At 65.4% G+C, this 57,671-nt stretch carries 47 protein-coding genes and 1 other RNA gene (1 of these 48 running past the window's edge); 21 read left to right on the forward strand and 27 right to left on the reverse strand.

Going from position 1 to position 57,671, the window contains the following annotated elements:
• Positions 1-1,199: 1,199 nt before the first annotated feature.
• The 8 genes from FHY19_RS07815 to FHY19_RS07850 all read left to right on the forward strand — a co-directional run bounded on the left by FHY19_RS07815 (position 1,200) and on the right by FHY19_RS07850 (position 10,868).
• Positions 1,200-1,985 carry a flagellar brake protein gene (locus FHY19_RS07815; RefSeq protein WP_259164109.1) on the forward strand — a complete coding sequence of 262 codons (786 nt, stop codon included), beginning with the start codon at positions 1,200-1,202 and terminating at the stop codon, positions 1,983-1,985.
• Between the two features lie 121 nt (positions 1,986-2,106).
• On the forward strand, positions 2,107-2,589 hold the full coding sequence (locus FHY19_RS07820; RefSeq protein WP_046962576.1) for a chemotaxis protein CheW: 483 nt from the start codon (positions 2,107-2,109) through the stop codon (positions 2,587-2,589).
• Positions 2,590-2,902: 313 nt separating this feature from the next.
• Positions 2,903-3,286 carry a hypothetical protein gene (locus FHY19_RS07825; protein ID WP_003486337.1) on the forward strand — a complete coding sequence of 128 codons (384 nt, stop codon included), beginning with the start codon at positions 2,903-2,905 and terminating at the stop codon, positions 3,284-3,286.
• A gap of 82 nt (positions 3,287-3,368) precedes the next feature.
• Positions 3,369-5,744, forward strand: a complete 2,376-nt coding sequence (locus tag FHY19_RS07830; protein WP_259164118.1) for a methyl-accepting chemotaxis protein — start codon at positions 3,369-3,371, stop codon at positions 5,742-5,744.
• Between the two features lie 215 nt (positions 5,745-5,959).
• Complete coding sequence (locus FHY19_RS07835; protein ID WP_259159895.1) at positions 5,960-6,826, forward strand: CheR family methyltransferase; 867 nt, start codon at positions 5,960-5,962, stop codon at positions 6,824-6,826.
• Positions 6,823-7,419 carry a chemoreceptor glutamine deamidase CheD gene (cheD, locus tag FHY19_RS07840; protein ID WP_024937701.1) on the forward strand — a complete coding sequence of 199 codons (597 nt, stop codon included), beginning with the start codon at positions 6,823-6,825 and terminating at the stop codon, positions 7,417-7,419. Before FHY19_RS07835 ends, cheD begins: the two co-directional genes overlap by 4 nt.
• Positions 7,416-8,492, forward strand: a complete 1,077-nt coding sequence (locus FHY19_RS07845; protein WP_259159885.1) for a chemotaxis response regulator protein-glutamate methylesterase — start codon at positions 7,416-7,418, stop codon at positions 8,490-8,492. Before cheD ends, FHY19_RS07845 begins: the two co-directional genes overlap by 4 nt.
• Positions 8,493-8,498: 6 nt before the next feature.
• Positions 8,499-10,868: an EAL domain-containing protein gene (locus FHY19_RS07850; RefSeq protein WP_259164127.1), complete on the forward strand. Its 2,370-nt coding sequence runs from the start codon at positions 8,499-8,501 to the stop codon at positions 10,866-10,868.
• A gap of 324 nt (positions 10,869-11,192) precedes the next feature.
• Here the strand turns inward: FHY19_RS07850 and FHY19_RS07855 are convergent, their stop codons facing one another.
• The 4 genes from FHY19_RS07855 to FHY19_RS07870 form a co-directional block, all read right to left on the reverse strand.
• Positions 11,193-12,038 carry an alpha/beta fold hydrolase gene (locus FHY19_RS07855; protein ID WP_259164134.1) on the reverse strand — a complete coding sequence of 282 codons (846 nt, stop codon included), beginning with the start codon at positions 12,036-12,038 and terminating at the stop codon, positions 11,193-11,195.
• Positions 12,039-12,232: 194 nt separating this feature from the next.
• Positions 12,233-14,824 (reverse strand): bifunctional aconitate hydratase 2/2-methylisocitrate dehydratase, encoded by a 2,592-nt coding sequence (acnB, locus tag FHY19_RS07860; protein WP_259164140.1) that lies wholly within the window; start codon positions 14,822-14,824, stop codon positions 12,233-12,235.
• Between the two features lie 64 nt (positions 14,825-14,888).
• Positions 14,889-15,299, reverse strand: coding sequence for a type II toxin-antitoxin system VapC family toxin (locus FHY19_RS07865; RefSeq protein ID WP_011259444.1), 411 nt, complete (start codon positions 15,297-15,299; stop codon positions 14,889-14,891).
• The gene (locus FHY19_RS07870; RefSeq protein ID WP_104535509.1) at positions 15,296-15,544 is read right to left on the reverse strand and encodes an AbrB/MazE/SpoVT family DNA-binding domain-containing protein; all 249 of its coding nucleotides are present in this window, start codon (positions 15,542-15,544) and stop codon (positions 15,296-15,298) included. The genes FHY19_RS07865 and FHY19_RS07870 overlap by 4 nt, the downstream gene beginning before the upstream one ends.
• Positions 15,545-15,691: 147 nt before the next feature.
• On the opposite strand from FHY19_RS07870, the gene acnA reads away from it, so the two are divergent.
• Positions 15,692-18,460, forward strand: a complete 2,769-nt coding sequence (gene acnA / locus FHY19_RS07875; protein WP_259164149.1) for an aconitate hydratase AcnA — start codon at positions 15,692-15,694, stop codon at positions 18,458-18,460.
• A 306-nt stretch (positions 18,461-18,766) separates the two neighbouring features.
• Here acnA and FHY19_RS07880 read toward each other — a convergent pair whose 3' ends face one another.
• Positions 18,767-19,213, reverse strand: a complete 447-nt coding sequence (locus tag FHY19_RS07880; protein ID WP_259164153.1) for a nuclear transport factor 2 family protein — start codon at positions 19,211-19,213, stop codon at positions 18,767-18,769.
• 97 nt (positions 19,214-19,310) lie between these two features.
• On the opposite strand from FHY19_RS07880, the gene FHY19_RS07885 reads away from it, so the two are divergent.
• Positions 19,311-20,993 (forward strand): long-chain fatty acid--CoA ligase, encoded by a 1,683-nt coding sequence (locus FHY19_RS07885; RefSeq protein ID WP_259164155.1) that lies wholly within the window; start codon positions 19,311-19,313, stop codon positions 20,991-20,993.
• 181 nt (positions 20,994-21,174) lie between these two features.
• Complete coding sequence (locus FHY19_RS07890) at positions 21,175-22,041, forward strand: crotonase/enoyl-CoA hydratase family protein (protein ID WP_259164158.1); 867 nt, start codon at positions 21,175-21,177, stop codon at positions 22,039-22,041.
• A gap of 57 nt (positions 22,042-22,098) precedes the next feature.
• Here the strand turns inward: FHY19_RS07890 and FHY19_RS07895 are convergent, their stop codons facing one another.
• From FHY19_RS07895 to FHY19_RS07915, 5 genes are all read right to left on the reverse strand, one after another.
• Complete coding sequence (locus FHY19_RS07895; RefSeq protein WP_259164166.1) at positions 22,099-24,270, reverse strand: ATP-binding protein; 2,172 nt, start codon at positions 24,268-24,270, stop codon at positions 22,099-22,101.
• Between the two features lie 2 nt (positions 24,271-24,272).
• Positions 24,273-25,409 carry a two-component system response regulator gene (locus tag FHY19_RS07900; RefSeq protein WP_005993831.1) on the reverse strand — a complete coding sequence of 379 codons (1,137 nt, stop codon included), beginning with the start codon at positions 25,407-25,409 and terminating at the stop codon, positions 24,273-24,275.
• Positions 25,410-25,548: 139 nt separating this feature from the next.
• The gene (gene lysS, locus FHY19_RS07905; protein WP_259164174.1) at positions 25,549-27,066 is read right to left on the reverse strand and encodes a lysine--tRNA ligase; all 1,518 of its coding nucleotides are present in this window, start codon (positions 27,064-27,066) and stop codon (positions 25,549-25,551) included.
• Positions 27,067-27,260: 194 nt separating this feature from the next.
• Positions 27,261-28,386 (reverse strand): peptide chain release factor 2 gene (gene prfB, locus FHY19_RS07910; protein ID WP_104611297.1). Its coding sequence is split into 2 segments (ribosomal slippage): positions 27,261-28,310 and positions 28,312-28,386, totalling 1,125 coding nucleotides; the frame shifts between segments, so codons are not numbered across the junction.
• Between the two features lie 240 nt (positions 28,387-28,626).
• Complete coding sequence (locus FHY19_RS07915) at positions 28,627-29,577, reverse strand: LytTR family DNA-binding domain-containing protein (RefSeq protein WP_259164189.1); 951 nt, start codon at positions 29,575-29,577, stop codon at positions 28,627-28,629.
• Positions 29,578-29,735: 158 nt separating this feature from the next.
• Here FHY19_RS07915 and FHY19_RS07920 point away from each other — a divergent pair, with 158 nt between their 5' ends.
• Both FHY19_RS07920 and FHY19_RS07925 read left to right on the forward strand, forming a co-directional pair.
• Positions 29,736-30,947: an acyltransferase family protein gene (locus FHY19_RS07920; RefSeq protein WP_259164190.1), complete on the forward strand. Its 1,212-nt coding sequence runs from the start codon at positions 29,736-29,738 to the stop codon at positions 30,945-30,947.
• A gap of 245 nt (positions 30,948-31,192) precedes the next feature.
• Positions 31,193-32,230, forward strand: a complete 1,038-nt coding sequence (locus FHY19_RS07925) for a DUF1176 domain-containing protein (protein WP_259164192.1) — start codon at positions 31,193-31,195, stop codon at positions 32,228-32,230.
• Between the two features lie 795 nt (positions 32,231-33,025).
• On the opposite strand, the gene recJ is transcribed toward FHY19_RS07925, so the two are convergent.
• The 14 genes from recJ to FHY19_RS07995 all read right to left on the reverse strand — a co-directional run bounded on the left by recJ (position 33,026) and on the right by FHY19_RS07995 (position 47,445).
• Positions 33,026-34,765, reverse strand: coding sequence for a single-stranded-DNA-specific exonuclease RecJ (gene recJ, locus FHY19_RS07930; RefSeq protein WP_259164210.1), 1,740 nt, complete (start codon positions 34,763-34,765; stop codon positions 33,026-33,028).
• Positions 34,762-35,682: a phosphoglycerate mutase gene (locus tag FHY19_RS07935; RefSeq protein ID WP_259164212.1), complete on the reverse strand. Its 921-nt coding sequence runs from the start codon at positions 35,680-35,682 to the stop codon at positions 34,762-34,764. The genes recJ and FHY19_RS07935 overlap by 4 nt, the downstream gene beginning before the upstream one ends.
• Before the next feature lie 18 nt (positions 35,683-35,700).
• Positions 35,701-36,165 carry a transcription elongation factor GreA gene (gene greA, locus FHY19_RS07940; protein ID WP_181112888.1) on the reverse strand — a complete coding sequence of 155 codons (465 nt, stop codon included), beginning with the start codon at positions 36,163-36,165 and terminating at the stop codon, positions 35,701-35,703.
• 8 nt (positions 36,166-36,173) lie between these two features.
• Positions 36,174-39,416, reverse strand: coding sequence for a carbamoyl-phosphate synthase large subunit (carB, locus tag FHY19_RS07945; protein ID WP_259164220.1), 3,243 nt, complete (start codon positions 39,414-39,416; stop codon positions 36,174-36,176).
• An 8-nt stretch (positions 39,417-39,424) separates the two neighbouring features.
• Positions 39,425-39,868, reverse strand: coding sequence for a hypothetical protein (locus tag FHY19_RS07950; RefSeq protein ID WP_259159832.1), 444 nt, complete (start codon positions 39,866-39,868; stop codon positions 39,425-39,427).
• The gene (gene carA, locus FHY19_RS07955) at positions 39,868-40,992 is read right to left on the reverse strand and encodes a glutamine-hydrolyzing carbamoyl-phosphate synthase small subunit (protein WP_259164228.1); all 1,125 of its coding nucleotides are present in this window, start codon (positions 40,990-40,992) and stop codon (positions 39,868-39,870) included. The genes FHY19_RS07950 and carA overlap by 1 nt, the downstream gene beginning before the upstream one ends.
• A gap of 238 nt (positions 40,993-41,230) precedes the next feature.
• A complete protein-coding gene (dapB, locus tag FHY19_RS07960) occupies positions 41,231-41,947 on the reverse strand; it encodes a 4-hydroxy-tetrahydrodipicolinate reductase (RefSeq protein ID WP_259159828.1) in 717 nt (238 codons plus the stop codon).
• A 293-nt stretch (positions 41,948-42,240) separates the two neighbouring features.
• Positions 42,241-42,317: non-coding RNA, sX9 sRNA (locus FHY19_RS07965), on the reverse strand.
• A 64-nt stretch (positions 42,318-42,381) separates the two neighbouring features.
• On the reverse strand, positions 42,382-43,101 hold the full coding sequence (locus FHY19_RS07970) for an MOSC domain-containing protein (RefSeq protein WP_259164238.1): 720 nt from the start codon (positions 43,099-43,101) through the stop codon (positions 42,382-42,384).
• A complete protein-coding gene (locus FHY19_RS07975; RefSeq protein ID WP_259164241.1) occupies positions 43,098-44,300 on the reverse strand; it encodes a PLP-dependent aminotransferase family protein in 1,203 nt (400 codons plus the stop codon). The genes FHY19_RS07970 and FHY19_RS07975 overlap by 4 nt, the downstream gene beginning before the upstream one ends.
• A gap of 222 nt (positions 44,301-44,522) precedes the next feature.
• Complete coding sequence (locus FHY19_RS07980) at positions 44,523-45,023, reverse strand: nuclear transport factor 2 family protein (RefSeq protein WP_259164244.1); 501 nt, start codon at positions 45,021-45,023, stop codon at positions 44,523-44,525.
• A 61-nt stretch (positions 45,024-45,084) separates the two neighbouring features.
• On the reverse strand, positions 45,085-45,339 hold the full coding sequence (locus FHY19_RS07985) for a DUF6587 family protein (RefSeq protein ID WP_259164247.1): 255 nt from the start codon (positions 45,337-45,339) through the stop codon (positions 45,085-45,087).
• Between the two features lies 1 nt (position 45,340).
• A complete protein-coding gene (locus FHY19_RS07990) occupies positions 45,341-47,200 on the reverse strand; it encodes a ferrous iron transporter B (protein WP_259164249.1) in 1,860 nt (619 codons plus the stop codon).
• Positions 47,197-47,445, reverse strand: a complete 249-nt coding sequence (locus tag FHY19_RS07995) for a FeoA family protein (protein WP_046962549.1) — start codon at positions 47,443-47,445, stop codon at positions 47,197-47,199. The genes FHY19_RS07990 and FHY19_RS07995 overlap by 4 nt, the downstream gene beginning before the upstream one ends.
• A gap of 116 nt (positions 47,446-47,561) precedes the next feature.
• On the opposite strand from FHY19_RS07995, the gene FHY19_RS08000 reads away from it, so the two are divergent.
• The 7 genes from FHY19_RS08000 (at position 47,562) to FHY19_RS08030 (ending at position 52,477) form a co-directional block, all read left to right on the forward strand.
• Positions 47,562-48,359 carry an enoyl-CoA hydratase-related protein gene (locus FHY19_RS08000; RefSeq protein WP_259166333.1) on the forward strand — a complete coding sequence of 266 codons (798 nt, stop codon included), beginning with the start codon at positions 47,562-47,564 and terminating at the stop codon, positions 48,357-48,359.
• Between the two features lie 46 nt (positions 48,360-48,405).
• Positions 48,406-49,299 (forward strand): hydroxymethylglutaryl-CoA lyase, encoded by an 894-nt coding sequence (locus tag FHY19_RS08005; protein ID WP_259164251.1) that lies wholly within the window; start codon positions 48,406-48,408, stop codon positions 49,297-49,299.
• 126 nt (positions 49,300-49,425) lie between these two features.
• Positions 49,426-50,013 carry a hypothetical protein gene (locus FHY19_RS08010; protein WP_259164255.1) on the forward strand — a complete coding sequence of 196 codons (588 nt, stop codon included), beginning with the start codon at positions 49,426-49,428 and terminating at the stop codon, positions 50,011-50,013.
• Between the two features lie 38 nt (positions 50,014-50,051).
• Complete coding sequence (locus FHY19_RS08015) at positions 50,052-50,576, forward strand: hypothetical protein (RefSeq protein WP_259164257.1); 525 nt, start codon at positions 50,052-50,054, stop codon at positions 50,574-50,576.
• A gap of 83 nt (positions 50,577-50,659) precedes the next feature.
• The gene (locus tag FHY19_RS08020) at positions 50,660-51,430 is read left to right on the forward strand and encodes an SDR family NAD(P)-dependent oxidoreductase (RefSeq protein WP_259164258.1); all 771 of its coding nucleotides are present in this window, start codon (positions 50,660-50,662) and stop codon (positions 51,428-51,430) included.
• 100 nt (positions 51,431-51,530) lie between these two features.
• Positions 51,531-52,097: an elongation factor P-like protein YeiP gene (gene yeiP / locus FHY19_RS08025; RefSeq protein WP_259164267.1), complete on the forward strand. Its 567-nt coding sequence runs from the start codon at positions 51,531-51,533 to the stop codon at positions 52,095-52,097.
• On the forward strand, positions 52,097-52,477 hold the full coding sequence (locus FHY19_RS08030) for a hypothetical protein (RefSeq protein ID WP_259164269.1): 381 nt from the start codon (positions 52,097-52,099) through the stop codon (positions 52,475-52,477). Before yeiP ends, FHY19_RS08030 begins: the two co-directional genes overlap by 1 nt.
• A 246-nt stretch (positions 52,478-52,723) precedes the next feature.
• Here FHY19_RS08030 and FHY19_RS08035 read toward each other — a convergent pair whose 3' ends face one another.
• The 3 genes from FHY19_RS08035 to FHY19_RS08045 are packed head-to-tail and all read right to left on the reverse strand — an operon-like array spanning position 52,724 to position 56,337.
• Positions 52,724-54,595: a DUF4105 domain-containing protein gene (locus FHY19_RS08035; protein WP_259164270.1), complete on the reverse strand. Its 1,872-nt coding sequence runs from the start codon at positions 54,593-54,595 to the stop codon at positions 52,724-52,726.
• On the reverse strand, positions 54,592-54,885 hold the full coding sequence (locus FHY19_RS08040; RefSeq protein ID WP_046962540.1) for a DUF2388 domain-containing protein: 294 nt from the start codon (positions 54,883-54,885) through the stop codon (positions 54,592-54,594). Before FHY19_RS08040 ends, FHY19_RS08035 begins: the two co-directional genes overlap by 4 nt.
• A gap of 33 nt (positions 54,886-54,918) precedes the next feature.
• Positions 54,919-56,337, reverse strand: a complete 1,419-nt coding sequence (locus FHY19_RS08045; protein ID WP_259164273.1) for an FAD-binding oxidoreductase — start codon at positions 56,335-56,337, stop codon at positions 54,919-54,921.
• Positions 56,338-56,545: 208 nt separating this feature from the next.
• On the opposite strand from FHY19_RS08045, the gene serA reads away from it, so the two are divergent.
• Positions 56,546-57,671, forward strand: partial view of a phosphoglycerate dehydrogenase gene (gene serA / locus FHY19_RS08050; protein WP_259164286.1) — the 5' portion only. 116 nt of this gene lie beyond the right edge of the window; the window shows 1,126 of its 1,242 coding nt (coding positions 1-1,126); it begins with the start codon at positions 56,546-56,548; its stop codon lies beyond the right edge, outside the window.

Below are 57,671 nucleotides of genomic sequence, written 5' to 3' on the forward strand. Positions count from 1 at the left end.
CGCGGGACCCTTGGCGGCATGGATGCCGCCACGGAGCTTACAGGGACGTACTTGCAGCGTGTCCCGCGATGGTGGGCGGGCAAGGGCCCTGCAGCAAAGGCGCAGCGATGAGGGCGCGGTGCCCTCGCCGCTCGCGGGACACGCCGTGAACCCGTCCATGGGGGCTCGATGGCGGCATCCATGCCGCCAACGGTCCCGCAATCGGCGAGGACACCGCACCAGACAGTTTGCAGGTCGCTTCGTTGAAAGCCTGCTCACTGCCCTGACTGCATCGAGATGCCGATCGGACGCGCCGTTATCGAAACAGCGCAGGTCATTCACTGCTCGCAACCATGCACACCGACCATCATGACCGGTCCTTGCCCGCCCACCGTCGCGGGACCCTTGGCGGCATGGATGCCGCCACGGAGCTTACAGGGACGTTCTTGCAGCGTGTCCCGCGATGGTGGGCGGGCAAGGGCCCTGCAGTAAAGTCGCAGCGATGAGGGCGCGGTGCCCTCGCCGCTCGCGGGACACGCCGTTAACCCGTCCATGGGGGCTCGATGGCGGCATCCATGCCGCCAACGGTCCCGCAGTCGGCGAGGATGCCGCACCAGACAGTTGGCTGGTGGTTTCGTTGAAGAACGAACTACCGCGTCGTGCGGTTTCGAGGGTTGCTGGCTGCTGTGCTGAAACCCTGGGCACCGATCAACTCGACTGGTCCTTGCCCGCCCACCGTCGCGGGACCCTTGGCAGCATGGATGCCGCCACGGAGCTTACAAGGACGTACTTGCAGCGTGTCCTGCGATGGTGGGCGGGCAAGGGCCCTGCAGCAAAGGCGCAGCGGTGAGGGCGCGGTGCCCTCGCCGCTCGCGGGATACACCGTGAACCCGTCCATGGGGGCTAGATGGCGGCATCCATGCCGCCGACGGTCCCGCAATCGGCGAGGACACCGCGCCAGAAAGTTTGCAGGTCGCTTCATTGAAAGCCTGCCCACTGCCCCTGACTGCATCATGCTTGCCGAAGAACGAAGAGATCGCGCCAGAAGCTTGGTGATTGCTCCGTCGAATGCTCTGCCCACTGCCCATCACGACCGCCCTCCCAGCGATAGGCAGACGGGTTTTGTCAGCGGCACTTAAAGATTTGGGTTTGCCGCCGATATCAAGGCGACGCCGGGACAACCCTCCGGGCGTCTTCCCGCTACCACTGTGCTTGTGCCCATGTCCCAAGGCGATACCTCCGAGCTGGACCACGACGCCGATCACCTTGCCGAAGGTGACGAACGCTATCTGCTGCGCAACAAGCGGCAGATCCGTGGTTTGCTGCGTCAACTGCTCGATCAACGCGCCGTGGTGACCATGCACGTGGCCGGTCGCGACATGGCCGTCCCCACCGCCGTGCTGGAGGTGGACGAAGACGACGGCTGCGTGATTCTGGACGGCAGCCACAACGACACCTCCAACCGCGCCATCGAAGATGCCAAGTATTTGCTCTGCTATGCGCAGCTGGAGCGGGTCAATGTGCGCTTTCGGCTGGAAAAGGCCGAGCGCATCGAACGCGACATCCATGTCGCCTTCCGCGCCGACCTGCCCGAGGCGATGTACCACATGCAGCGCCGCGAGTCGTACCGGCTGGAAACGCCGATCACCGACTCGCCGGTCTGCATCATCCGCCAGGACGAAGCCCAGGGCGGCAATCTCAACCTGCAGCTGCGCGTGATCGACATCAGCAGCGGCGGGCTGGCGGTCTCGCTCACTGCCGGCATGCCCTTGCTGGAGCCGCAGCACACCTACCGCAACTGCACCCTGCAGCTGCCTGACACCGCGCCGATTTCGCTGCCGCTCACCGTCTGCAGCCAGCACAAGCAGACCCTGCCCAACGGCAGCGAAGGCTTCCGCGTGGGCATGCAATTCAGCGACCTGCCGCGTGGCGCCGACGAAACCATCCAGCGCTACATCTTCCGGGTCGACCGCCAGCGCAATGCGCGCAAGAGCGGCGTGTTCTGAACCCGACCGCACTGCGGCAGCCACGCACCTAAAGTTGCGCAGCACCGCGCCGATGTTGCTATGGCAGCCCTTTCAACCTCGTGCCGCAACCTGACACTCAGCCGAAACGCCCGGAGTTTTCATGAACGACAAAAGCACTGCCACCGGCACCGGTGGTGAATTCCTCAGCTTCGCCCTGGGCGAAGAGCACTACGGCGTGGACATCCTGAAAGTGCAGGAAATCCGCGGCTACGACTCGGTCACCCGCCTGCCCGACGCGCCCGACTACATCAAGGGTGTGATCAACCTGCGCGGCACCATCGTGCCGGTGATCGACCTGCGCCTGAAGCTGCGCCTGAAAGAAGCGCGCTACGACGCCTTCACCGTGATGATCGTGCTCAACGTCGAAGACCGCGTGGTCGGCATCGTGGTGGACAGCGTCTCGGACGTGATCCCGCTCAACGACGACCAGATCCGCCCCACCCCCGAATTCGGTGCCTCGGTCGACACCCGCTTCATCTCGGGCATCGGCACCCAGGACGATCGCATGCTGATCCTGCTGGATATCGAGACCTTGCTGGACAGCACCGAGCTGGGTCAGCAGCTGACTGAAGAAGCTGCCTGATTCAGGGTGGTTGCGTGCGGCGACCTGCGGTCGTCAGAGGGATGCGGTGATCGGCAAGCGCGGCGATGCAACAGGTATGCATCGCCGCGCTTGCATCTCCGGCAGCCATCTGACGGCCGCAATGATTTATGCCCTAAGCGCATACCACCATCCGGTGTCGGGAGCTTCCCGACACGCGACGCACCGCTAAATCGAAGTGCGATGCAATTCACGTTTTTTGGATTCAAGTTGAACCCCAGCTAGCCGATAGCTGAATAGAAGCCCGCGTTCATAAGCGGGTCACCGTTCGACTTTCGATTCTGGAGAATCCCCAATGAAGTTCCTGCTCTCGCTCCTCCCCGTCGCTGCTCTCGTGATCGTTGCTCCCACGCTGTCGGCCCAGTCGCAGGAAATGATTCCGCCGGAGATGGCCACCCGCTTCGTCGGCAAGGACGGCATGGTCTGCGGCAAGGTCGAAAAGGCCAAGTACGCGCAGAGCTCGGAGGGTGAGCCCACCTTCCTGTACATGGGCGGCATGTTCCCGCGCCACACCTTCTCGGCCCGTATCGACGGCGCCAACCGCGGCAAGTTCAGCTTTGCCCCGGAAACCCTGGAAGGCAAGGACGTCTGCGTCCTCGGCAAGATCCAGCGCGACAGCTCGCGCGCCGAAATCGAAGTCAGCTCGCCGGCCAGCCTGAAGCTCGCCACCATCAAGTAATCGCATCGCACATCGCCACGCCCATGCGTGGCGATGTGCTGTCTGGATTATGCGGACTGACTTCTACGGGGGAATCGTGTCAATGCAATGGATCAATAATCTGAAATTGATGCCGCGGCTGATGCTGGCGTTCGGCATCGTGCTGCTGATCATGCTGGTGCAGGGAATCATCGCGTACTCGGGCCTGGCATCGCTCAACAACGTTACCCGCGACCTGGCCGGCAACACCATGTCCAGCGTGCGCGAAGCCGGCGATCTGCGCGGCATGCTCGGCGAATACCGGAATGCGTCTTATCAAAATCTGGTACGCGCCAGCGATGCGGTCAAGCAGGAAGCCAAGGTCCGCGCCAAGCGGCTGCATGGCGAAATCGAGGCGACGATCAAGGGCTACCCCCGTCTGATCGAAAGCCCGCAACAGAAGAAGCTGTTCGACGTGTTCGTGGCCGACTGGAAGAAGGCTTCGGCTTCGTACGCCAGCGTCGACGAAATGATCGAGCTCAATCTTCCCGACGATGCCATCGACACCTTTGTCGGCGAGACCCGCACCCTGCACAACAAGGCCAAGGATTCGCTGGCTGCATTGATCGCCGAAGACAACCTGCTGGCGCAGGCCGCCAAGACCAAGGCCGAAAAGGTCCACGCCACCTCCGTCTCGCTGACCGTGATGGTGTTGCTGATCGGCATCGCCGGCGGCCTCGGGCTGGCGTTCCTGTTCGCCCGTTCCATCGTCAAGAGCATGCGCGGCGCGGTCACCACCGCCACCGAGATCGCCGGCGGCAAGCTGGATGGTCAGATCAACGTGCAGGGCCAGGACGAAGTGGGTGAGCTGATGCGCTCCATGCAGCGCATGCAGCGCGACCTGAAGGAGCGCATCGAACGCGACCAGAAGATCGCCGACGAGAACCTGCGCATCCGTACCGCGCTGGACAAGTCTTCGACCGGCACTTTCATCACCGATCCAGATCGCGTGATGATCTACGCCAACGACGCCTTCAAGAAGATCGTGACGCAGTACGAAAGCAGCATCCGACTGGCATCGCCCGAGTTCGATGCGGGCAAGGTCATCGGCCAGCACATCAGCTACCTGGGCCTGTCGGATGCGACCGTGCGCAAGGCCATCGCTGCGCTGGAACGCGACGGCGTCACCAGCTTCGAAGAGCGCTTCGGCGAAGTCGTGCTGGCGCAGACCGTCACCGGCATCAAGAACGAGCAAGGCGAGACCACCGGCGAAGTCTGCGAATGGCGCGACCGCACCATCGAAGTCCAGGTCGAAGAAGAAGTCGCCCGCATCGTGCGTGCCGCTGCCAGCGGCGACATGAGCGGCCGCGTCGAAACCGACGGCAAGCAGGGCTTCTTCCTGCAGCTGGCGCAGCAGCTCAACGGCTTGCTGGATGCCAACGCCGGCAGCCTGGAGCAGATCTCCGCGTTGTTGTCCGCACTGTCGCGCGGCGATCTGACCGTGCGCATGCACGGGCAGTTCAGTGGCGTGTTCGCGCAGATGCGTGACGATGCCAATGCCACCGCCGAGCAGCTGGCCGACATCGTCGGGCGCATCAAGGTCTCCTCCACCGCCATCAACTCGGCGGCCGGCGAAATCGCCTCGGGCAATAGCGACCTGTCGCACCGCACCGAACAGCAGGCCGCCAACCTGGAAGAAACCGCCGCCTCGATGGAGGAGCTCACCTCCACCGTCAAGCAGAACGCCGAAAGCGCACGTCAGGCCAATCAACTGGCCATCGGCGCAACCGGTGTGGCATCGCAGGGCGGCGAAGTGGTGTCGCAGGTGGTTACCACCATGTCCGGCATCGAAGCCTCGTCCAAGAAGATCGCAGACATCATCTCGGTCATCGATGGCATTGCGTTCCAGACCAACATCCTGGCGCTGAACGCCGCGGTGGAAGCGGCACGTGCCGGCGAACAGGGCCGCGGCTTTGCCGTGGTGGCCTCGGAAGTGCGCACCCTGGCACAGCGCTCGGCCGGTGCGGCCAAGGAGATCAAGGGACTGATCGACGACTCCGTGCACAAGGTGGCCGAAGGCTCGGCGCTGGTGCGCAAGGCTGGCGCGACCATGGCCGAGATCGTGGCCAGCGTGCAGCGCGTGACCGACATCATGGGCGAGATCTCTGCCGCCTCGCAGGAGCAGTCGGCCGGCATCGAACAGGTCAACCAGACCATCACCCAGATGGACGAAACCACCCAGCAGAACGCCGCGCTGGTGGAAGAAGCTACCGCCGCCGCCCGCTCGATGGAAGAGCAGGCCGGTCACCTGGCCGAAGCGGTGTCGGTGTTCAAGTTGGACGAGTCGGCCGCGGTTGCGCAAGCACGTGTCCGCCCGGTGGCCTCGCGTCCGGTTGCGGTCAAGACCGCGGCCAAGCCGGCCGTGCGTGCAGCTGCAGCGCCAGCGCGCACTGCCAAGCCACAGGCCGCACTGGCCGACGGTAACTGGCAAGAGTTCTAAGAAGTCACCGCTGTCGCCCGCAACGCCCCGGCAATGCCGGGGCGTTGCGTTTCTGCCTCTCGCAACGACAGGCAGTCTTCATCCCGGCGCCTGGTCCCTGCACGCCGCCACACCGCATCGTCGATGCGACACCGAGCCCAACCTTGGCGATCGACGGATTGGCGCTTCAGTTGCACCGCTACATGGCCGATATCCAGTGATAGCTCACGACGTGTATGGATATGACGACTACGACTCCCGCTTCAGACACGCGCGAATTCGACTTCGGCGACCGCGACTTCAAGCGCGTTTGCGACCTGATTTACCAGCGCGTCGGCATCTCGCTGGCGCCGGCCAAGCGCGACATGGTGTACGGCCGCCTGTCGCGCCGCCTGCGCGTGCTCGGGCTGCGCTCGTTCCGCGACTATCTGGACCAGCTGGAAGCCGGCAACGACGAAGAGGAATGGCAGGCGTTCACCAACGCACTGACCACCAACCTGACCTCGTTCTTCCGCGAGCCGCACCACTTCGACAAACTGCGCGAAGAGCTGCAAAAGCGCGCTTCGCAGGCACCACTGAAGATCTGGTCGTGCGCCGCTTCCACCGGCGAGGAGCCCTACTCCATCGCCATCACCGCCTGCGAAGCCTTCGGCACGCTGACCCCGCCGGTGAGCATCGTGGCCACCGACGTCGACACCCAGGTGCTGGAAACCGCCTCGCGCGGCGTCTACGCCATCGACCGCGTCGCGTCCCTGGATGCGGCGATCAAGCGCAAGTACTTCCAGCGCGGCAGTGGCCCCAACGAGGGCAAGTGCCGGGTGATCCCGGCGCTGCGCCAGCTCATCGAATACCGCCAGTTGAACCTGCTGGCACCGCGTTACGACGTCGGCGGCCCCTACGCGGCGCTGTTCTGCCGCAACGTGATGATCTATTTCGACAAACCGACCCAGCGCGGCATCCTGTCGCGTCTGGTCAGCCACATGGGCGACGACGGTCTGCTCTACACCGGGCATTCGGAGAATTACCTGCACGCGGCCGACCTGATCCAGCCGTGCGGACGCACGCTGTATCGGCGCGCACCGCGTTCGGGAGCATCTGCATGAGTACCGCCGTGCAAGTCGACGACGTGATGCGCTACCGCGATTCGCGGTTCCAGACCATCACCGCCAAACTGCTGCCTACCCAGTATCTGGTGGTGGACGACGACACCGCGTTGACGACCACCTTGGGATCGTGCGTTGCGGCCTGCTTGCGCGACCCGGTGCTCAAGATCGGCGGCATGAATCACTTCCTGCTGCCCGAAGGTCAGGTCGGCGACGGTGCACCGGCGCGCTATGGCAGTTATGCGATGGAGTTGCTGATCAACGACATGCTCAAGCGCGGCGCGCATCGCAAACGCATCGAGGCCAAGGTCTTCGGCGGCGCCAACGTGCTCAAGGGCTTCACCAGCAACCCGGTCGGCACCCGCAACGCCGAATTCGTGCGCCAGTACCTGCAGGCCGAGCACATTCCCATCATTGCCGAAGATCTGTGCGGCATCCATCCGCGCAAGGTGTGGTTCTTCCCGACGACCGGCCGGGTGGTCGTGCAGCGTTTGCCGCACGCGCACGAAGCCGAAGTCGCCGCCGCAGAATCGGCCGTGCGCGCCCGTCTGTCCAAAGCACCGGTCACCGGTGGAGTGGAGTTGTTCGAATGACGCTGGAAACTCCCGTTCGTGTCCTGATCGTCGACGACTCGGCGGTCGTCCGCCAGATGCTCACCGAAATCCTCGCCCGCGATCCCGGCATCGAAGTCATCGGCTCGGCCGCCGACCCGATCCTGGCACGCGAAAAGATCAAACGCCTCAACCCGGACGTGATCACGCTGGACGTGGAAATGCCGCGCATGGACGGGCTGGTGTTTCTGGAAAACCTCATGCGCCTGCGGCCCACGCCGGTGGTGATGATCTCCTCGCTCACCGAGCGCGGCGCCGACACCACCTTGCAGGCCTTGTCGCTGGGTGCGGTGGACTTCGTGTCCAAGCCCAAGATCGACGTCGCACGCGGGCTGGAAGGCTATGCCGAAGAAATCGTCAGCAAGGTCAAGATGGCCGCCAAGGCCAAGGTCAGCGCGCTGCATCGCCCCAGCACGCCCAAGGTCACCCTGGACATGCAATCGGCACCGGTGCCCGGCAGCGCGCTGCGCTTCCGCACCACCGACCGCCTGATCGCCATCGGCGCGTCTGCCGGCGGCACCGAAGCGCTGCGCGTGGTACTCGAACACATGCCGGCCGATGCGCCGGCGGTGGTGATGACCCAGCATCTGCCGGCCAGCTTCAGCACCGCCTTTGCGGAACGCCTCAATCGCCATTCGGCGATGTCGGTGCGCGAGGCCAGCGACGGCGAAGCGATCCTGCCCGGCCACGCCTACCTGCCGCCAGGCGGCCAGCACCTGCGCATCATCCGCGACGGCGCCCGCTGGCGTTGCCGCATCGACGACGGCCCGCCGGTCAACCGCCACAAGCCGGCGGTAGACGTGCTGTTCCGCTCGGTTGCCGCCAACGCCGGCCCGAACGCGGTCGGCGCCATCCTCACCGGCATGGGCGACGACGGTGCGCGCGGCCTGCTGGAAATGCTGCAGGCCGGCGCGCCCACGCTGGTGCAGGACGAGGCCAGCAGCGTGGTCTGGGGCATGCCCGGCGCCGCCTACAAGCTGGGTGCCGCCCAGGAAGTGGTGCCGCTGGACCGCGTCGCCGAACGCCTGATCGCCTTGTCGGCACAGGCGCGCTGATCGCCCATGCGCGTCCCGCCCCCGCATCCGACCGATCCGCCGCAGCACACCGGTGCGCCGGACCCCGTCCCGAGCACGGCGACGGATGCGTGGGCGACGGCGGACCTGGTCGGCGACACTTCGTCGGTCAGCGCATTCCAGGATGCGCGCACGGCCGGGCCGGTCAGGCCCGGCCCGCTCACCGCCGGCATGGCCAAGCCCGGCGAAGCGCCCGACGACCGCCGTTCGCGCCTGCTGGCCGAAGCGCTGGATGGCAGCAGCAGCGCCATCCTCATCTGCGATCTGCAATCGCGCCTGCTGTACGCCAACGATGGCTTCCAGCGCATGTTCGGCTACACCGAAGCCGAACTGGTCGGCCAGCGCCCGTCGGATGTGTTGACCCGCGCGCAGAGCGACCAGAGCGAGGTTGCGCGCATCCGCGATCGCGCCGATGCCCTGCAGCAGACCCGTGCCGACCTGCTGGTCTATCGCAAGGACGGCTCGCCGTTGTGGATCTCGCTCAACTTCAACCCGATCTACGACGCCCGGCATAACCCATCGCATTACGTGGCGGTACTGACCGACATCACCGACACCAAGATGCACGAGGTGCTGCAGCACCGCGTGCTGGAAGCGCTGGTGCAGGAGCGCCCGCTGATCGAGGTGATGACCCTGATCTGCAGCGAGGTCGAACGCATCGCACCGGAAGTGTTGGCCACGGTCATGAGCGCCGACAACCAGGGCTGCCTGCACTCGCTGGCCGCACCCGGCCTGCCGCCCGAATACGCCGATGCCGTCAACGGCCTGAAGATCGCGCCCGGTGCAGGTGCCTGCGGCACCGCTGCCTGGCGTGGCCGTGCGGTGATGGTGGAAGACATCGCCACCGACCCGCTGTTCGCCCCCTACCGCGAGCTGCTCATCCCGATGGGTCTGCGCGCGTGCTGGAGCACGCCGATCCGCTCCAACAGCTCGCGCGTGCTTGGCACCTTTGCGCTGTATTACCGCAAACCCCAGCGTGCCGACGCCTGGCATGTGCGGCTGACCGAGCTATGCCAGCAGCTGTGCACGCTGGCGCTGGAGCGCGAGCAGATCCGTCAGCGCGTGCATCAACTCGCGTTCTACGACGCGCTGACCGGCCTGCCCAACCGCATCATGTTCAGCGCGCGCGCCGAGCAGGCGCTGACCCAGGCCGAATACGCCGCCGAACCGGCCGCGCTGATGTTCATCAACATCGACCGCTTCAAGCTGATCAACGACAGCCAGGGCCATTCTGCCGGCGACGGCCTGCTGCGCGACATCGCGCTGCGCATCGGCGAACAGCTCACCGCCACCGCCATGCTGGCACGCGTGGCCGGCGACGAGTTCGCACTGGCCCTGCCGCAATGCAGCGCCGAACAGGCCAGCGCCGCGGCCGAGCGCCTGCTGGGCAGCATCGCCGGCCCGCTGTCGGTGGGCCACATGACCGTGCATCCGTCGGCCAGCATCGGCGTGGCGATGTTTCCCGAAGACGGACGCGACATCAACATCCTGCTGCGGCACGCCGATCTGGCGATGAATCGCGCCAAGAAGGAAGGCGGCGGACGCTTCCGTTTCTTCAGCTCCGACATGAATCGCATGGCGCAGGAGCGCGTGGCGCTGGAAGCGGAGCTGCGTCAGGCCATCGGCCGCGACCAACTGCAGCTGCACTACCAGCCGCAAATGCATAGCGCAGCACCGCACGCGCTGTATGGCGTGGAAGCGTTGCTGCGCTGGAATCATCCGCAACTGGGCGCGATTTCGCCGGCACGGTTTCTGCCTGTCGCCGAAGAGCAAGGCATGATGCCGCAGCTCAACGCCTGGGTGCTGCGACGGGCCTGCGAGCAGGTGGCCGACTGGCGTCTGCGCGGCGTGCCGGTCACGCGCGTATCGGTCAATCTGTCGGCCAGCGGCTTCGAAAGCCCGCGCATGCTTCCCGACCTGCTTCGGTTGATCGCCGACACCGGCGTGCAAGCCTCCGACCTGACCCTGGAACTGACCGAAAGCGTAATGCTGTCCGGCCAGCCGGGCGTGCTGGAAAACCTGCACGCCATCCGCGAAGCCGGCATCTCGTTATCGCTGGACGACTTCGGCACCGGCTATTCCAGCCTGAGCCATCTGCATCGCCTGCCGATCGACGAGCTCAAACTGGACATGAGCTTCGTCCGCGATATCGAACACAGCGAAGACGCGCGCGCCCTCACCACCTCGGTGCTGCGCATCGGCGAGCACCTGCGCAAGCACGTCGTCGCCGAGGGCGTCGAAAACGAAGCCCAGCGTCTGTTCCTGGCCGACCTGGGCTGCGAAGTCCTGCAGGGCTACCTGTTCTCGCGGCCCCTCCCGGCCCCGGCACTGGAAGCCTGGCTGGGCGCGCAACCCTGACAACGCAACTGCCGAACGACCACAGCTGGGAGCTCCTTTCCAGCCAGGAAGGAAAGTCCATCGCGTGGCAAATAATGCGCCCTCCCCCTGCGGGGAGCGCTTCGAGCCCTCTACTGCGGGAGAGGGGTTGAGGTGAGGGTATGGCCACCCACACATCCTGCAGCGCACGTCCCCTCATCCGCCCTTCGGGCACCTTCTCCCAATGGGAGAAGGAAATATCGTCGCGGCAACTACAGCGCTTCAAGCCCCTCTCCTGTCAGTAAAGAAGGCAGGAGTTGAGAAGAAACCACATACCTCATTCCACGTCAGCCGAGGCCATTGCCCTCATCCCGCACGCCTCAGCTCCACCCCGGTCGCACCCACCGTCCGCTTCAACCAACCCAGCAACTGCGCGTTGACGAAGGCCGGATTCTCCAGCGATGCGATATGCCCGGCATCGGGCACCAGCTCGTAATCGCAGCAGATCGCCTCGGCCATCATCCACAACTCTTCCGGCGGCCGCGCAACATCTGCGTCGCCACCGAGCAGGAAGGTATTGGCCGGATCCAGCGCAGACATCGCCTCCAGGCGATCCGCACGCCCGAAGATCAGCCGCCCCAACGGTACGATGGAGGTGCGCAGCTGCTCGGCCGTCATCGCTGCCAGGCGCTGCGCAAACGCAGCCGGCAACGCCGAGGTCAGATCGATGCCGGGACGGAAGAAGATCGGCACGATCGCGTCGATCAGCGCAGGCGTTACCTGCCCCGCCACCTCGATCGCATCCAGCATTCCAAAGTAGCGCGTACGCGTGGCCTGCGGCTCCGCGCCCAGGAAGGTGTCCATCAACACCAGGCTACGCACGCGCTTCGGCGCCATCAGGGCGAGCTCGGCGCCCCACATGCCACCCACCGACAGGCCCACCACCGCACACTGCGGCAGCTCCAGTGCGTCCAGCAGGCCAAGCATCTGCCGGGCAAGATCATCGATTGCCTGGGTGCCTTGCGGCAATGCGCCCGATTGCCCGTGCCCCCACAGCTCCGGAACAATCACCTGGTAGTGCTGCGAAAGCGCCTGGATCTGCGGCTCCCACATCGCTGCGTCCCACAGGTAGCTGTGGCCGAGCAGAATCGGAAACCCTTGACCGTGCTGCGTGTAGTGGAGTGTGTGACCTGCGATCGTGCAAGAGGGCATCGGCATCGAACGTGAGTGGGAAGCGGCGGACTCTAGACCCCTCCACTTCAGATTTTTGTTGCAATGCGCCATGCCAGTCAGCTGGTATTTGCTTTAACGCCCGCCATCGTGACGACAACTCGAAGTCATCGCTCGAAAAGCGAAATGCCCGGCAGTGCCGGGCATTTCGTCCTACCAGTCAGTTGCCTGCCGGATCAGGCCGCGACGGTATCCGCCACGTCCTGATATTCCTGGATCTGATCGAAGTTCATGTAGCGGTAGATCTGGTCGCCACTGGTCTTGATCACGCCCACATCGGCCATGTACTCGTCCTTGGTCGGGATGCGACCCAGACGCGAGCAGATCGCGGCCAGTTCTGCCGAACCCAGGTACACGTTGGTGTTGCGGCCCAGACGGTTGGGGAAGTTACGCGTGGAGGTGGAGAACACCGTGGCACCCTCGCGTGCCTGTGCCTGGTTGCCCATGCACAGCGAGCAGCCGGGCATTTCCATACGCGCGCCGGCCGCGCCGAAGGTGCCGTAATGGCCTTCCTTGGTCAGCTCGGAGGCGTCCATCTTGGTCGGCGGCGCGACCCACAAGCGGGTCGGGATGTCGCGCTTGCCTTCCAGCAGCTTGGCGGCAGCACGGAAGTGACCGATGTTGGTCATGCACGAACCGATGAACACTTCGTCGATCGCCGCACCGGCAACCTCGGACAGCGTCTTGACGTCGTCCGGGTCGTTCGGGCATGCCACGATCGGCTCATGGATGTCGGCCAGGTCGATCTCGATGACCGCCGCGTACTCGGCGTCGGCATCGGGCTGCAGCAGCTGCGGATCGGCCAGCCACTCTTCCATCTTCTTGATGCGGCGGCCCAGCGTGCGCGCATCGGCATAGCCTTCGGCAATCATCCAGCGCAGCAGGGTGATGTTGCTGGTCAGGTATTCGATGATCGGCGCCTTGTCCAGGTGCACGGTGCAACCGGCCGCCGAACGCTCGGCCGAGGCGTCGGACAGCTCGAACGCCTGCTCCACCTTCAGGTTCGGCAGGCCTTCGATCTCCAGGATGCGGCCGGAGAAGATGTTCTTCTTGCCCTGCTTGGCCACGGTCAGCAGACCGTCCTTGATTGCGTACAGCGGGATCGCATTGACCAGGTCACGCAAGGTCACGCCCGGCTGCATCTCACCCTTGAAGCGCACCAGCACGCTCTCGGGCATGTCCAGCGGCATCACGCCGGTGGCGGCGGCGAAGGCCACCAGGCCGGAGCCGGCCGGGAACGAAATGCCGATCGGGAAACGCGTGTGCGAGTCGCCACCGGTACCGACGGTGTCGGGCAGCAGCATGCGATTGAGCCAGCTGTGGATCACGCCATCGCCCGGACGCAGCGACACACCGCCACGGGTGGAGATGAACTCCGGCAAGGTGTGGTGGGTCTTGACGTCGACCGGCTTCGGGTAGGCCGCGGTGTGGCAGAACGACTGCATCACCAGGTCGGCCGAGAAGCCCAGGCAGGCCAGGTCCTTCAACTCGTCGCGGGTCATCGGGCCGGTGGTGTCCTGCGAGCCCACCGAGGTCATCTTCGGCTCGCAATAGGTGCCCGGGCGCATGCCCTGGCCTTCCGGCAAGCCGCAGGCGCGGCCGACCATCTTCTGCGCCAGCGAGAAGCCCTTGCCGGTGTCCGGCGGGTCCATCGGCAGGCGGAACAGGTCCGAGGCCGGCAGGCCCAGGAACTCGCGCGCCTTGGCGGTCAGGCCGCGGCCGACGATCAACGGAATGCGGCCACCGGCGCGCACTTCGTCGAACAGCACATCCGACTTCATCGCGAACTCGGCGATCACCTGCCCGTTCTTCAGCGCCTTGCCGTCGTACGGACGCAGCTCGACCACATCGCCGTGCTCCATCTGCGACACGTCCAGCTCGATCGGCAACGCGCCGGCATCTTCCATCGTGTTGTAGAAGATCGGGGCGATCTTGCTGCCCAGGCACACGCCGCCGAAGCGCTTGTTCGGGATGAACGGAATGTCCTCGCCGGTCCACCACAGCACCGAGTTGGTCGCCGACTTGCGCGAGGAACCGGTACCGACCACGTCGCCCACATAGGCGACCAGGTGGCCCTTGGCCTTGAGATCGGCGATGGCCTGGATCGGGCCGCGCTTGCCATCTTCTTCCGGCACGAAGGCCGCACCCTCACGGGCGTTCTTCAGCATCGCCAGCGCGTGCAGCGGGATGTCCGGGCGAGTGGTCGCATCCGGGGCCGGCGACAGGTCGTCGGTGTTGGTCTCGCCCGGCACCTTGAACACGGTGACGGTCATGCTCTGCGGCACTTCCGGCTTGCTGGTGAACCACTCGGCCTCGGCCCAGCTGTGCAGCACGGCCTTGGCATGCGCGTTGCCGGCTTCGGCCTTTTCCTGCACGTCGTGGAAGGCGTCGAACACCAGCAAGGTGTGCTTGAGCGCCTCGGCGGCAGTGGCGCCCAGCTCGGCGTTGTCGAGCAGGTCGATCAGCGGCTGGATGTTGTAGCCGCCCAGCATGGTGCCAAGCAGCTCGGTCGCACGCGTGGGGCTGATCAGCGCGGTCTTTTCGGTGCCGAACGCCACTGCGGCCAGGTACGAGGCCTTGACCTTGGCGGCGTCGTCGACGCCAGCCGGCACGCGCTGGCTCAGCAGCTCGACCAGGAATTGTTCTTCGCCCGCCGGCGGAGCCTTCAGCAGCTCGATGACCTCGGCGGTCTGCTGCGCGGTCAGCGGCAGCGGCGGGATACCGAGCGCGGCGCGCTCTGCAACGTGGTGGCGATAGGCTTCCAACATGCGGGTTCTCCAAAAAGGACAGCAGTGAATGTGTAAAGGTCAGGCGTGGATCAGAAGACGTGGATCAGGCAACGGGCTTGGGGACGGTGATCTTCAAACCCTTGAAGTAGTCGCGAAAGAAGCCCTCGTCGCGGGTGATCAACCCGTCGCACTGGAGCATCGCGTGGGCGCCGATCAGAAAATCCGCCACCACCCGCTCGCGCTTGCCGCCGCGTGCGCGGAAGCGCTTGTTCATATGGCCGGCGCGTACCGCCGCCGCTTCCTGGGTGGCTTCGTAACGCACCCCGATCGAAGCCAGGGTTTCCATCAGGTCGACCTGGGTGTCGAGCATGGCCAGCACTTCGGCGACCACCGCATCGCAGACCACCACCTCGTCGCGCGCCAGTGCATCGCCAATGCAGATTTCCGACACCTCGCCATACACCGGGTCACCGATGAGGATGTCCAGCAGCACGGAGGAATCCAGGGCGATCATGGGTCGAACGGATCCCCCGGCGCGCGGCCGCGAATGGCGCGCATGGCCTCGTCGGTGCTGGTCAGGCCATCGACCAGCCTGAACTTGCCGCGCACCTTGCGCAGCGCTTCGCTGACATCTTTACGCAAGATGATGCGCCCACCATCGAGTTCGATCTTGAGAGTGGTGCCCTTGGTCAGGCCCAGGGCATCGCGCACGGCCTTGGGCAGCGTGATCTGTCCGCGTTCGGCAACGGTGGCTTCCATGAGCATGCTCCAGAAAGTATGCACGCATGATACGTACTTCTCCGATCGTACTCAAGCCGGCAGATCGACCTGGACACACCGTGCGTACACACTGAATCGCTCAGAATAGGCCCCTACCTAAAGCCTTCGACGCCATAGGAGTGATGCATGAGCGATTCCTTTTCCACCCGCACCTCATTCGAGGTCCACGGCAAGCGTTACGACTATTACAGCCTGCCCAAACTGGGCGAGCGCTTTGATATCGCCCACCTGCCCTACTCGATGAAGATCCTGCTGGAGAATCTGCTCCGGCACGAAGACGGCGGCGTGACCGTCGGCAAGGACCATATCGAAGCGGTCGCCAAGTGGGACCCCAAGGCAGAGCCCGATATCGAAATCGCCTTCATGCCCGCGCGCGTGGTGCTGCAGGACTTCACCGGCGTGCCGTGCGTGGTCGACCTGGCCGCGATGCGCGATGCCGTGGTCAAGCTTGGCGGCAACGCCGACCAGATCAACCCGCAGATTCCCTCCGAGCTGGTCATCGACCACTCGGTGCAGGTGGATGTGTTCGGCTCGGCCGATGCGCTCGACCTCAACGGCAAGATCGAATTCCAGCGCAACCAGGAACGCTACGGCTTCCTGCGCTGGGGCCAGAAGGCGTTCGAAAACTTCAAGGTGGTGCCGCCCAACACCGGCATCGTCCACCAGGTGAACCTGGAAAACCTGGCGCGCGTGGTGATGAGCGCGGACAAGGACGGCACCCGGATCGCGTATCCGGACACCGTATTCGGCACCGACAGCCACACCACCATGATCAACGGCATCGGCGTGCTGGGCTGGGGCGTGGGCGGTATCGAGGCCGAGGCCGCGATGCTGGGGCAGCCCTCGTCCATGCTGATTCCGCAGGTGGTCGGCTTCAAGCTCAGCGGCAAGCTGCCCGAGGGCGCCACCGCCACCGACCTGGTGCTGACCGTCACCCAGATGCTGCGCAAGGCCGGCGTGGTCGGCAAGTTCGTCGAGTTCTTCGGTGAGGGACTGCAGCACCTGCCGCTGGCCGACCGCGCCACCATCGGCAACATGGCACCGGAATACGGCGCCACCTGCGGCATCTTCCCGGTCGACGAGGAGTCGCTGACCTACCTGCGCCTGTCCGGCCGCAGCGAGGAGCAGATTGCGCTGGTGGAAGCCTACGCAAAGGCGCAGGGCCTGTGGCACGACGCAAATACCCCGCCGGCGCAGTACAGCGCCACGCTGGAGCTGGACATGGGCGAGGTCAAGCCGTCGCTGGCTGGCCCCAAGCGCCCGCAGGACCGCGTGCTGCTGGAAGACATGCAGTCCAATTACCGCGAGAGCCTCAAGCCGTTTGCCGAGGCGCGCAGCAAGCGGTTGGGCGACATCAAGCAGGAAGATCGCCTGAAGAACGAAGGCGGTGGCGGCACCGCGGTCGGCGCCAAGGCCTCGCAAGCCGAAGCGTCCAACGACAGCGGCGCCGGCTGGCAGCTGCGCGACGGCTCGGTGGTCATCGCGGCTATCACCTCGTGCACCAACACCTCCAACCCGGCAGTGATGCTGGGCGCCGGCCTGCTCGCGCGTAACGCGGCGGCCAAGGGGCTGAAGGCGCAGCCCTGGGTCAAGACCTCGCTCGGGCCGGGCTCGCGCGTGGTCACCGATTACCTGAGCAAGGCCGGGGTGCTGGCCGATCTGGAAAAACTCGGTTTCTACGTGGTCGGCTACGGCTGCACCACCTGCATCGGCAACTCCGGCCCGCTGCCGGACGATGTGTCTGCGGCGATCGCCAAGGACGATCTGGTGGTGTCTTCGGTGTTGTCGGGCAACCGCAATTTCGAAGGCCGCGTGCATCCCGAAGTGAAGATGAACTACCTGGCCTCGCCGCCGCTGGTGGTTGCGTATGCGATCGCCGGCACCACCGACATCGACCTCACCACCGATCCGCTGGGCACCGGTAGCGACGGGCAGCCGGTGTATCTGCGCGACATCTGGCCGAGCAACAAGGAAATCGGCGATACCATCGCCGCCACCGTCGGCCCGGAGATGTTCAAGCAGAACTATGCCGACGTGTTCAAGGGCGACAGCCGCTGGAACACCATCGCCTCGCCCGATGGCGCGCTGTACGAGTGGGATGCCGCATCCACCTACATCAAGAACCCGCCCTATTTCGACGGCATGACCATGCAGGTGGGCAACGTGGACGACGTGCACGGCGCGCGCATCATGGGCCTGTTCGGCGACTCGATCACCACCGACCACATCTCCCCGGCCGGCAACATCAAGAAGGATTCGCCGGCAGGCCGCTTCCTGCAGGAGCGCGGCGTGCAACCGGCCGACTTCAACAGCTACGGCAGCCGCCGTGGCAACGACGACGTGATGGTGCGCGGTACCTTCGCCAACATCCGCATCAAGAACCTGATGTTCGGCGGCGAAGAAGGCGGCAACACGCTGTATTACGGAAAGGACGGCTCGGCCCCGGAAAAACTGGCGATCTACGATGCGGCAGTGAAGTACAAGGCCGACGGCGTGCCGCTGGTGGTGCTGGCCGGCAAGGAATACGGCACCGGCTCCTCGCGCGACTGGGCCGCCAAGGGCACCAACCTGCTCGGGGTTAAGGCGGTGATCGCCGAGAGCTTCGAGCGCATCCACCGCTCCAACCTGGTCGGCATGGGCGTGCTGCCGCTGCAGTTCCTCGAGAACGAAAACGCGCAGACCCTGGGCCTGGATGGTTCGGAAGTGCTGGACATCACCGGCCTGCAGGACGGCGCCAGCCGTCGCGCCACCGTCGATGCCAGGAAGTCCGACGGCAGCGTCAAGCAGTTCCAGGTCAAGGTGCTGCTGCTGACGCCCAAGGAAGTGGAGTACTTCAAGCACGGTGGTCTGTTGCAGTACGTGCTGCGTCAACTGGCTGCACGCAAGACGGCGTAATTCCGCCTCCCGTGTTGCTCCGATATTCCCGCCTGATGGCGGGAATATCGTTTTGGGAGCGGCACTGCGCCGTACTGCAACGATGGCAACGTCTGTTCGCGTTCCGCCATGTGGCGGCCATGCCCGAACCCGCAACCCAGCTTGCACGACGAAACGGACCCGACGCCGGGAATACGGGCGTGGCTGACCGTCGCAACGCAAGCGCAACTCGCCGTATCACTGTCCGCGCAAGGCAGGGTGCACACGCTCAGGCGCGAATGCGGAATCGTCAGCGTCTGCCGCAGCGCCCCGCCCTCACCTACGGCCCTACCGGCCTGTCGGCACCCATTGCGCGTGGTAGAGCTGCCAGTCGCCGTCCTGCAGACGCCAGCCGGTGGTCAGCTGATAGGTCTGCGCCTGCTCGGGCAGCCAGCGGCCATCGCCCCCGGTGACCAGCGCGGTGAAGCTGGCAGTGGCAGTTGTGCCTTGCAGTTGCACGTCCACCGGTCCCAGGGTGACGCCGATCTTGCGGTTGCCCAGCAGTTGCAGTTGCAGCAGGCGGCGCAGGCCGGCGGCATCCAGGCCGTGCTCGCCCACGAAATCGGCCGCTACCGGCTGCATCGCCTTGCCGACATCGCGCGCCTCGATCGCCGCCTGCATCTGCGCCACGGTCTGGCGCAACCGCTGCTCCGGCGCCGGCCGCGCGCACCCGGCAAGCAGCGCCATCCATACGAGCACCAGTCCCCACTGCCACCAACGAATACTGCCCTGCATCACGCTTCGCCTTTTCCATTCATGACGGTATGCTGCCAGTTGTTGTAGTGCCGTGGAACACACCGCGTCACGTCGAGAACACCCTGGAGGGGGGCAGATGAATCAGGCACGTCCTTGGTTGCAAAGTTATCCGGCCGGCGTCGCCGCCGAAATCGATCTGGAGCAGTTCCGTACGGTGGCCGAGGTATTCGCCACATCGGTCAAGCGGTTTGCCGACCGCCCCGCGTATCACAGCTTCGGCAAGACCATTACCTACCGCGAAGCCGACCAGCTGGTCGAACAATTCGCCGCCTACCTGCTGGGCGAGCTGCAATTGAAGAAGGGCGACCGCGTCGCCTTGATGATGCCCAACTGCCTGCAGTATCCGATCGCCACCTTCGGCGTCCTGCGTGCCGGGCTGACGGTGGTCAACGTCAACCCGCTCTACACCCCGCGCGAACTGAAGCACCAGCTGATCGACTCCGGCGCCAGCGTGCTGGTGGTCATCGACAACTTCGGCACCACTGTGCAACAGGTCATTGCCGACACGCCGGTCAAGCAGGTGATCACTACCGGGCTGGGCGATATGCTCGGCTTTCCCAAGGCGGCGCTGGTCAATTTCGTCGTCAAATACGTCAAGAAGCTGGTGCCCGACTACCGCATCAACGGCGCGATCCGCTTCCGCGACGCATTGGCGCTGGGCCGCAAGCACAGCGTGCCGACGCTGCAGATCGAACCGGACGACATCGCGTTCTTGCAGTACACCGGCGGCACCACCGGCGTAGCCAAGGGCGCGATGCTGACCCACCGCAACCTGGTCGCCAACATGCAGCAGGCGCATCAGTGGCTTGCCGGCACCGGCAAGCTGGAAGAAGGCGCCGAAGTGGTGATCACTGCGCTGCCGCTGTATCACATCTTTGCACTGACGGCCAACGGGCTGGTCTTCATGAAGATCGGCGGCTGCAATCACCTGATCAGCAATCCGCGCGACATGCCCGGCTTCGTCAAGGAGTTGAAGAAGACCCGCTTTACTGCGTTTACCGGCGTGAACACGCTATTCAACGGCCTGCTCAACACGCCCGGTTTCGACCAGATCGATTTTTCCTCGCTCAAGATGACCCTGGGCGGCGGCATGGCGGTGCAACGCTCGGTCGCCGAACGCTGGAAAAAGGTCACCGGCCTGACCCTGGTCGAAGCCTACGGCCTGACCGAAACCTCGCCGGCCGCCTGCATCAACCCGATGGACCTGAAGGACTACAACGGTTCGATCGGCCTGCCGATTCCGTCCACCGATGCCTGCATCAAGGACGACGCCGGCGCGGCGCTGCCATTGGGCGAGATCGGCGAGCTGTGCATCAAGGGCCCGCAGGTGATGAAGGGCTACTGGAAGAAGCCCGAGGAAACCGCCAAGGTGATGGATGCCGACGGCTGGCTGCACACCGGCGATATCGCGCGAATGGACGAGCACGGCTTCGTCTACATCGTCGACCGCAAGAAGGACATGATTCTGGTGTCCGGCTTCAACGTCTACCCGAACGAGATCGAGGACGTGATCGCCGAAATGCCCGGCGTGCTGGAAGTGGCAGCGGTTGGCGTGCCGGATGAAAAATCCGGCGAAATCGTCAAGGCCGTGATCGTGAAGAAGGACCCTGCCCTCACCGCCGACGACGTAAAGGCACATTGTCGCTCCAACCTGACCGGCTACAAGCAGCCGCGAGTGATCGAGTTCCGCAAGGAACTGCCGAAAACCAACGTCGGCAAGATCCTGCGCCGCGAACTGCGGGATGCGCCACCCAAATAATTGCAGACATGCCTTGGCGGGAAACTCAGAACCCGCTGAAAGAGTCAGACCGAAGGGCTTTCCCAGCAATGGGAAAGCCCTTTGCGTTCAGGCAGATAGCGCCGGTGTAGGATCCGTTTGTGGAGCCCGCACCGCCCGCTGCGCCACATTCTCCCGCGGGCGACCTCCTCGAGAAAAGCTCATGAGCATGATCGAAAAACTACAGCCTCAAATCAATCAATCCACGATTCGCACGCATGCAAGCCATGCGGATGCAGGACATTGGCTCTTCATGCATGCCGACGCAGCAACGGGCATCAGGCCATGCTTCCGCCCGCAGTTGATGACGGAAATGCACGGCTACCTGAGTACGCTTACCGACACGCCCACGCATGAAACCGGCCGTTTGCGCAGCCTCGTTCTCGCCTCGGACGCTAATGCATTCAATCTCGGCGGGGATCTGGATCTATTCGGCCACATGATTCGCGCACGCGACCGACACGGCTTATTGCGATACGCACAGAGTTGCGTCAGTGGCGTCTTCCAGTTCCATCAGGGACTCACTGGCAATTTCAGAACCATTGCCCTTCTGCAGGGAGATGCGCTGGGCGGCGGGTTGGAGATGGCGCTGTCTTGCCACACGATCATTGCAGAGGAAGGCGTGGGCCTGGGATTGCCTGAAGTCTTGTTCGGGTTGTTCCCGGGCATGGGCGCCTACTCATTTCTGTCCAGGCGCGTATCGCCCCAATTGGCAGAACGGATCATTCTTGAGGGGCGCGTCTACAGCAGCGAAGAAATGTACGCCATGGGAGTTGTGGATATGCTCGTACCTCGCGGGCAAGGCATCCATGCCACCCATGAGTTGATCACCAAGCAGCAGCGCACGCCTCAGTCGTATCTGGCGATGAATCGCGCAAGACACGTGTGCAACCCGGTCACTCATGACGAGCTGCTGGCGGTCGCGCAGATATGGGTGGAAGCCGCACTGGAACTGGGAGACAAGTCTCTCAAGACGATGGATCGGCTGGTAAAGGCGCAGACGCGCAGAGCCGCAAAGGGAATTGCCTGATTAGCATGACAGCATGCCGTAAGGGGAATCAGGCCCGGCGTACTGCCGGGCTTCTGCTCAGGATGCGTCTTCGCCCGAATCTTTCTCGAACCGGTCTTTTGCGCGCGATTCCAGCGCGGCGCGACCCAGTTGCAAATTGTGCTGAAGCTGATTCACACGCATCTGCCATTCGGACTTGATCTGAGCATCGGACATGCCCATCAGCTCCCCGCCTTGCTCTGCCAGCACCACCAACCCAAGATTGCTGGCCACACCTTTCGTTGCATGAGCATGCTCGCGCAGCCGCTCCCATTCCAACGCCTGGGCATCATCTGACATTGCGGCGATGCAGGCTTCTGCATCACTCAAGCACTGACGAATGAACTCCTTCTCGAAGTTCTTGCCCATGCCCAGAGACGCCAGCTCGTCGAGCACAGTGACATCGAGAATGCCATCTGGTGCCGATCCGGTTCGTACAGACACAAGGCCGAGCGGCGGAAACTTGCTCTGCGTTGCAATCTCGGCGAGCGTATCCAACAACCGCACCGCAACCACCGGCTTGGCAAGGAATGCGTAGGCGCCGGCCTGCTCGCAGCTACGAATCGCCTCCGGCGTCACATCCGCACTTAATACGACGACCGGCGTTTTAGGCTGAGCTCCTGCCTGCATCACCCGCAACTGCTTCAACAGGTCCAGGCCACTGACACCCGGCATATGCAAGTCGACGATGGCCACATCGAAATCGGTCTCGGCGAGCGTATCCAGTACATGCTCCCCACCGTTGACGCAGGTCACCTTGTGCCCAGCCTTTTGCAGGAGCCGCTGCAGAACCATCCGGTTGGCGGCGTGATCATCCGCCACCAGGATCTGCAACGTACGTACGCGCGCCCGGTGGCGCAGGAAGGGATCGGCGAAGGCGATGACGTTCCCGGCATCTCCACTCTCGCGTACTCCGCCGATCGGCTGCAGCGCCGATGCACTGGATTCGACGGCATAGTCGAACGGTAATTCAAACCAGAAATGGCTGCCACCGCCGGGATTTTCTTCGAAACCGATCTGACCACTCATTGATTCGACCAGGCCTTTGGCGATCGTGGTTCCAAGGCCGCTGCCTTCGAAACGTCGCGCCAGCCCATTGTCTGCCTGCTCGAAAGCCTCGAACAAGCGCGGCTGCATATCGACCGGCACACCGATCCCGGTATCGATGATGTCGAAACGCAGCCGCACTTTACCCTCGGCAGGACGCCCGACCGCTCCGACGTTGACATCGATGTGTCCGTGGTCAGTGAACTTGACCGCATTGCCGGCCAGATTGAGCACGATCTGTCGCAGGTGCCCGGCATCGCCCTTCAACAAATCGGGAACGTCCGGCGCAATCACCACGCCATAGACAAGCGACTTCGCCTTGGCTTGCGGCTGCAGGATCAGATCGATATTGGCGATCACCTCCCTGAGTGAGAAGTCGCGATGCTCGACGCGAATCTTGCCGGCTTCGATGGCAGAGATATCGAGCACTTCCTCGACCAGTGAAAGCAGGCTGCGAGCGGATGCCTGAATGGTACCGACGCATTCGCGCTGCTCGGCGTCCAGGCGTGTAGTTGCCAAGACCTCGGTCATCCCGGAAAGGCCGTTGAGCGGAGTACGGAATTCGTGGCTCATATTGGCCAGGAAGCGACTCTTGGCTTCGCTGGCGCGCCGCGCTTCGGCCATTGCGCGAGTCAGCTTGTTGAGCAGGCCCGACAGATACAACGGAATGGCCGCCAGGCCAAGCCACAACCCGACTCCCAGACCGAAATTGCGTCCCCAATAGTCATTGGTCAACAGCGTGACACCAAAACTGACCATCGCCATGGCAACGGCTAGGTAGAGGTAGCGGTTACCGAAGCGCAGACCATTACCGATAGTCACCCACATCACCACGACGTAGATGCAGGCCATCGGTTCGCCGATCGCACTCATGGCCATCGACATCAGGCCGTAGTCGGCCAGCATGCCGAGGATCCGGCGCGGATGCGAGCGCTGGGGCCTGAGCACGATCCAGGTAAAGATTACCAACGCCAGTGCCTGGCTAAGCAGCGTCAGGCCGACTACATAAACCAGCTGCGTGGCCGGCAATGCCCAGCGGCTTGCGAACAGCACCTCGTACGCCAGGATCAACGCCACCATGGCAATGCGGATCAGTGCCTGACCATGCTCGCTGTCCTGACGCTGCGCGAGCCTGTTGCGCACTTCTCGTAGCATGCCTGACATGCTCACACCCCGGGTCGCGCCGATGCGGTGGAGAATTCGCCGCAGATCTGGTCCAGCTGCGCACGGCCGCGCAGCAGCGCATCCACGCAGCGCGGGTCGAACAGGCGGCCGCGTTGCGCGTAGAGATAGGCCAGCGCAGCATCCATCGTCCAGGCTTCCTTGTATGGACGCGGCGACAGCAGGGCGTCGAACACATCGGCGACCGCGACGATGCGCGCTTCCAGCGGAATCGCCTCGCCGACCAGGCCGTCCGGATACCCGGTGCCGTCGTAGCGCTCGTGGTGACGCAGCGCGATCAAGGCACCGACCTGGATGAAGCGGTTCTGGCTGCCGCTGAGCAGCTCGTAGCCGATGCGCGGATGCCGCTTCATGATGCTCATCTCGTCATCGGTGAGCTTGCCCGGCTTGAGCAGCACCGAATCGGGAATGGCGATCTTGCCCATGTCGTGCAGCGGTGCGGCCATCTCGATGATGCGCACTTCTTCTTCCGACAGGCCCAGCTGCTCGGCGATCAGGCCGGCCACATGCGACATGCGCTCCAGGAACGCACTGGTGCCCGAATCGCGGTATTCGATCGCACGCGCCAGCCGCGACAGCGTCTCGCGTTCGCGCTCTTCGACCTCGTTCATGCTGGCCAGCAGGCGCTGTTCCAGCGACAGCGCACGTTGCTTGACGCTCTCGCTCTGCTGACGCAGCTGCAATAGATTGGAGCAGCGCGCCCGCAACTCGCGCGGGCGGATCGGCTTGACCAGGAAGTCGATCACCCCGGCTTCCAGCGCCGCCTGGCGGATCGGCTCGTCGCCGACGATGGTGATCAGGATGATCGGAATATCGCGATGGCTGGGCAGCCGGCGCAGGCGCCGTGCGAACTCCAGGCCATCCATCCCGGGCATGCGGTAGTCGAGCAGCAACAGATCCACGCGCCCAGCTTCGCACCATGCCAACGCGTCGAGCGGGTCGCCGAAGTCGTAGACCTTCAGCTCCGGCGCGATGTCTTCGATGACATGGCGCAGCATCGTTCGCGCAGACATCTGGTCATCGACAATGACGATGTTCAATCCCAGATCCGCCTTTTCCGCCCAGCTTCCCCATGTATCCGCCGACACCATGCCGTCCGGACTCCCTAAAACATCCTGCATAGCCGTTGCTCCTCTATCACGAGAACGGAAAAGCGTGACGTCGACCGCTGTGTCGACTTCCCCGGACATGACGCTGCCCGAAGCTCCGCCCTAGCATATGCAGTATCTGTGCCGTGAGCACGCGGTTCGCACAAAAAAGTCAGGCTTCCGGACGCATGTAGGGAAACAGCAGGACATCACGGATCGATGTGCTGCCGGTCAGCAGCATCACCAGGCGGTCGATGCCGATACCCAGGCCACCGGTCGGCGCCATGCCGTACTCCAGCGCACGGATGTAGTCGGCGTCGTAATGCATCGCTTCGTCGTCGCCGCCGTCCTTGGCCTGCACCTGCGCCTGGAAGCGCGCGGCCTGGTCTTCGGGGTCGTTGAGCTCGGAGAAGCCGTTGGCCAGCTCCTTGCCGTTGATGAACAGCTCGAAGCGGTCGGTATACCCCGGCTCGGTGTCGCTGGAACGCGCCAGCGGCGATACCTCGACCGGATGGTCGGTGATGAAGGTCGGCTGCACCAGAGTGTGTTCGACGGTGGCTTCGAAGATTTCGAGCAGCAACTTGCCCCAGCCGTAGGACGGCTTGACGCGGATCTTCAGGCGCTCGCAATGGGCCAGCAGCGCATCGCGGTCGGTGCAATCGGCGGCGCTGATCTCCGGATTATGGTGACGAACGGCCTCATCCATGCGCCAGCGCCGGAAAACCGGCGCCAGATCGATGTCGGCGCCATCCCAGCTCACCTGGGTGGTGCCCAGCACCGACTGCGCGGTGTCGCGGATCACCTGCTCGGTCAGGTCCATGATCTCGTGGTACGTGGCGTAGGCCTCGTAGAGCTCGAGCATGGTGAATTCGGGGTTGTGCCGGGTCGACACGCCCTCGTTGCGGAAGTTGCGGTTGATCTCGTAGACCCGCTCCAGGCCACCGACCACCAGACGCTTGAGGTACAACTCCGGCGCCACGCGCAGGTACAGATCCAGATCCAGTGCGTTGTGGTGGGTGGTGAACGGCTTGGCGGTGGCGCCACCGGGGATGTAATGCATCATCGGTGTTTCCACTTCCAGGAAACGCCGCGCATCCAGCCACGCGCGCATCGCGCGGATGATCTTGGAGCGCTTGATGAACACCTCGCGCGCTTCCGGAGTGACGATCAGATCCACATAACGTTGGCGATAGCGCTGCTCCACGTCCGACAGGCCATGCCACTTGTCCGGCAACGGGCGCAGCGACTTGGTCAGCAGCCGCAGCGCGCTGGCCTTGACCGAGAGTTCACCGGTCTTGGTGCGGGTCAGCCCGCCCTCCACCGCCACGATGTCGCCGACGTCCCAGCCCTTGAACGCGGTATAGGCATCGCCCAGCACGTTGCCCTGCAGGAACAACTGCACGCGCCCTGATTCGTCCTGGATCTGCGCAAAGCTGGCCTTGCCCATCACCCGCTTGGCCATCAGCCGGCCGGCCATCTTGACGGTGCGCCCGCTGGCTTCCAGCGCTTCCGGGGTCCAGGTGTCGGCATCGGCGAATTCGGCCTGCAGGTCGCCGGCGAACTGCTCGCGCACGAAATCGTTGGGATAGGCGATGCCCTGGCCGCGCAACGCGCCCAGTTTCGCGCGACGCTCGGCGATGAGGCTGTTCTCGTCGACGGGAAGGTGGGGCGCGGGGGTCTGCTCGGTCATGGCGGGAATCGGTCTGCTAGAGGTCGGGCGCGTGCCCGGTGGGGAGTGAGACACCGGCAGCGCCGGGCTCTCTTACATTGACGGTGTCGCGCGCAGGTCGCCTGAGATCTTTGCTGCCGCAGCGCAGGTTAGCGCTGCGGTGCCTGCGTAACATCGCGCAAGGCCGTCGCATCCGCTGCGACCTCGCGCGGGGGTCAGGCGTCCAGGCGTTTGGAGCCTGCCGCCAGACCGGCCTTGAGGCTGGCCTCGACGAATTCGTCCAGATCGCCGTCCAGCACTTTCTGCGTGTCGCTGCGTTCGATGCCGGTGCGCAGATCCTTGATGCGGCTCTGGTCGAGGACGTAGTTGCGGATCTGGCTGCCCCAGCCGATGTCGGACTTGGTGGCTTCCAGCGCGTCACGCTCGACATTGCGCTTCTGCACTTCCAGTTCGTACAGCTTGGCGGCCAGCATCTTCATCGCGTTGTCGCGGTTCTGGTGCTGGCTGCGGCCGGTCTGGCAGGCGACCACGGTATTGGTCGGGATATGCGTGATACGCACCGCCGATTCGGTCTTGTTGACGTGCTGACCACCGGCGCCCGAGGAGCGATACACGTCGGTACGCAGATCGGCCGGGTTGATGTCGATCTCGATGTTGTCGTCCACTTCCGGCGACACGAACACCGAGGTGAAACTGGTATGCCGGCGGTTGTCCGAATCGAACGGCGACTTGCGCACTAGCCGGTGCACGCCGATCTCGGTCTTCAGCCAGCCATAGGCATATTCGCCTTCGATGCGCACGGTGGCCGACTTGATGCCAGCGACTTCGCCGCCGGACACTTCCATCAGCTCGGTCTTCCAGCCGCGCGACTCGGCCCAGCGCAGATACATGCGCAGCAGGATTTCGGCCCAGTCCTGCGCCTCGGTACCACCGGCGCCGGCCTGGATGTCGACGAATGCGTTGGCGCCGTCCATCTGGCCGGAGAACATGCGCTGGAATTCCAGCTTTTCGACATGGGTCTGGTACTTGTCCAGATCGGCGATCACCGCAACGGCAGTGTCCTCGTCCTGCTCGCTGTCGGCCAGCTCCAGCAGATCGCCGGCATCGGTGAGGCCGGCCAGTACATCGGCGATGCCGATGACGGTCTTTTCCAGCATGGAGCGCTCGCGACCCAGGGCCTGGGCACGCTCGGCGTCGTTCCACACGTCCGGGCTTTCCAGCTCCCGGCTGACTTCCTCTAGACGCTCTTTCTTGGCGTCGTAGTCAAAGATACCCCCTGAGCGAGAGCACGCGATCGTTGAGATCGGTGATGCGCTGGCGGATCGGATTGGTTTCGATCATGACGGATTTCCGGCAAACAAGCTGGCTAGTTTAGCAAGCGGGCGACGGTGGCGGAACGCGCCCGCCTCGGCACTGTGCGCTGAATGACGATTGTCCAGACGACGCGTCCCTGCCGCGCTCGACCGCAAGGATTCCGGTCTCGACACATCGCGCGCGCGACTCGCGGCAACCGTGCCAACGGTGCGATGGCGGGATGCAGGGACGTCGGCCAGTTCGCCCGCCAACAGCGTCACAGCGGCCTCAGACCGTCAACGTCTCTCCCTGCGGCGCAGCGGTACCTCGCCCTGCCCGCGCGCGCAGATCTGCCAGATGGCTGCGACTGCACGGCAGCACAGTGGCGTCGTGCAGATGCACGCGGGCATCGCCGGAATCGACCGGTTCTATCGCCTGTACCTGGCTCAAATTGACCAGGTAGCTACGATGGATCCGCACGAACACCGCCGGGTCCAGCCTGGCTTCGATCGCCGCCATCGTGCTGCGCAGCGGGTAATCGTGGCCGCGTACGCGCAAGTTGACATAGTTGCCGGAGGCCTGGATCCATTCGATATCGGCCGTGGCGACCAAAAAGTCGCGGCCGAGCTTGCGCACCAGAAAGCGTTCCGGTCGGTCCAACGGCTCCTCTGGCGGGCCCTCGTCCGGTGCCGCAAGCAGATGCGCCTCGCCCTGACGGCGCCGCGCGTACCACGCCAGCGTGTGCTGCAACGCCACCAGCATCGCAAAGGTGCGCAGATCCTTGGACAACTCATAGAACCACTGTAGCGGCCAACCACCGAAGTCGTAGTGCCTGCCAGCCAGCGCGTAGACCAGTTTGCGCAACAGCACCATGCCGGAGACGTGCGCCAGCCACCAGCCCAGCGCAGCAGCCAGGTACAGCGGCACACGTCGACGCCAGACGTCGGCATGCAGCGGCCAGCGTGCGCAGAGCCAGAACATCGCCGGCAGCAACAACAGCGACGTCGTGGCGCTGCTCAGCTCCCAGCTCAGCAACTGCCACAGCACGATCGCCTCGCCATCGCGCCGCCCCGCCAACCATGCGGTCAGCGTGTTGCCCAATGCGCTCAGGTAAAACACCAGCGACCAGATCATCACAGCCCAGCGCGTGGCGAAGTGACCCGCACCGTCCTGAGGTGTCGGCGGGCAAGGCCCGATGGTTTCCATTGCAGGCGTCCGCAGTTGGCAGCTGCCGATCATAGAGTCCTGCGCAATGGCGCGACAACGTCATCTCGCCGCCCCATTCGTCACTGGGAGGATGCAATTGGTCACCGCGCCGGGGCATCTCCACCCCTGCCCCCTTTATCCATCGGGGTCAGCGGGCAGGATGGGTGCACTTCCTCGACCGCCGCCCCCCCATGACCGAACGCCGCCACGATATCGATGCCCTGCGCGTCTTCGCCTTCGCCCTGCTGATCCTCTATCACGTGGGCATGGCCTACGTGGCCGGCTGGGACTTCCATTTAAAGAGTGCCTACACCGCCGAGTGGCTGCAGCCGCCGATGATCGCGCTCAACCGCTGGCGGATGCCATTGCTGTTCATGATCTCCGGCATCGCGATCGGCCTGGCGCGTGCGCAACGTGCCCCGTGGCAGTTCGCCTGGCGGCGTTGTGGCCGGCTGCTGCCCCCGCTGCTGTTCGGCATGTTCGTGGTGGTGGCGGTGCAGGCGTACTGCCAGGGCGTCAGCAATGGCAAGGTCGTGCCCGGCTTCGGCAACTTCCTGCTGCGCTATTGGCAGGTCCGGCCGTGGCCGGCCGGCAGTTTCGATGGCTGGGAACACGGCATCACCTGGAACCATCTGTGGTACCTGGCCTATCTGCTGCCTTACACCGGGTTACTGATGGCCATGCTCGCGCTGGGCCGCAAGCTGCCGGCGAGTCTGCCGGCGTTGCCGGCGGCCATCGCGCTGCCGGCCCTGCTGCTGGCACCCATTCTGTGGGAGGCCGTTTGCGTGCTGTGGGTACTGCCGCGTCACCCACCGACCCACGCCCTGGTCGGCGACTGGTTCGTGCACGCCGAGTCGTTTCCGTTAGTCGTGCTGGGATATGCACTGGCCAACAACGCACGCTTCTGGACATGGGCCGTGCAGCTGCGTTGGCCAACCCTGATCGCCGCCCTGCTGGCGATCGCCACCGAGCTGAGCATCCGCCAGTTGGGCCGATCGCTCGATCCTGCGCAGTTGTCGGAAATGTCGGGGACAATTCGCTGGGACGTGGTCGAGCGGCTGGCGCGCGCAGCCTATACCTGGCTGGCACTACTGACCCTGTTCGGCTGGGCGAGGCAGGGCCTGAACCGCCCGTTCGCGTGGCTGCCGTACTGCACCCAGGCCGTCTTCCCCTGGTACATCCTGCATCAGAGCCTGATCATCCTGGCGCTGTACTGGTTGGCGCCGTTGCAGCTGGGGCCGTGGCTGGAACCGGTGCTGGTGTTGGCCGCCACCGTCGCCGGTTGCCTGCTGTTGCACGAATACCTGATCCGACGCGTGCGCTGGCTGCGCCCGCTGTTCGGGATGCCGATGCGCGAATCGCCGATCGGCACGCGCACCGCGGCGACGCTGACGCAGGGGTGATCGCTTGGAGCGACAGGCCGGCAGAGAAGACCGGCCAGACGATGCCGCCAGCGCATCGTCGCCGGGGCGCCTCGGGCACCGCGGCGCGCGTCATTGTCCATTGGCAGCAGCGCTGCCGATGCACCGCAGTGCCCGGACGCACCTGCACACCATGAATGGCAGTCGCCGCCTGCCGACGATTCGCCTGGACGCCCTGCAGTGCGCATCGCAAGATGCCGGCCCCGACCTGCGATGAAGAAACTACGATGCGTTACGACCTGCTTGCCGCAGTCTTGCTGTGTAGCCCCGCAATCGCACTTGCCGCGCCTGCGACCGGTGTCGATTTCAGTCACGACGACTGGACCATCGCCTGCGACAACACCCGCACCTGCCGCGCCGCCGGCTATCAGCCGGACGAAGGCGATCACCTGCCGGTATCGGTGCTGCTGACACGCAAGGCCGGTGCCGGCCAGGCGGTGACGGCCGAGCTGATGCTGGGCCAGTACGACGAGATCAAGCTGCCGGCATCGCTGAAGCTGCAGATCGATCAGCGCGATCTGGGCAAGCTGGAGCTGGATGGCAAGAGCGGCACCGCCGTTCTGAGCAGCCCGCAGGTCACCGCACTGCTGGCGGCACTGACCCGCAGCAGCAAGATCGTGGCGATCGGCAACGATGGCCGCCGCTGGCAGCTGTCCGATCGCGGTGCGGCGGCGACATTGCTGAAGATGGACGAGTTCCAGGGCCGGCTGGGCACGCGCGGCGCACTGGTGCGCAAGGGCGATCGCGACGAGGCCAGCGTGCTGCCGGCATTGCCGGTGCCGCAGGTGCGCGAGGCCAAGCTGGCAGCAGCGCAGGCGGGCGACGCTCGTCTGGGCAGCTTGCCGGCGCTGTACCAGGCGCTGCGCGCCACGCTTCCGGCCGATGAAGAATGCAAGGGCCTGGATGCCGGCGATGCCGCCGAACCGCTGACCGTCACCCGCCTGAGCAGCGACAAGCTACTGGTGTCGACCGATTGCTGGATGGGCGCCTACAACATCGGCACCGGCTTCTGGGTGGTCAACGCACGCGCGCCGTTCGCGCCGACCCTGGTCACCACGCACGCCAGCGATCTGGATGGCTCCACCATCCTGGAGTCCCAGAAGGGCCGCGGCCTGGGCGACTGCTACAGCCAGGCGGCGTGGACCTGGGATGGCCGCCGCTTCGTGCAGACCTCCAAGTCCAGCTCCGGCCTATGCCGGCTGGTGGCTGCTGGCGGCGCGTGGGAATTGCCGACCTTGGTGACCGAGGTCAAGAAGTCGCCCTGATCTAGGCGAGGACGGCGCGAGTGCGTGCGAGCGCCGGTATGTGCTTGCACTGCCTTGCAAGATGCCTTGAACCGCGAACTGGACCAGCTTGCGGCCGTCAGGCACGGAACACAGACAGCATGTAGCAGCGCGTATATGCCACCCGTGAGCGTGCCGTCCAGGGTAGAGCGGCTGATCTCAGCCTGGCTGCAGGGCCCTTGCCCGCCCACCATCGCGGGACACGCTGCAAGTACGTCCCTGTAAGCTCTTACGCGGCATCCATGCCGCGTAAGGTCCCGCGACGGTGGGCGGGCAAGGGCCTGTCGAGATGGTCGGTGTGCATGGTTGCAAGCGGAGCATGACGCGTGTTGCTTGGATCACGGCGCGTCCGATCAGCTTCCCGGTACACGCCGAACGACACAGGCTTTCAGGAAAGTTCCTGCAGCGTCGTCATGGCGAATCTGCAGAAAAAGATGACGAATTGGCGTGCCTTGACCAGGTCATGGAAACCACACGCCGAGGCGGCAGCGTGGCCGGGGGTGGCGGAGAGCGGCACTCAGGATGTGCCGCGGCGGCGAGTCAGACAGGATGTCTGACCGAGCCGAGGAGCCGATCCCCGGCCGCGCTGCCGCCCTCTCCCGAAGCCAGAGACTGGCAGCCATGCGCCTGAGACCCCTACAGCTCCCTCTGCGGACGAATTCACAGCGCGTCCCGCGAGCGGCAGGACACCGCGTGCCCTCGACCAACGCGGCTTGGATCATCCAGATGACGCCAGGTGCGGCCTACAAAAGCTAGAGAGAACACTGAGCCCGCAGATCAGCCGGTGACTATCGCCGGCTCACAATGTTCGACGATCAACTGCACCGCGGTGCCACCGCGATAGTCGTCGCTGACCAGACGGTATGCCAGGCGCACCAAGCGTGCCGGTTCGCTACCGTGCCAGCCGTTGAAGTGGATGGCATTGAGCGGCTCGGCGCGGCCGGCGCAACGCAGGGTCAGCTTGAGGTGGCGCTCCTTGAGCACCCGGTACTGCAGCACTTCGAACTGACCATCGAACAGCGGCTCCGGAAAGCCCTGCCCCCACGGACCGGCCACCCGCAAGGCTTCGGCGTGCACGTGATCGAGTTCGTGCGCGGCGAGTTCGCCATCGCTGTGCAACTCGGCATGCAACAGCGACGCATCCACCATCGCGTGAACCTGCGCCTGAAAGGCCTGCTCGAAGGTCGCCAGCGCGGCGTGATCGATGCTCAAGCCCGCCGCCATCGCATGGCCGCCAAACTTCTGCAGCAAACCCGGATGACGCGCATCCACCGCCGCCAGCACGTCGCGGATATGCAGGCCGGGAATGGACCGCGCCGAGCCGCGCAACTGGCTGCTGCCCGGCTCGGCCGGCGCCAGCGCGATCACCGGGCGATGCAACCGATCTTTCAATTTGGAAGCGACCAGGCCGATCACGCCGGGGTGCCATTGCGCATCGAACAGGCAGGCAGCGATCGGCAAGGCGCCCTCGGCGTCCAGCACCACCTTGGTGACCAACTGCTCGGCATCGTCGGTCATCAACTGCTGCACCGCGCGGCGCTCGGCGTTGATCTCTTCCAGGGTGGCGGCGATCTCGCGTGCGCGGTTCCAGTCCTCGCTGAGCAGCAGCTCGATGCCAAGCGCCATGTCTTCCAGCCGGCCGGCTGCATTCAAGCGCGGCCCGAGCGCGAACCCGATATCGCTGGCGCTCAGACGCGCGACATCGCGGCCGCTGGCATCGATCAACGCGCGCAACCCGATGCAGCCGCGGCCTTCGCGCAGGCGGCGCAACCCTGCCGACACCAGCGCGCGGTTGTTGGTGTCCAGCGGCACCAGATCGGCCACCGTGCCGACGGCGACCAGATCCAGCAACACCGACAGATCCGGTTCGGCGCAGCCGGCAAAGGCGCCGCGCGCGCGCAGGGCACTGCGCAGCGCCAGCAACACGTAAAAGATCACGCCTACGCCGGCCAGCGATTTGCTCGGGAAGCTGTCGTTGGCCAGATTCGGATCGACGATCGCATCGGCCGGCGGCAACACTTCGCCAGGCAAGTGATGGTCGGTGACCAGCACCGTCCAGCCGCGCGCCTTGGCCGCCGCCACGCCCGCGTGGCAGGCGATGCCGTGATCGACGGTGACCAGCACATCCGGCTGCAGCACGGCCAATTCGTCCACCAATGCGGGCGACAGGCCATAGCCGTGCACCATGCGATTGGGCACCGCGTGGTGCACATCCAGCGCGCCGAGCATGCGCAAGCCGCGCACGCCCACCGCGCAGGCGGTGGCGCCATCGCAGTCGAAATCGCCTACCACCAGGATGCGCCGTTGCCGGGCGATCGCATCGGCCAACAGGTTGGCGGCCACGTCGCTGTTATGCAGCAACTCCGGCGAGAGCAACTGCCCCAACCGCGGCTGCGCGCCCTGCGCATCGCCGACACCGCGCGATGCGTAGATGCGACGCAGCAGCGGCAACATGGCATCGGGCCAGCTTCCGGCCTGCCCGGGTGGGCGCCGGACGATCCGGGGAGTGGAGGTCATTGCGCCAGTTGCTGCCGTGGCTTGCGCCAGAACCGCCAGCGTTGCGAGCGCGCCAGCGACAGCGTTTCGCCGTCCTGGAAATCCAGCACCAGCCGATCCAGCTCGCCACGCGCCATCGCCGCCAGCAGCGGTGCCACTGCGTCGTCGCCGAACTGCTGCAGCGAACGCAGATGACGCAGATCCACCAGCGCATCCACGCGTTGTTCGCCCTGCGCATCGGCACCGGCCGCCAATGCCAGCGCACGCAGCAGCGACTCGCGGCTGCGCACCTGCCGATGCGGCGATGTCACTGCATGCGGCAGCACGCCGCCGCCCCAGAACCACAGCGAATTGATCGCCGGTTTGCCGCTGGCCACGCGGCCCTCGTTCCAGGGATGTTGATGCAGCAACACCTGCGCTTCGGTCAGCAAGGCACGCCAGCGTCGGCCCGCGTCGCCGGCCGGCAAATGCTCGAACAGATCGTCACCGATCGCCACATCCGGCGGCGCGAACTCCGGCAACCTGGCATCCGGCGACAGACGCAGATACCACCGCGATGGCGTCGGTGCATCGAGCAAAAATCCCGCATCCCCGAACATCGGCTTGAGGATCGGCAACAACACCGCCAGGTCCTCGGCCGTGGCGCCGAGCGCCTCGCCATAGCCCATCAAGCGCGCGCCCTGCATGTCCGGTACCACATAGGCCGGATCGGCACGCACCCAGGTCGCGCCCGCGGCATCGCCGGCATCCAGTTGCCGGGTCAATGCCGCCACCGGCCACTGCGCCGGCGTCAGCGTGAAATGCCGCTGCAACTGCGCCACTTCGCCGGCATCGGCGGCGTGCAGATCGGCGCGCGCCAGGGCGCTGGCCACCACCGCGTTGTCCAGCGTTCCGGGCAGACGGCGTTTTTCGGGCAGCAGCAGCGTTGCGGTCGTCATCGCTCAGGCGTCAGTGGGTCAATCCAGGTACGCGACGCTGACCACTTCGTATTCGCGCTGGCCGGCCGGCGCATCGATGGTGACCGAATCGCCTTCCAGCTTGCCGATCAACGCGCGTGCCAGCGGCGAGGAAATCGCGATCAGGCCCAGCTTGATGTCCGCTTCCAGATCGCCAACGATCTGGTAGCGCTTCTCTTCATCGGTCTCGGTGTCGGCCAGCGTCACCGTGGCGCCGAACACGATCTTGCTGCCGGCCGACAACTTGGTGATGTCGATGATCTCGGCATGCGACAGCTCACCTTCCAGCTGCTTGATGCGGCCTTCAATGAAGCTCTGCTGCTCGCGCGCAGCGTGATACTCGGCGTTCTCCTTCAGATCGCCGTGCGCACGCGCTTCGGCGATCGCAGCGATCACCGCCGGGCGCTTGACCGACTTCAGCTGATCCAGTTCCTCGCGCAGACGTTGCGCGCCCTTGGATGTCATGGGTGCTCTCATGCTTGAAGCTCCTTGTGCAGTTCCTGCAGCGACCAGACAGGACCGGTGCCGCGGAATTCCAGCGAATGCACCAGCGCCTTGGCGCCGGCGACAGTGGTCGAATAGGTCACGCGATGCTGCAGCGCTTCACGCCGGATCGAGAACGAGTCCGAGATGGCGGCGCGACCTTCGGTGGTGTTGACGATGTAGACGATCTCGCCGTTCTTGATCGAATCGACGATATGCGGGCGGCCTTCGGCCACCTTGTTGACGATCTCGCAGCTCAGCCCGTTCTGCTGCAGCCAGGCGCCGGTACCGCGCGTGGCGACCAGCGTATAGCCGCGTTCCACCAGCGCCTGCGCCACCGGCAGCACGCGCTGCTTGTCAGGGTCGCGCACCGACACGAAGGCCTTGCCCACCGGCGGCGCCTTGATGCCGCCGGCCTCCTGCGCGCGCGCAAACGCGGCGCTGAAGCTGCGGCCCACGCCCATCACCTCGCCGGTGGAGCGCATCTCCGGCCCGAGGATCGGGTCCACGCCCTGGAACTTGGCGAACGGGAAGATCGCTTCCTTCACCGAGTAATAGCCCGGCACGATTTCCTTGGTGGCGCCCTGCTCGGCCAGCGTCTTGCCGGCCATGCAGCGGGCGGCGATCTTGGCCAGCGGGATGCCGATCGCCTTGGATACGAACGGCACGGTGCGCGAGGCGCGCGGGTTCACCTCCAGCAGGAACACCACATCGTCGCCGGCCTCGTTGACCTGCACCGCGAACTGGGTGTTCATCAGGCCGACCACGTTCAGGCCTTCGGCCAGCATCACCACCTGGCGACGCAGCTCGGCCTGGGTCTTGGGCGAGAGCGAATACGGCGGCAGCGAGCAGGACGAATCGCCCGAATGCACGCCGGCCTCTTCGATGTGTTCCATCAGCCCACCGATCAGCACGTTGCCGTCCTTGTCGGCAATGATGTCCACGTCCACTTCCACCGCGTTGTCGAGGAAGCGGTCCAACAGCACCGGCGAATCGTTGGAGACCTTGACCGCGTCGCGTACATAACGCGCCAGGTCGGATTCGCCGTAGACGATTTCCATCGCGCGGCCGCCGAGCACATAGCTCGGGCGCACCACCAGCGGATAGCCGATTTCGCGCGCCAGCACCAGCGCCTCGTCGGCATTGCGGGCAATGCGGTTCGGCGGCTGCTTCAGGCCCAGCTTGTCGACCAGCTGCTGGAAACGCTCGCGGTCTTCGGCCAGGTCGATCGAATCGGGCGAGGTGCCGATCACCGGCACGCCGTTGGCTTCCAGCGCGCGCGCCAGCTTCAGCGGGGTCTGGCCGCCGTACTGCACGATCACGCCCTTGGGTTTTTCCAGCTCGACGATTTCCAGCACGTCTTCCAGCGTCAGCGGCTCGAAGTACAGGCGGTCGGAGGTGTCGTAGTCGGTGGACACGGTCTCCGGGTTGCAGTTGACCATGATGGTTTCAAAGCCGTCATCGCGCAGCGCCAGCGCCGCGTGCACGCAGCAGTAATCGAACTCGATGCCCTGGCCGATGCGGTTGGGGCCACCGCCGAGGATCATGATCTTGTCGCGATCGGTCGGCAGTGCCTCGCACTCGTCCTCGTAGGTCGAGTACAGGTACGCGGTGCTGGTGGCGAATTCGGCCGCGCACGAATCCACGCGCTTGTAGACCGGGCGAACTTTCAGCGCGCGACGCAGCGTGCGCACCGATTCCTCGTTGGTGCCGGTCAGCTCGGCCAGGCGCGCATCGGAGAAACCGGCGCGCTTGAGCGTGCGCAGACGCGCCGCATCCAGTGCCTGCATGCCGTCGTCGGCCAGCTGCTGTTCGTGGCTGATCAGTTCTTCGATCTGATCCAGGAACCAGGGGTCGATGAACGACAGCGCGTAGACATCGGCCACGCTCATGCCGGCGCGGAACGCATCGGCGACATAGAACAGGCGCTCCGGGCCCGGCGCCTTGAGCTCGCGCTTGAGCGCGGCGATATCGTCTTCGCTGCCCAGGTCCAGGCCGGTCGGATCCAGCCCGATCTTGCCGGTTTCCAGCCCACGCAGCGCTTTCTGCAGCGATTCCTGGAAGGTGCGGCCCATTGCCATCACCTCGCCCACCGACTTCATCTGGGTGGTCAGGCGCGCGTCGGCCTGCGGGAATTTCTCGAACGCAAAGCGCGGGATCTTGGTGACCACATAGTCGATCGAGGGCTCGAACGAGGCCGGGGTCAGGCCACCGGTGATCTCGTTGCGCAATTCGTCCAGCGTGTAGCCCACCGCCAGCTTGGCGGCGACCTTGGCGATCGGGAAGCCGGTGGCCTTGGAGGCCAGCGCCGAGGACCGCGACACGCGCGGGTTCATCTCGATCACCACCACACGGCCAGTGGTCGGGCTGATGCCGAACTGCACGTTGGAGCCGCCGGTATCCACGCCGATCTTGCGCAGCACCGCGATCGAGGCATCGCGCAGGCGCTGGTATTCCTTGTCGGTGAGCGTCTGCGCCGGCGCCACGGTGATCGAGTCGCCGGTATGCACGCCCATCGGGTCGAGGTTTTCGATCGCGCAGACGATGATGCAGTTGTCCGCGGTGTCGCGGACCACTTCCATTTCGAACTCCTTCCAGCCCAGCACCGATTCTTCCACCAGCACTTCGGTGGTCGGCGACAGTTCCAGGCCACGGCCGACGATCTCGATCAGCTCTTCGCGGTTGTAGGCGATGCCGCCGCCGCTGCCGCCCAGCGTGAAGCTGGGGCGGATGATGGTCGGATAGCCGACGCGGGTCTGGATATCCAGCGCCTCTTCCAGCGTGTGCGCCACTTCGGCACGGGGGCAATCCAGGCCGATCTCGCCCATCGCCACGCGGAACAGCTCGCGGTCTTCGGCCATGCGGATGGCTTCGCGCTTGGCGCCGATCAGTTCGACGTTGTACTTCTCCAGCACGCCGTGGTCGGCCAGGTCCAGCGCGCAGTTCAGCGCGGTCTGCCCGCCCATGGTCGGCAGCAGGGCGTCGGGCTTTTCCTTGGCGATGATCTTTTCGACCGTCTGCCAGTTGATCGGCTCGATGTACACCGCATCGGCCATGTCCGGGTCGGTCATGATCGTGGCCGGATTGCTGTTGACCAGCACCACGCGGTAGCCCTCGTCGCGCAGCGCCTTGCACGCCTGCGCGCCGGAGTAATCGAACTCGCAGGCCTGGCCGATGACGATCGGGCCGGCGCCGATGATCAGGATGGTTTTTAGGTCGGTGCGCTTTGGCATGGGGGTCCTCAGTAAAGTCGGTCCTGCCACGCCGCGGGGGCGCGCCAGGTAATCTGGTCGGGCGATCGGGCATCGATCGCGCCATGGTCGACCGCGGCGCGAACCTCTCGCTGCATCGCGGCCCAGCTCGGAGCGGCCGCGCCGATGCGCGCGCCGATCATGTTGTTGTGGGCATCCATGGCCCGGCTGGCGTTACCCTGCCCGCCGCGCTCCATCACCGCGGTCACCAGATCCACGCAGCGCGGGGACAAGGTATAGGCGACGATGGCGCTGGCAAGGCTGTGCCGATACGCATCGGCGGGGCCGTTGCGTCCACCTTCCAGGCCGGCGCCGAGCCATTGCGAATACACCGCAATCAGCACGAACGCCGGATAGGCCGCCAACACCAGCGCCGCCAACACGTACACACGCCAGCGGCGCAGTCGCGACGGCAGGGCCAGCGAGGCCATCATCAGGCTTTGGCCGCCATCAACGCGGTAAACCGATCGAACAACGGCCCCACGTCGCGCGGGCCCGGCGATGCTTCCGGGTGACCCTGGAACGAAAACGCCGGCGCGTCGGTGAGAGCGATGCCCTGGTTGGTGCCATCGAACAGCGAACGATGCGTCACCCGCACATTGGCCGGCAGCGTGGTTTCATCCACTGCAAAGCCATGGTTCTGCGAGGTGATCATCACCCGCCCGCCATCCAGATCCTGCACAGGATGATTGGCGCCGTGATGGCCGGTGGTCATCTTCACCGTCTTGGCGCCAGCGGCCAGTGCCAGCAACTGATGCCCCAGGCAGATGCCGAAGGTGGGCACCTTCCTGGCGATCAATTCCTGGATCGCGGCGATCGCGTAATCGCAAGGCTCCGGGTCGCCCGGGCCGTTGGACAGGAACACGCCGTCCGGATTCATCGCCACCACCTCGGCCACCGGCGTGCGGGCCGGCACCACGGTGACGTCACAACCACGGTCGGCCAGCATGCGCAGGATGTTGAGCTTGATGCCGTAGTCATAGGCCACGACTTTGTATTTCAGCTCGGTGCGCACGAAAGTGTCCGAATTCAGATCCAGCGAGCCTTCCTGCCAGCTGTAGCTGGTCTCGGTGGAAACCACCTTGGCCAGGTCCATGCCCTTCAGGCCGGGGAAGCTGCGCGCCGCTTCCAGCGCCTTGTCGACATCGATCTCGCCGGCCATCAACGCGCCGTTCTGGGCGCCCTTCTGCCGCAGCAGGCGGGTCAGCTTGCGGGTATCGATACCGGAAATGGCCACCACACCGCGGGCCTGCAGCCACTCCGGCAGTGCGACTTCGCTGCGCCAGCTGCTGGGGCGACGCGGCACATCGCGCACGATCAGGCCGGCGGCCCAGATCTTGCGGGCCTCGTCGTCCTGGTCGGTAAAGCCGGTGTTGCCGATATGCGGATAGGTCAGCGTGACCATCTGGCGGGCGTAGGAGGGATCGGTCAGGACTTCCTGGTAACCGGTCATGGCGGTGTTGAACACCACTTCGCCGACGGAAAGCCCGTTGGCGCCTACGGATTCGCCCTCGAACACGGTGCCGTCTTCGAGGACAAGGATTGCGGGTTGGGTCACGTGGGGTCTCGCTCTGGCTGCCTGGGACTCCGATGCGCTTCCGGCCAAATTCCGGTTGCAGCAAAGCGCGGACGCGGTGCTGAGGACCGGTCCGACGCTGGTTCGGGCAAGCGAGAATTGTAAAGGCAAGTGCCTCTGCTTGCCAGCCTGCAACGCACCGCCTGCGGCAGGAGCGCTGCAACGGCGGCATGAATAGGCTGCGCAACCGCGCAATTGTTCATGCGCGGTTGCGCGCGGGCTATAGCACCAGGTCGCGCACCCGGTAGCTGCCGGCCGGCCGGCCGATCAGGCGTTTGGCCGCGTGCAGCGCACCGCGCGCGAAGATGTCGCGGTTGGTGGCGCGATGCACCAGCTCGACACGCTCGCCCAGCCCGGTGAACTGCACGGTGTGCTCGCCGACGATGTCGCCGGCACGCAGGCTGGCAAAGCGCGGCTGCGCTCCGCTGCCGGTGGCCGCCTCGCCCAACGTCAGTGCGGTCCCGGATGGCGCGTCCTGCTTGTGCACGTGATGCGCTTCGATGATGTCGCAATCCCACCCGGGCAAGGTGCCGGCAGCGCGCTCGACCAATTCGGTCAACACCGCCACACCCAGGCTGAAGTTGGAGGCCCACACCAACGGAATCTGTCGCGCGGCATCGAGCAGCGCGGCGCGCTGCGTCTCGTCCAGCCCGGTGGTCCCGGACACCAAGGGCTTACCGCGTTGCGCGCATAACGCCAGGATCGGTGCAAAGCCCTGCGGCAGGCTGAAGTCGATCGCCACATCGAAGGCAGGCGCACCGCCCAGCTCGCTGGCGGCAAAGAACGGCACGCCGTCCACCACGCGCTGCGACGGCGAGCGCCCCACCACTGCGCCGACGACCTGCAATGCGTCGTCTTCGGCCGCCAGGCGCAGCAATGCCTTGCCCATCCGCCCGGAGGCGCCGTGGATCAGAACTTTTACAGGAGACGTTGTCATACCCGCAGGCTAGCGAGGCGGTGGGGGTTGCACAAGGTGCGGGGGATTGGGGAGTTGGGATTGGGGAGTCGTCACGGCGGCGCGCGGGTCTGAGCGTTTGCTGAGGTTGGCGTGGTTTGGTGGAGATGACGTGGCTTGTCGCCTGCAGTAGCGCTACCGCTGGTCGAGCGATCTGTGGATGCCACGCATGCGCGGCGTTGCGCTTGGGCGGCTGACGCTGCGGGCGAGATTGTTGTGCGCGGTGACTACGGCCGGTGCATCAATGACCGCAGCGCGCGACCGCTGCCTGGAACGGCTAACACGACGCAGCGAGCAAGCATCGGATGGGCGTGGACGGCGCGCCCGGAACCCGAGGGTACGCGCGGTGCATGACGCATCGAGCAGCGGCCGCGCCCGCCTGGTGGTGGTGAGCACGGTCGTTTTGTTCGCCGCCCTTAGTCGTCGTGACCGGTCAGGCGTCTGCTCCAGCTTTCCACTTCGCTGCGTTGCAGACGGCGTTCGAACAGGGCCTGCCACGACGGCACCAGCGGAAGACGCAGCAACTCTGTGATGGCCGCGACGTCGACCTCGCGTGCATACAGCACCTGCTGCAACCGCGACAGGCTCCACTGCGGATGCGGTCGCTCCTGCAATGCCAGCGTGTCGCCAGACGCCACCGCGCCGGGCTGCAGCACGCGGTAGTACCACCCGGTGCGGCCGGTTTCCTGCACGCGGCGCGCCATGTCGCGCACACCGAAGCGATCGGACAACTTCCAGCACGGCTGGCGCAGCTGCGAGACCTCCACGACGGCGGTGCCCAGGGTAAAGCGGTCGCCAAGGCAGACCGTGGCCTCGGTCAGGCCGGTGCTGCTCAGGTTCTCGCCGAACGCGCCGGCCGCTTTCAGCAGCGCATGCGCGCCAATCTCGTTACGCCAGGCCGCGTAGTGGTCGCGCGGATAATGATGGATCGCCTTGTCCGGCCCGCCATGCACGCGCCGGTCGCCTTGCTCGTCGCCCACCAGCCCTTCGACACCGATCGCGACCGAACCATTGACGGCACGCTTGTCGATCGCGCTGCGGCTACCGGGGCGGGTGAAGTCGCGCGCGACGCCGGTGGCGACGTGATCGATGCGCGTGGCAACCGGCGCTTGCGGCACCGCGGCCGGCAATGTCATGCGCCCTGCCCTGGCAGTTCGGCCAGCGCTTCGCGTAGCACATCCCCAAGCACCTGGATGCCGGCATCGATTTTCTCGCCCGGCACGGTGACGAACGACAGCCGCAGCGTATTGGCTTGCGGCAAGGTCGCAAAGAACGGCGCCCCTGGCACGAACGCGACATTGCGTGCGATCGCGCGCGCCAGCAATGCAGTGCCATCCAGCCCGGGCGGCAGGGTCACCCACAGGAACATGCCGCCTTCCGGACGATTCCACTGCACCTGCGCCGGGAAGTGCCGATCCAGCGCTTCCAGCATGAGACTGCACTGCCGCGCATACAGCGCTCGGATCTGCGGGATATGCGTGTCGAGAAAGTCGTCCTGCAGCGTCTGATACACCACGCGCTGGGTGAACGACGGCGTATGCAGATCGGCCGCCTGCTTGGCCTGGATCAACTTGCCAAGCACGGCCTCGGGCGCGACGACGTAGCCCAACCGCAGCCCGGGCGCCAACACCTTGGAGAACGACCCCATGTAGATGACCCCGTCGGGGTTCATCGACAGCAGGCTCGGCAAGGGTTCGCCGCTGTAGTACAGCTCGCCGTACGGGTCGTCTTCGACGATCGGCACGCCGGCCTCGGCCGCGCGTGCGACCAGCGCCTGACGTCGCGCCAATGGCAGACGCCGCCCGGTGGGATTCTGAAAATTGGGCAGGCAATACAGAAAGCGCGCATCGGCCAGCAGCGCCGGATCCAGTGCATCCACCACCACGCCATCATCGTCGGACGGCATGCCGACAAACGCGGGCTGGAACAGCGAGAACGCCTGCAACGCACCGAGGTAACTCGGCGTCTCCACCAGCACCTTGCTGCCTTCGTCGATAAACACCTTGCCGAGCAGGTCCAGTCCCTGCTGCGAGCCGGTGGTGATCAGCACCTGGCTGGGCCGGATGCCGGCGCCGTCACGGCTCAGCCGCGCAGCCACCCATTCGCGCAGCGGCGCATAGCCTTCGGTCGGGCCGTATTGCAACGCTGCTTGCGGCGCCTCGCGCAACACCTGGTCGCTGGCCGCGCGCATGCGCTCGACCGGAAAGGTCGCCGGCGATGGCAGGCCGCCGGCGAAGGAAATCACCTCCGGCCGCTCGGTCACCTTGAGGATTTCGCGAATCGCCGAACTGGTCAGCGCCTGCGCACGTCGGGAGATCTGGAAGGAGGTCGTCATGCTGCAAGCATACCCAACGCCCGCGACCCCGGCGCTGTGCAGTGCAGCGCGCGTGCGTCGATGCAGGGCAGCCAGCAACACCTGGCGAGCAGTCGTCAGGCAGATGCGGACGGCTCACAACCGGAGCATGCGAGTGGCCAACGCCGTGCCCGCCCGGCGGTGCGCACAGTCGCGTTGCTGGACGCTGCTGGCGGCGGCGCAGAAAGCACCGCCGCCTTGTGGCTACCGATACGCCGGACCAACCCAGGCGGTGCCTTCGCTCCGCGTGATCAAGGTCTTCCAGCGCTTGCGCACGATCTTGTCGCGCGAACGGAAGGTCATGCGCAAACCGGGCAAGCCAAGCGTGGCCCGTGTTTCGACCATCGCCGACTGCTCATCAGGGGCGATCTCGATCTTGGTAATCGAGTGCTTGTAGTCGATCAGCTCTTCCGGCTCGGCCACATGGCGCATCTGTTGCAGCACCTGTGTCCACTCGCCGTTGGACTTGCAGTATTTGGCGCGATCGGCAGTCTCGCGCTTCTGCTGGGAATCCATGCGGTACAACACCACCATTTCGAAGTCCGGCGCGGTCATGGCGCAGAGCGCCTCCCCATCCTGACTGACCATCGCCTTATCGTGCGCCGCGTAGAAGTCGCGCACCTGCTTCTCGTCGAGCGAGTTGCCGCCATAGTTGTACAAACCTGCAATCGCGGCCAAGACCGCCAGCAACACCAGCAAACGCATGCACTTCCCCCCTGTCACGCCGCTTCCTGCGGCCGTGCAAGTGTAGCCGAGGCCAAGGGTCTCAGTGCTTGCGCGTTGGCGCGGGGCCGCAACTGTCGCACCCACCGCAGGCCGCATTGCCCTGCGCCGCCGCCGGCGCCACGCGCCGGCCCAGCGTGCGCATCCAGGCCGGCCGCCCGTCGCGCAGCAACGCGAGCGCAAGCGCGCCACGCATCGTTCGCAAGACGCCCGGAAATTGCTTCTTCATCACCACCCACAGGCTGACCAGCACCGCGATGGCGATCACCACGTATTGCAGGGTGAGCGAAAGATCCATGTCAGCCGGCGCCAGACAACACGGCCAACTGGTAGGTCACCAGCGAGGCCAGGTAGGCCAGTGCGAACAGATAGACCGCACTGATGGTCATCTGCTTCCACGAGTTGGTCTCGCGCTTGATCGTGGCCAGGGTGGAGATGCACATCGGCGCGTAGATGTACCAGACCAGCAGCGACAGCGCGGTGGCCAGCGACCAGCCATCGCTGATCAGCGGCGACAAGGCCTGCGCCGCTGCATCGTCATCGGCAGCCGACAGCGCGTAGACGGTCGCCAACGACGCCACTGCCACTTCGCGCGCGGCCAGGCCGGGAATCAACGCGATGCAGATCTGCCAGTTGAAGCCTAGCGGCGCGAAGAACACCGCCATCGCGTGACCGATGCGGCCGGCAAAGCTGTAGTCGATCGGCGGCAAGGTCGCATCGGCCGGCGCGGCCGGGAACGACAACAGGAACCACAGCAGAATGGTCAACGCCAGGATGATGCCGCCGACGCGCTTGAGGAAGATCCAGGCGCGCTCCCACAACCCCAGCGCCAGATCGCGCAGGTGCGGCACGCGGTAGGACGGCAGCTCCAGCATCAACGGATGCTCGCTCTTGTCGCGACGCCACTTCTTCATCGTCCACGACACCAGCAACGCACTGAAAATTGCCACGGCATAAAGCGCGAACAGGATCAGCCCTTGCTGGTTGAAGATGCCCCACACGGTTTTTTGCGGAATGAAGGCGCCGATCAGCAGCGCATACACAGGCAAGCGCGCCGAGCACGTCATCAGTGGTGCAACCATGATGGTGGCGAGCCGGTCGCGCGGGTCCTGGATGCTGCGCGTGGACATGATGCCCGGCACCGCGCACGCAAAGCTCGACAGCAACGGAATGAACGAGCGCCCGGACAGGCCGGCCGCCGCCATCATGCGATCGAGCAAAAACGCCGCGCGCGGCAGATAACCGGATTCTTCCAGCGCCAGGATGAAGGCGAACAGGATCAGGATCTGCGGCAGGAAGACGATCACCCCGCCCAGGCCGGTGATGATGCCGTCCTTGAGCAGGCTGTTGAGCGGGCCCTCCGGCAGCGTGGTGCCCACCCACTCGCCCAGCATCGCGGTGCCGGCATCGATCAGGTCCATCACCGGGGTGGCCCAGGCATACACCGCCTGGAAGATCAGGAACATCACCACCGCCAGCGTCACCAGCCCCAAGATCGGGTGCAGCAGCCAGCGGTCCAGCGCATCGTCCACGCGCGAGGTCCGCGTCGGCATGGTCACCGCCGCACTCAGGATCTGCCGCACCTGCGCATGGTAGTTGCCATCGGCAGGCGGCGTGGCGCTCGGTGCCGCCAGGCTCGCGGCCTGCGCGTCGATGCGTTCGACCAGCGCCTTGGCGCCGCCGCGTCGCACCGCCACGGTCTCCACCACCGGCACGCCGAGCGCCTGCTCCAAGGCCGGCAGATCGATGACGATGCCCCGTCGCTGCGCCGCGTCGACCATGTTCAGCGCCACGATCATCGGCCGCCCCAGCTCGCGCAGCTCCAGCGCGAAGCGCAGATGCAGGCGCAGGTTGGTCGCATCCATCACGCACACCAGCACGTCCGGCGCAGGCTCACCGGGATAGAAGCCACGGCACAGGTCGCGGGTGATCGCCTCGTCCAGGCTGGCTGGCTGCAGGCTGTAGGCGCCGGGCAGATCGAGCACCGCAAAGTCGCGCCCGGACGGCGCACGAAAATGCCCCTCCTTGCGTTCGACGGTGACGCCGGTGTAGTTGGCCACCTTCTGGCGGCTGCCGGTCAGCTGGTTGAACAACGCAGTCTTGCCGCTGTTGGGGTTGCCCACCAGCGCCAGACGCAACGGCACGGCGGCCGCCGTCATGCCGATGCTCCGTCTTGCCGCACCTGCACGCGCGCGGCCTCGCTACGACGCAACGCAAAACGCGTGTAGCCGACCTGCACCAGCAACGGTTCGCGGCCGACCGGCCCGGTCGCCAGCACCGTGACCTCCTCGCCTGCGACAAACCCCAGCTCACGCAGACGCCGGGCGATCGTGTCGTTGGGAAGACGATCCTCCACGGAGTCCACGATGGCGGCGCAATGCAAGGGCATGTCGGACAGCGTCACAAAGACGGCCTGCTTGTTAGGAATGGTTCTCAATTCTAGCATCGACGCACCGCGTCATGGCGCCAGCGACCCGTGCCGCTATCATGGTTCGCATCCCATTCATGGACGTTGACGCAATGCAGGACACCGGCTTGATCGTGGAGGACCTGGGAGCGGTCCGCACGTTGCGACTGAACCGCCCGGCGGTGCACAACGCCTTCGATGCGACCTTGATCAGCGCGCTCACCGACGCCTTGCGGCAGGCTGGCCAGGCAGCGCAGATCCGGGTGGTGGTGATCACCGGTGCGGGCGCGGCGTTCTCTGCGGGCGCAGACCTGAACTGGATGCGCGGCATGGCCGGCGCCAGCGAAGCCGACAACGCGGCCGATGCGTTCGCCCTGGCGCGCCTGATGCGCACGCTGGACGAACTGCCCAAGCCCACCATCGCGCGCGTCAACGGCGCGGCGTTCGGCGGCGGCGTGGGCCTGGTGGCGTGCTGCGATATCGCCATCGGCTGCACCGAGGCGCGCTTCGGGCTGACCGAGAGCAAGCTCGGCTTGTTGCCGGCGGTGATTTCGCCGTACGTGATCGCAGCGATCGGCGCACGCCAGGCACGCCGCTGGTTCGCCACCGGCGAGATCTTCGACGCCGGTACTGCGCAGTTATTGGGGCTGCTGCATCAACTGGTGGCAGCCGATCAACTGGATATCGCGGTGGAGCGGCAGGTGCGCCTGCTGCTGGCCGCCGCGCCGCTGGCCGCCAGCACTGCCAAGTCGTTGGTCCGCTCGGTGCTGCCGGCCGCCGACCGCGATGCCATCGATGCCGCCAACGCCGCATGGATCGCCCGCTTGCGCGTCTCGCCCGAAGGCCAGGAGGGCCTGGGCGCATTCCTGGACAAACGCTCCCCGGCCTGGGTGCCGGAGAACGTGGCATGAGCACCCGGGCGGTTGCCCGCACCGCTGCAGGCAGCGGGGCTCGGACATGAGCGACTTCGTGCGCATTGTCGAGGTCGGCCCGCGCGACGGGCTGCAGAACGAGGCGCAACCGATCGCCACCGCCGACAAGATTGCGTTGATCGATCGGCTGTCGGCTACCGGCCTGCGCACCATCGAGGCGACGAGCTTCGTCAGCCCGCGCTGGGTGCCGCAGCTGGCCGACGCGGCCGAGGTCTTTGCCGGCATCACACAGGCACCTGGCATCGCCTATCCGGTGCTGGTGCCGAACCTGCAGGGCTACACCCGCGCGCAGGCGGCCGGCGCGCAGGAGGTGGCGGTCTTCACTGCGGCGTCGGAGGCCTTCAACCGCACCAATACCAATGCGGGTATCGACGAATCGCTCGAGCGCTTCCGGCCGATCCTTGCGCAGGCCGCCCTCGACGGTGTGCGCGTGCGCGGCTACGTCTCCACGGTGCTGGGTTGCCCGTATCAAGGCCAGGTGCCGGTGGCGGACGTGGTGGATGTCGCGCAGCGGCTGTACGCGCTGGGCTGCTACGAAATTTCGCTGGGCGACACCATCGGCGTCGGCACCCCGCGCAAGGCGCGCCAGATGCTGGCCGCAGTGGCAGAGGCGGTGCCGATGCACGCACTGGCCGTGCATTTCCATGACACCTACGGGCAGGCGCTGGCCAATATCGCGGCCTGCCTGGAACAGGGCGTGCGCGTGGTCGATGCGGCGGTGTCCGGCGCCGGTGGTTGCCCGTATGCCAAGGGCGCCAGCGGCAATGTCGCCAGCGAAGATGTGGTGTATCTGCTGCACGGCTTGGGCATGTCGAGCGGGATCGACCTGCCCGCCCTCGCCCACACCGGCCGCTGGCTGGCGCACCTGCTGGGCCGCGAGACCGGCAGCAAGGTCGGCAGGGCGCTGGCAGCCGCGTAGCCTGCCTTTCGTCACGCCATCTTTACTTTTCGTGATAGATGTCGCATAAAAGCGGCGCCACCCGAATGGCCGGGTGCGCTTCTTCAGGGGGACATCGATATGTGTCGTAACACTGGACTGCGCGCATTGCGTGCGGCACTGGCATTGTTCTTGTGCGCCTCTTTGAGCGCATGCATCACCATGAAGTCGTACGTCGATCCCGCCTTGCCGGTTGTCACGCAAAGTCAGTTCACGGCGCCCAGTTCGCCGGACCCGGTCCTAGTGCTGTTCGAGTTCCGTACCAAGGGCAACGCTAACGCGCGTGCCACCGAAGACATGCGCAGCCGAGTGATCGCCGCAGTGGCGCAGTCGCATCAGTTTGGGCAGATCGGCGGCAACACACCCGGTGCCGGGCAATTGCGGCTGGTGATCGACAATGTTCCGCTCACCGATAACGCGGCGGCAAAAGGATTTGGCACAGGTCTAACGTTTGGTCTGGCTGGCAGCCTGGTCACCGATGGCTACATCTGCACCGCGGTCTACACGCGCGCAGGCAAGACCACGCAGACCACGGTGAAGCACGCACTCCACACTACGGTCGGCAACAAGGCGGGCCCGGCCGGATTGCCCGCCAAGACACCTGCCGAGGCCGCGAATGTGGTGGTCGATCAGCTCGTGCTCAACGCGCTGAAGCAACTTGCCGCGCAGGGCGCTTTCGTGGATTCCGGCGCTTGAACGGTGTAACGCGATGTCTCCTTCTGGCGGTGCTGTGCATGCTGCTACCGGCATGCGCCTCCCTGCAGACCCCCAAATATCAGCCCGGTATCGACAACAGCGCAGCGCTGCTTCGCCAACCGATCTCCGTCAGCGTGGGCAAGTTCGACGCAGCCGCTGGCGTGGAAAACCATTCCCTGAGCTTGCGTGGCAATCCACTCAAAAGCGGCGGCGATGGCACCTATGCGAGCTATCTGCGCGATGCATTGATCGAGGAGTTGGGTACAGCACAGGCGTTATCGACAAACAGCGCCGTTGAGCTGCGCGGGACGCTGACCAAGAACACCGTCAACGCGGCCGGCGTCAGGATCGGGCGCGCCCAGATCGGCGCCCGCTTCGTGCTCGTGCGTGATGGCATCGTGGTCTACGAGCGGGAGCTCTCCGTCGAACATCAGTGGGAAGCCTCCTTCATCGGCGCTGTGGCAATCGCGGCAGCGGTCGACAACTACGGCACGACGGTGCAGAAGCTGATCGGAGCGCTTGTCAGCGACCCCGCGTTCATCGCTGCCGCACGTGGCAGCTAGCCCGCTCGCACCTCCTGTCACTGCTAAGCGAGAGCGCGTCGCACTCGGCTAGAATGCGCGTTCTCCTGGGAGGGACAATAGCTATGAAGCCAGCTGAAACCTGCGCCGTCATCACCGGCGGCGTGTCCGGCCTGGGCCTGGCGGTGGCGCAACGCATCGTGGCCGATGGCGGCAAGGTCGCGCTGTTCGACGTCAATGCCGACAAGGCCGATGCGGCGCTGGCCTTGCTGGGTGCCGGCAATGCGCACTACCTGCCCACCGATGTCACCGACGAAGAACAGGTGGCCGCCAATGTCGCGCAGGCCGCGCAGGCGCTGGGCGGACTGAATCTTGTGGTGAACTGCGCCGGCATCCTCGGCGCAGGCCGTGTGCTCGGCAAGGAGGCGCCCATGCCGCTGGCGACCTTCCGCACCACCGTGCTGGTCAACCTGGTCGGCAGCTTCAATGTCGCCAAGGCCGCGGCCGATGTGATGCAGCACAACCCCGCCGGCGACGATGGCGAGCGCGGGGTGATCATCAATACCGCGTCGGTGGCCGCCTTCGAGGGCCAGATCGGCCAGGCCGCCTATGCCGCCAGCAAGGGCGGCGTGGTCGGCATGACGCTGCCGATGGCGCGCGAGCTGGCGCGCTTCGGCATCCGCGTGATGACGATCGCACCCGGCGTGTTCTGGACCCCGATGGTGGACGGCATGCCCGAGGCCGTGCAGCAATCGCTGTCGGCCTCGATTCCGTTCCCCTCGCGCCTGGGCCAACCCGACGAATATGCCGACACCGTCGCCTTCATCCTGCGCAATCGCTATCTCAATGGCGAAGTGATTCGCCTGGACGGCGGCGTGCGGCTGGCACCCAAGTAGCCGGGAATGGGGAATCGGGAATGGGGAATCGTAACGACGCCCTGCTCTCAGCGCCCCGGCCCCGGCTTTTTCGATTCCCCATTCCCAACTCCCGATTCCCATGAAAGCCAACGACATCAAGAAAGGCAACGTCGTCGAATACAACGGCGGCATCTACCAGATCCGCGACATCGAGCGCAGCTCGCCGCAGGGCCGCGGCGGCAATGTGCGCTTCCGCTTCATCATGTACAGCGTGCCGGGCGGGGTGAAGACCGATGCCAGCTTCGATGCCGACGACAACCTGCCGGAAGTGGAACTGCTGCGTCGCCTGTCCACGTTCTCGTACAAGGATGGCGAGGCATTCGTGTTCATGGACGACGAAGACTTCACGCCTTACACCCTGGACGCCGATGTGATCGGCACCGATGCCGGCTACATCACCGACGGGCTGACCGGCATCTATGTGCAGGTGATCGACGACCAGCCGGTGGCGGTGCAGCTGCCGCAGACGGTAACGCTGGAAGTGGTCGAGACGCCTCCGGAACTCAAGGGCGGCACCGCCACCAAGCGCCCCAAACCGGCCAAGCTCAACACCGGCATGGAAATCATGGTGCCCGAGTACATCACCAACGGTGAGCGCGTGCTGGTCAACACCAGCACCGGCGAGTTTGCCGGCCGCGCCGACTGATGCGTCGCCTGGCCGTTGCCCTGACCCTGGGGCTGCTGGCTGCCTGCACCGCAGAACCGGCGCCTGCGCCGGCCTCCGCAGCGGCCCCCTGCACCGACCCGAAAGTGGAAGACGAATGGCTGCAACATCCGGCAGGCCTGTGCGGCATGCCGGAGGATGTGCGCAAGCTGGTAGAGGACTACGACACCTGCGAACACTTCGCCGGCGAAGAACCCTACGACGCCGACCGCCGCCACGAAATCGAGGTGGCGGTGGCGCAGTTCTGCACACCCGCACCGGCGCGCCTGGCCAAACTGATGCAGCGCTACCGCAACGATGCGCATGTGAGCCAATGGTTGCGGCAGTACGCCACCCAGGCGGATTTGCAGCCAGCGACCTGAGCAGTGCATTCACCGGTCTGACGGCTTGTTGCAGCTGCGACTGTAGCAAGCCGCTCACTCACGATGGAAATGGAAAGTGCCAAACGCCGGGTATCCCGGCCACCTTCGCAGTGCAATGCTGCAGACGCGCCATTGGTCGGCGTCGACTCACCAGCAATCGTCTCAACGGCATTCAAGTCGCGGGCCTGTCCGTCTGCCGGCTGCACTGGCGATGTCTGCAACCTGGCCATCAACCGACGCGCCACCTCAGCGTTCAGTTGCCACCCGCTGCTCCGGCACTGCCGCAACTGCCTGCACCGGCTGCGCAAGCATCCGCAAGCGTGCCCGCAGCGTCTCCACGTTCGCCTCGGCCTGCTCCAGATCGGCACGCAACCCGGCCGACAGCTGCTGGCGACCCAGGGCCTGCAATTGCCTCCACCCTTCGGCCAGGCCGCCGCTCGCCTGCGCAACCTGCACACTGACGCGCTGCTGCTCGTCGGCCTGCGGTAGTCCGTAGCCGGGGCCGTCGAGCAGTGCAGCCGGGTGACTGAGTTGCGCCTGCCGGGCGAACAGGCCATGCAGCTGATCCTGCACGGCTGCACGCTCGGCAATGCCGGGCCGCAACAGGCGCTTGAGTGCATCGCGCGCGACCAGTTCCTGTCGCCGTAATGCGGCTTGCTCCAGCAGCAGTGCGGCTGCGGTTTCGCGCAGGCCGCCGCGGTCCAACCACTGCGCGCGTGCGCCAGGTGCGGCATCCAGCCATTGCGCCACGCTGGTTTGCGGCACCGGGATGCCACGCCGAAGCACGTCGAACATGGCCTGATAATGCGCCGCCGCCGATTCGAAGTAATAGCCCTGACGTGTCGCCTGCGCGCGGTCGTCCAGCACGTGCAGATCGGCAAGGCCCGCGCGTTCCAGGCGCTGGCGCACGCCGCGCGGGGTGATCGATGACAGGCCGGCGGCAGCCAGGCGCGGCACGCCGTCGTGCAGCAACTTGTAGGTTTCCACCGCGCAGTTGTTGCTGATGAAGTAATAGCGCCCGTCATAGCTCCAGTGCACCTGCGCGGCGCGCGTCAGCAGCGCGGCGATCTCATCCGGGCTCAGCGCCAGCGGCACCGACGACAGGGCACGCAGCTCCACCTTGGTGTACTCGTCGATGACCTGGTTCAGCGGCAGCACGAATAATCGCGACGGGTACGACCCGGTCAGCCCGCGCCAGCTGGAAATCTGCACATCGCCGACGAATGCACGAAACGACAGCACGCGGTGATACTGCAGATCCAGCCGGCATGCTGGCCCTGGCACGCGACCGGGCGCGCAGATCACCAGGCGCAACATGCTGTGGCCCCAGCGGCTCATCGGCTGCTCGTTGCCTTCGGCAAGCAGGTAGTCCACCGCATAGACCCGCGCCGGATCCAACGTCAGCAACGACATCGCACCGGCATCGTTGTCGGCCTGCAGATACGGCAAGGTCGGCGCGCACGCGGCGACAGCCTGCGGTGGCCCTAGCCGCTCGGAAAACCACGCCGCAAGCGCCGGACGGCGGCAGGCGTAGTCCGCATCCAGCACGTAATGTTCAAGATTGACCGCGAAAAATTCGGCCGGGCTATGCCGCTCGTAGGCATCCGGGCTGCGGTCGCTGAAGCGGTTTGCGCCGCGTCCGACCCGCCACGGACGCACCTGCCAGCCGGCAAGATCGCGCAGGCGTGGGTCGCGCGACAACGCGCTGCCCGCTCCACGGTCGCGCACATGCGCCAATTCGTGCACCAACGCCGCCATCGCCGCGCGTGTGGCCGGCGCGCCGATGTCAGTGCGTGCGCTGGCAGGCTGCATGCTCCAGGCGTGCAACAGCGCATGATCGAGCAGGATGCGATTGCCGATGGCGCGGCCATGCACCTGCGCCGGCAGGTCGCGGCGCCACTGCAATTGAATGGCTGCCGCATCGCGCTGTCCCCACCCTGTCGGCAACCGGTGTTGAACCTGCTGCACCAGCGCCTGGCTGGCTGCGCGTTCTGACGGGGTCAGCTCCGATGCGACAACCGACACCTGCAGCGTGGGCGAACGCTGCGATTGGGCGTGCGCCGCCGGTGCGATCGCTGCGGCCAGCCACAGCCATGCGCACCGGCGACGACGAGTCACTGCGCCAGGATGGACTGAGCCAGTTCCAGGTCGCTGGACGCGCGCGCCGCATCGCTGCGACTGCGCAACTGCAGCAATGCCGCTTCCAGACGCGCGCCGCGGATGGCACCGTCGCTGGCCACGAAGCCGGCTGCATCTTCGCGCGCGTCGGCAACCACCTTGTCGTCGCCGGAACTGCTGCTGTTGGACGAACCGGCCGACGACGCGCCGGCCGAGGTTCCCGCAAGACTGGATGCGGCGGCTGCCAGCGGCAGCAGGGTCAAAGCACAAAACACCAGGGAGCGCATCATCGGCGTGTCATTCCATGTGAGGTGGTGAAAAGACTACCCGGCAGTCGCTGCGCCGGGCACCTCGTCCATGTCGAACAGCTTGCCGGGATTCAGCAAAAGATGAGGATCGAGCACATGTTTGACGCCGCGCATCACCGCGATTTCAGCGGTAGAGCGCGTGCTCCACAGGTAGGGCTTCTTGACCAGCCCGATACCATGCTCGGCAGAAATGCTGCCGCCAAAGCGCTGCAGCGCATGTGCCAGCACCTTGGTGACCTGATCGCAGGCCGTCACGAAATCGGCCTGGCTGGTGGCGTCGGGCTTGAGCACGTTGATATGCAGGTTGCCGTCGCCGATATGGCCGAACCACACCACATCGAAATGCGGGTACGCCTCGCCGAGCAGTGCCTGGGTTTCGGCCAGAAACGCCGGCATGGCCGAGATGCGCACCGATACGTCGTTCTTGTAGGGGGTGTAGCGCGCCACCGCTTCGGTGATGCCCTCGCGCAGCCGCCACAGTTGCGCGGCCTGCGCATCGCTCTGGCTGATCACCCCGTCGCTGACCCAGCCCTGCTCCATGCAGGTTTCGAACGCCGCCATCGCCGCGGCTTCCTGCGCCTCGTCGCCGGCGGCGAATTCGGTGACCACGTAATACGGATGGACCTCGGCAAAGGGAGCCTGCGCGCCGTGCGCAAGCACGTGTTCCAGTGCGCGGTCGGTGAAGAACTCGAACGCTTCCAGCCGCAGTTGCGCGCGGAATGCGGCAAACACCTGCATCAACACCTCGAACGAGGGCAGCGCCAGCAGCATCACATTGCTCGGCGGCGGCGGGTCGGTCAGCCGCAGCGTCGCTTCGACCACGATACCGAGCGTGCCTTCGGAACCGATCATCAGATGACGGAAATCGTAGCCGCTGGAATTTTTCACCAAGGCATTGTTGAGCGCGAGCAGCTCGCCGCCGCCGGTGACCACTTTCAGGCCGGCAATCCATTCGCGGGTGTTGCCATAGCGGATCACGCGAATGCCGCCGGCATTGGTGGCGATGTTGCCGCCGATCGAGCAGGAACCACGTGCGGCGAAATCCACCGGATACACCAGGCCATGCTCGCGCGCGGCGTTGTGCACCGCTTCCAGCGGCATGCCGGCCTGCACGGTGAGCGTGCGATCCACCGCATTGAAGTCCAGCAGCTTGTTCAGGCGCTCCAGGCTGAGCACCAGCTCGCCGTTGGCGGCTACCGCGCCGCCGGACAGACCGGTGCGCCCGCCCGATGGCACCACTGCCATGCCTTGCGCGTTTGCCCACTGCATCACGGCCTGCACTTCCTCGACCGAGCCTGGCAGTGCGATGGCTAACGGGTTCGGCGTCCAGCGCCGGGTCCAGTCGCGGCCGTAATGCTCCAGGTCGGCCGGATCGGTTTTCAGACGCAGTGCCGGCACGGCCTGTTGCAACGAAAGAATGCGGGGATCGGTCATGGCACACGGCGCTGCAGTAGGAACCACACAGCGTGCCAGTGCGCGCCGGCCTCGTCCAGCCGCACTGCCAGTCGCCGCGAACGCGTTCGATTCAGCTGAAACCGTTGCGGCGCAAGGGCTGCGCCACTGCGAACAGTGCGTTGCGGGCGCCCCATCGGGCACCCCATCTGGCATAGTTGCCGACCCGATTGCTGCGTTGCGCTCCCCCATGTCGCCGAAGAGAACCTCGTTTCCCAAGCAGGACATCCGCGTGCTGTTGCTGGAAGGCATCAGCCCGACCGCGGTGGATGTGTTCCGCGCCGCCGGTTATTCGCAGATCGAACTGCACTCCAAGTCGTTGCCCGAAGACGAACTCATCGCGCGCATTGCCGAGGCGCATATCGTGGGCATCCGCTCGCGCACGCAGTTGAGCGCGCAGGTACTGGCGCATGCCAAGCGCCTGATCGCGGTGGGCTGCTTCTGCATCGGCACCAATCAGGTCGACCTGGACGCGGCCGAGCTGGCCGGCATTCCGGTCTTCAACGCGCCCTACTCCAACACCCGCAGCGTGGCCGAGCTGGTGATCGCCGAGGCGATCCTGCTATTGCGCGGCATTCCGCAGAAAAACGCCGAATGCCATCGCGGCGGCTGGTCCAAGTCGGCCGCTGGCAGCCACGAAACGCGTGGCAAGGTGCTGGGCATCGTCGGTTACGGACACATCGGCACCCAGGTCGGGGTGCTGGCCGAATCCTTGGGGATGCAGGTGATCTTCCACGACATCGAAACCAAGCTGTCGCTGGGCAACGCGCGCGCGGCGATCGACCTGGACGACCTGCTGGCGCGCTCGGACGTGGTGACCCTGCACGTGCCGGAGACTGCGTCCACCAAGGACATGATCGGCGCGACTGAAATCGCGCGCATGAAGCCCGGCGCGCATCTGATCAACGCCTCGCGCGGCACCGTCATCGATATCGACGCGCTGGATGCGGCGCTCACCTCCGGCCAGATCGGCGGCGCGGCGGTGGACGTGTTCCCGGTCGAGCCCAAGGGCAATGGCGATGTCTTCGAATCGCCGCTGACCGCACACGACAACGTGATCCTGACCCCGCACGTGGGCGGCAGCACGCTGGAAGCGCAGGACAATATCGGCATCGAAGTGGCCGCTAAGCTGGTGCGCTACAGCGACAATGGCAGCACCTTGTCGGCGGTGAATTTCCCCGAGGTCACCCTGCCCGAACACCCCGACAGCCTGCGGCTGCTGCACATCCACCGCAACGTGCCGGGCGTGCTGTCCAAGATCAACGAGTTGTTCTCGCGCCACAACGTCAACATCGACGGCCAGTTCCTGCGTACCG

It is taken from the genome of Xanthomonas sp. 4461, from assembly GCF_024806475.1.
Lineage (GTDB): Bacteria > Pseudomonadota > Gammaproteobacteria > Xanthomonadales > Xanthomonadaceae > Xanthomonas > Xanthomonas arboricola_F.

What these genes read in the sequence shown, in the direction of transcription:
- FHY19_RS07935 (WP_259164212.1), bottom strand. Translation starts at nt 35,682, where the DNA reads ATGACGACCGCAACGCTGCTGCTGCCCGAAAAACGCCGTCTGCCCGGA.
- FHY19_RS07925 (WP_259164192.1), top strand. Translation starts at nt 31,193, where the DNA reads ATGCGTTACGACCTGCTTGCCGCAGTCTTGCTGTGTAGCCCCGCAATC.
- FHY19_RS07870 (WP_104535509.1), bottom strand. Translation starts at nt 15,544, where the DNA reads ATGGAAGCCACCGTTGCCGAACGCGGACAGATCACGCTGCCCAAGGCC.
- FHY19_RS07915 (WP_259164189.1), bottom strand. Translation starts at nt 29,577, where the DNA reads ATGATCGGCAGCTGCCAACTGCGGACGCCTGCAATGGAAACCATCGGG.
- FHY19_RS07820 (WP_046962576.1), top strand. Translation starts at nt 2,107, where the DNA reads ATGAACGACAAAAGCACTGCCACCGGCACCGGTGGTGAATTCCTCAGC.
- FHY19_RS07825 (WP_003486337.1), top strand. Translation starts at nt 2,903, where the DNA reads ATGAAGTTCCTGCTCTCGCTCCTCCCCGTCGCTGCTCTCGTGATCGTT.
- FHY19_RS07900 (WP_005993831.1), bottom strand. Translation starts at nt 25,409, where the DNA reads ATGCAGGATGTTTTAGGGAGTCCGGACGGCATGGTGTCGGCGGATACA.
- FHY19_RS07920 (WP_259164190.1), top strand. Translation starts at nt 29,736, where the DNA reads ATGACCGAACGCCGCCACGATATCGATGCCCTGCGCGTCTTCGCCTTC.
- FHY19_RS08005 (WP_259164251.1), top strand. Translation starts at nt 48,406, where the DNA reads ATGAGCGACTTCGTGCGCATTGTCGAGGTCGGCCCGCGCGACGGGCTG.
- FHY19_RS07890 (WP_259164158.1), top strand. Translation starts at nt 21,175, where the DNA reads ATGAGCATGATCGAAAAACTACAGCCTCAAATCAATCAATCCACGATT.
- FHY19_RS07985 (WP_259164247.1), bottom strand. Translation starts at nt 45,339, where the DNA reads ATGGATCTTTCGCTCACCCTGCAATACGTGGTGATCGCCATCGCGGTG.
- FHY19_RS08030 (WP_259164269.1), top strand. Translation starts at nt 52,097, where the DNA reads ATGCGTCGCCTGGCCGTTGCCCTGACCCTGGGGCTGCTGGCTGCCTGC.
- FHY19_RS08040 (WP_046962540.1), bottom strand. Translation starts at nt 54,885, where the DNA reads ATGATGCGCTCCCTGGTGTTTTGTGCTTTGACCCTGCTGCCGCTGGCA.
- carB (WP_259164220.1), bottom strand. Translation starts at nt 39,416, where the DNA reads ATGCCAAAGCGCACCGACCTAAAAACCATCCTGATCATCGGCGCCGGC.
- FHY19_RS08020 (WP_259164258.1), top strand. Translation starts at nt 50,660, where the DNA reads ATGAAGCCAGCTGAAACCTGCGCCGTCATCACCGGCGGCGTGTCCGGC.
- FHY19_RS07830 (WP_259164118.1), top strand. Translation starts at nt 3,369, where the DNA reads ATGCAATGGATCAATAATCTGAAATTGATGCCGCGGCTGATGCTGGCG.
- FHY19_RS07855 (WP_259164134.1), bottom strand. Translation starts at nt 12,038, where the DNA reads ATGCCCTCTTGCACGATCGCAGGTCACACACTCCACTACACGCAGCAC.
- FHY19_RS07850 (WP_259164127.1), top strand. Translation starts at nt 8,499, where the DNA reads ATGCGCGTCCCGCCCCCGCATCCGACCGATCCGCCGCAGCACACCGGT.
- lysS (WP_259164174.1), bottom strand. Translation starts at nt 27,066, where the DNA reads ATGACCGAGCAGACCCCCGCGCCCCACCTTCCCGTCGACGAGAACAGC.
- recJ (WP_259164210.1), bottom strand. Translation starts at nt 34,765, where the DNA reads ATGACCTCCACTCCCCGGATCGTCCGGCGCCCACCCGGGCAGGCCGGA.
- FHY19_RS07895 (WP_259164166.1), bottom strand. Translation starts at nt 24,270, where the DNA reads ATGTCAGGCATGCTACGAGAAGTGCGCAACAGGCTCGCGCAGCGTCAG.
- FHY19_RS07950 (WP_259159832.1), bottom strand. Translation starts at nt 39,868, where the DNA reads ATGATGGCCTCGCTGGCCCTGCCGTCGCGACTGCGCCGCTGGCGTGTG.
- FHY19_RS07970 (WP_259164238.1), bottom strand. Translation starts at nt 43,101, where the DNA reads ATGACATTGCCGGCCGCGGTGCCGCAAGCGCCGGTTGCCACGCGCATC.
- FHY19_RS07975 (WP_259164241.1), bottom strand. Translation starts at nt 44,300, where the DNA reads ATGACGACCTCCTTCCAGATCTCCCGACGTGCGCAGGCGCTGACCAGT.
- dapB (WP_259159828.1), bottom strand. Translation starts at nt 41,947, where the DNA reads ATGACAACGTCTCCTGTAAAAGTTCTGATCCACGGCGCCTCCGGGCGG.
- FHY19_RS07990 (WP_259164249.1), bottom strand. Translation starts at nt 47,200, where the DNA reads ATGACGGCGGCCGCCGTGCCGTTGCGTCTGGCGCTGGTGGGCAACCCC.
- yeiP (WP_259164267.1), top strand. Translation starts at nt 51,531, where the DNA reads ATGAAAGCCAACGACATCAAGAAAGGCAACGTCGTCGAATACAACGGC.
- FHY19_RS07880 (WP_259164153.1), bottom strand. Translation starts at nt 19,213, where the DNA reads ATGCAGGGCAGTATTCGTTGGTGGCAGTGGGGACTGGTGCTCGTATGG.
- FHY19_RS08000 (WP_259166333.1), top strand. Translation starts at nt 47,562, where the DNA reads ATGCAGGACACCGGCTTGATCGTGGAGGACCTGGGAGCGGTCCGCACG.
- FHY19_RS08045 (WP_259164273.1), bottom strand. Translation starts at nt 56,337, where the DNA reads ATGACCGATCCCCGCATTCTTTCGTTGCAACAGGCCGTGCCGGCACTG.
- acnA (WP_259164149.1), top strand. Translation starts at nt 15,692, where the DNA reads ATGAGCGATTCCTTTTCCACCCGCACCTCATTCGAGGTCCACGGCAAG.
- FHY19_RS07845 (WP_259159885.1), top strand. Translation starts at nt 7,416, where the DNA reads ATGACGCTGGAAACTCCCGTTCGTGTCCTGATCGTCGACGACTCGGCG.
- cheD (WP_024937701.1), top strand. Translation starts at nt 6,823, where the DNA reads ATGAGTACCGCCGTGCAAGTCGACGACGTGATGCGCTACCGCGATTCG.
- FHY19_RS08015 (WP_259164257.1), top strand. Translation starts at nt 50,052, where the DNA reads ATGCTGCTACCGGCATGCGCCTCCCTGCAGACCCCCAAATATCAGCCC.
- FHY19_RS07980 (WP_259164244.1), bottom strand. Translation starts at nt 45,023, where the DNA reads ATGCGTTTGCTGGTGTTGCTGGCGGTCTTGGCCGCGATTGCAGGTTTG.
- FHY19_RS07835 (WP_259159895.1), top strand. Translation starts at nt 5,960, where the DNA reads ATGGATATGACGACTACGACTCCCGCTTCAGACACGCGCGAATTCGAC.
- FHY19_RS07885 (WP_259164155.1), top strand. Translation starts at nt 19,311, where the DNA reads ATGAATCAGGCACGTCCTTGGTTGCAAAGTTATCCGGCCGGCGTCGCC.
- greA (WP_181112888.1), bottom strand. Translation starts at nt 36,165, where the DNA reads ATGACATCCAAGGGCGCGCAACGTCTGCGCGAGGAACTGGATCAGCTG.
- FHY19_RS07865 (WP_011259444.1), bottom strand. Translation starts at nt 15,299, where the DNA reads ATGATCGCCCTGGATTCCTCCGTGCTGCTGGACATCCTCATCGGTGAC.
- acnB (WP_259164140.1), bottom strand. Translation starts at nt 14,824, where the DNA reads ATGTTGGAAGCCTATCGCCACCACGTTGCAGAGCGCGCCGCGCTCGGT.
- FHY19_RS07815 (WP_259164109.1), top strand. Translation starts at nt 1,200, where the DNA reads ATGTCCCAAGGCGATACCTCCGAGCTGGACCACGACGCCGATCACCTT.